This is a genomic window from Streptomyces sp. CWNU-52B (assembly GCF_047444975.1).
In the GTDB taxonomy this organism is placed as follows: Bacteria; Actinomycetota; Actinomycetes; order Streptomycetales; family Streptomycetaceae; genus Streptomyces.
The window spans coordinates 1-57,671 of record NZ_JBLFJV010000056.1; the positions used below are offsets into that span (position 1 = coordinate 1).

The 57,671-nt window shown below is 71.6% G+C and carries 40 protein-coding genes and 1 pseudogene; 14 read left to right on the forward strand and 27 right to left on the reverse strand.

Going from position 1 to position 57,671, the window contains the following annotated elements; translation table 11 throughout:
* Both ACLVWQ_RS35830 and ACLVWQ_RS35835 read right to left on the reverse strand, forming a co-directional pair.
* On the reverse strand, positions 1–1,812 hold a 1,812-nt coding region (locus ACLVWQ_RS35830), incomplete at its 3' end, for an alpha-1,4-glucan--maltose-1-phosphate maltosyltransferase (protein ID WP_414113683.1).
* A gap of 116 nt (positions 1,813–1,928) precedes the next feature.
* Positions 1,929–2,222: a DUF5133 domain-containing protein gene (locus ACLVWQ_RS35835; RefSeq protein WP_414113684.1), complete on the reverse strand. Its 294-nt coding sequence runs from the start codon at positions 2,220–2,222 to the stop codon at positions 1,929–1,931.
* 301 nt (positions 2,223–2,523) lie between these two features.
* Here ACLVWQ_RS35835 and ACLVWQ_RS35840 point away from each other — a divergent pair.
* Positions 2,524–2,997, forward strand: a pseudogene (locus tag ACLVWQ_RS35840) (pep a2); the annotation flags it as partial.
* Between the two features lie 393 nt (positions 2,998–3,390).
* Here the strand turns inward: ACLVWQ_RS35840 and ACLVWQ_RS35845 are convergent.
* Both ACLVWQ_RS35845 and ACLVWQ_RS35850 read right to left on the reverse strand, forming a co-directional pair.
* Positions 3,391–6,408, reverse strand: a complete 3,018-nt coding sequence (locus tag ACLVWQ_RS35845; protein ID WP_414113445.1) for a glycosyl hydrolase — start codon at positions 6,406–6,408, stop codon at positions 3,391–3,393.
* Positions 6,409–6,774: 366 nt separating this feature from the next.
* Positions 6,775–8,676, reverse strand: coding sequence for an AMP-dependent synthetase/ligase (locus tag ACLVWQ_RS35850; RefSeq protein WP_414113446.1), 1,902 nt, complete (start codon positions 8,674–8,676; stop codon positions 6,775–6,777).
* 406 nt (positions 8,677–9,082) lie between these two features.
* On the opposite strand from ACLVWQ_RS35850, the gene ACLVWQ_RS35855 reads away from it, so the two are divergent.
* Positions 9,083–10,066 (forward strand): alpha/beta fold hydrolase, encoded by a 984-nt coding sequence (locus tag ACLVWQ_RS35855; protein WP_414113447.1) that lies wholly within the window; start codon positions 9,083–9,085, stop codon positions 10,064–10,066.
* 173 nt (positions 10,067–10,239) lie between these two features.
* Here ACLVWQ_RS35855 and ACLVWQ_RS35860 read toward each other — a convergent pair whose 3' ends face one another.
* Entirely contained in the window at positions 10,240–11,049 is an 810-nt protein-coding gene (locus ACLVWQ_RS35860; RefSeq protein ID WP_414113448.1) for an NPP1 family protein, read from the reverse strand.
* A gap of 171 nt (positions 11,050–11,220) precedes the next feature.
* Between ACLVWQ_RS35860 and ACLVWQ_RS35865 the strand changes: the two genes are divergently transcribed.
* The 3 genes from ACLVWQ_RS35865 (at position 11,221) to ACLVWQ_RS35875 (ending at position 14,817) form a co-directional block, all read left to right on the forward strand.
* The gene (locus ACLVWQ_RS35865) at positions 11,221–12,990 is read left to right on the forward strand and encodes a glycosyltransferase family 39 protein (protein WP_414113449.1); all 1,770 of its coding nucleotides are present in this window, start codon (positions 11,221–11,223) and stop codon (positions 12,988–12,990) included.
* Positions 12,991–13,075: 85 nt separating this feature from the next.
* Entirely contained in the window at positions 13,076–14,029 is a 954-nt protein-coding gene (locus ACLVWQ_RS35870; protein WP_414113450.1) for an endonuclease/exonuclease/phosphatase family protein, read from the forward strand.
* Positions 14,030–14,172: 143 nt separating this feature from the next.
* The gene (locus ACLVWQ_RS35875; protein ID WP_414113685.1) at positions 14,173–14,817 is read left to right on the forward strand and encodes a DUF6629 family protein; all 645 of its coding nucleotides are present in this window, start codon (positions 14,173–14,175) and stop codon (positions 14,815–14,817) included.
* Between the two features lie 229 nt (positions 14,818–15,046).
* Here the strand turns inward: ACLVWQ_RS35875 and ACLVWQ_RS35880 are convergent, their stop codons facing one another.
* On the reverse strand, positions 15,047–16,051 hold the full coding sequence (locus tag ACLVWQ_RS35880) for a helix-turn-helix domain-containing protein (RefSeq protein ID WP_414113451.1): 1,005 nt from the start codon (positions 16,049–16,051) through the stop codon (positions 15,047–15,049).
* A gap of 132 nt (positions 16,052–16,183) precedes the next feature.
* On the reverse strand, positions 16,184–19,927 hold the full coding sequence (locus ACLVWQ_RS35885) for a S8 family serine peptidase (protein ID WP_414113452.1): 3,744 nt from the start codon (positions 19,925–19,927) through the stop codon (positions 16,184–16,186).
* Between the two features lie 235 nt (positions 19,928–20,162).
* On the opposite strand from ACLVWQ_RS35885, the gene ACLVWQ_RS35890 reads away from it, so the two are divergent.
* Entirely contained in the window at positions 20,163–20,969 is an 807-nt protein-coding gene (locus ACLVWQ_RS35890; protein WP_414113453.1) for an SDR family NAD(P)-dependent oxidoreductase, read from the forward strand.
* Positions 20,970–21,005: 36 nt separating this feature from the next.
* On the opposite strand, the gene ACLVWQ_RS35895 is transcribed toward ACLVWQ_RS35890, so the two are convergent.
* The 4 genes from ACLVWQ_RS35895 to ACLVWQ_RS35910 all read right to left on the reverse strand — a co-directional run bounded on the left by ACLVWQ_RS35895 (position 21,006) and on the right by ACLVWQ_RS35910 (position 26,099).
* On the reverse strand, positions 21,006–21,956 hold the full coding sequence (locus ACLVWQ_RS35895) for a TauD/TfdA dioxygenase family protein (RefSeq protein WP_414113454.1): 951 nt from the start codon (positions 21,954–21,956) through the stop codon (positions 21,006–21,008).
* Between the two features lie 112 nt (positions 21,957–22,068).
* A complete protein-coding gene (locus tag ACLVWQ_RS35900; RefSeq protein WP_414113455.1) occupies positions 22,069–22,542 on the reverse strand; it encodes a carboxymuconolactone decarboxylase family protein in 474 nt (157 codons plus the stop codon).
* A gap of 161 nt (positions 22,543–22,703) precedes the next feature.
* Entirely contained in the window at positions 22,704–25,508 is a 2,805-nt protein-coding gene (locus ACLVWQ_RS35905; protein ID WP_414113456.1) for a beta-L-arabinofuranosidase domain-containing protein, read from the reverse strand.
* A 174-nt stretch (positions 25,509–25,682) separates the two neighbouring features.
* Positions 25,683–26,099, reverse strand: a complete 417-nt coding sequence (locus ACLVWQ_RS35910; protein ID WP_414113686.1) for a MarR family winged helix-turn-helix transcriptional regulator — start codon at positions 26,097–26,099, stop codon at positions 25,683–25,685.
* A gap of 304 nt (positions 26,100–26,403) precedes the next feature.
* On the opposite strand from ACLVWQ_RS35910, the gene ACLVWQ_RS35915 reads away from it, so the two are divergent.
* The gene (locus tag ACLVWQ_RS35915) at positions 26,404–27,372 is read left to right on the forward strand and encodes an alpha/beta hydrolase (protein WP_414113457.1); all 969 of its coding nucleotides are present in this window, start codon (positions 26,404–26,406) and stop codon (positions 27,370–27,372) included.
* 10 nt (positions 27,373–27,382) lie between these two features.
* Here ACLVWQ_RS35915 and ACLVWQ_RS35920 read toward each other — a convergent pair whose 3' ends face one another.
* From ACLVWQ_RS35920 to ACLVWQ_RS35930, 3 genes are all read right to left on the reverse strand, one after another.
* Positions 27,383–29,761, reverse strand: coding sequence for a SpoIIE family protein phosphatase (locus ACLVWQ_RS35920; protein WP_414113687.1), 2,379 nt, complete (start codon positions 29,759–29,761; stop codon positions 27,383–27,385).
* Positions 29,762–29,962: 201 nt separating this feature from the next.
* Positions 29,963–34,240 carry a HAMP domain-containing protein gene (locus ACLVWQ_RS35925; protein ID WP_414113458.1) on the reverse strand — a complete coding sequence of 1,426 codons (4,278 nt, stop codon included), beginning with the start codon at positions 34,238–34,240 and terminating at the stop codon, positions 29,963–29,965.
* Positions 34,241–34,621: 381 nt separating this feature from the next.
* On the reverse strand, positions 34,622–35,500 hold the full coding sequence (locus ACLVWQ_RS35930) for a SigB/SigF/SigG family RNA polymerase sigma factor (protein WP_414113459.1): 879 nt from the start codon (positions 35,498–35,500) through the stop codon (positions 34,622–34,624).
* A gap of 414 nt (positions 35,501–35,914) precedes the next feature.
* Between ACLVWQ_RS35930 and ACLVWQ_RS35935 the strand changes: the two genes are divergently transcribed.
* Together ACLVWQ_RS35935 and ACLVWQ_RS35940 are read left to right on the forward strand one after the other, a co-directional pair.
* Positions 35,915–36,805 (forward strand): SigB/SigF/SigG family RNA polymerase sigma factor, encoded by an 891-nt coding sequence (locus tag ACLVWQ_RS35935; protein ID WP_414113460.1) that lies wholly within the window; start codon positions 35,915–35,917, stop codon positions 36,803–36,805.
* A gap of 200 nt (positions 36,806–37,005) precedes the next feature.
* On the forward strand, positions 37,006–37,950 hold the full coding sequence (locus ACLVWQ_RS35940; protein ID WP_414113461.1) for an anti-sigma factor RsbA family regulatory protein: 945 nt from the start codon (positions 37,006–37,008) through the stop codon (positions 37,948–37,950).
* Between the two features lie 70 nt (positions 37,951–38,020).
* Here the strand turns inward: ACLVWQ_RS35940 and ACLVWQ_RS35945 are convergent, their stop codons facing one another.
* Positions 38,021–38,593 carry a Dps family protein gene (locus ACLVWQ_RS35945; protein ID WP_414113462.1) on the reverse strand — a complete coding sequence of 191 codons (573 nt, stop codon included), beginning with the start codon at positions 38,591–38,593 and terminating at the stop codon, positions 38,021–38,023.
* Between the two features lie 200 nt (positions 38,594–38,793).
* Here ACLVWQ_RS35945 and ACLVWQ_RS35950 point away from each other — a divergent pair, with 200 nt between their 5' ends.
* Positions 38,794–39,165, forward strand: a complete 372-nt coding sequence (locus ACLVWQ_RS35950; RefSeq protein WP_414113463.1) for a PRC-barrel domain-containing protein — start codon at positions 38,794–38,796, stop codon at positions 39,163–39,165.
* Positions 39,166–39,184: 19 nt separating this feature from the next.
* Here the strand turns inward: ACLVWQ_RS35950 and ACLVWQ_RS35955 are convergent, their stop codons facing one another.
* Complete coding sequence (locus ACLVWQ_RS35955; RefSeq protein ID WP_414113464.1) at positions 39,185–39,619, reverse strand: ATP-binding protein; 435 nt, start codon at positions 39,617–39,619, stop codon at positions 39,185–39,187.
* 306 nt (positions 39,620–39,925) lie between these two features.
* On the opposite strand from ACLVWQ_RS35955, the gene ACLVWQ_RS35960 reads away from it, so the two are divergent.
* Positions 39,926–40,102: a hypothetical protein gene (locus ACLVWQ_RS35960; protein WP_414113465.1), complete on the forward strand. Its 177-nt coding sequence runs from the start codon at positions 39,926–39,928 to the stop codon at positions 40,100–40,102.
* A gap of 108 nt (positions 40,103–40,210) precedes the next feature.
* On the opposite strand, the gene ACLVWQ_RS35965 is transcribed toward ACLVWQ_RS35960, so the two are convergent.
* The 4 genes from ACLVWQ_RS35965 to ACLVWQ_RS35980 all read right to left on the reverse strand — a co-directional run bounded on the left by ACLVWQ_RS35965 (position 40,211) and on the right by ACLVWQ_RS35980 (position 45,686).
* Positions 40,211–42,253 carry a beta-galactosidase gene (locus ACLVWQ_RS35965; protein WP_414113467.1) on the reverse strand — a complete coding sequence of 681 codons (2,043 nt, stop codon included), beginning with the start codon at positions 42,251–42,253 and terminating at the stop codon, positions 40,211–40,213.
* Between the two features lie 81 nt (positions 42,254–42,334).
* Positions 42,335–43,672 carry an ABC transporter substrate-binding protein gene (locus tag ACLVWQ_RS35970; protein ID WP_414113468.1) on the reverse strand — a complete coding sequence of 446 codons (1,338 nt, stop codon included), beginning with the start codon at positions 43,670–43,672 and terminating at the stop codon, positions 42,335–42,337.
* 77 nt (positions 43,673–43,749) lie between these two features.
* Positions 43,750–44,664, reverse strand: a complete 915-nt coding sequence (locus ACLVWQ_RS35975) for a carbohydrate ABC transporter permease (protein WP_414113688.1) — start codon at positions 44,662–44,664, stop codon at positions 43,750–43,752.
* Positions 44,665–44,753: 89 nt separating this feature from the next.
* Positions 44,754–45,686 (reverse strand): carbohydrate ABC transporter permease, encoded by a 933-nt coding sequence (locus ACLVWQ_RS35980; RefSeq protein WP_414113469.1) that lies wholly within the window; start codon positions 45,684–45,686, stop codon positions 44,754–44,756.
* A gap of 285 nt (positions 45,687–45,971) precedes the next feature.
* On the opposite strand from ACLVWQ_RS35980, the gene ACLVWQ_RS35985 reads away from it, so the two are divergent.
* Positions 45,972–46,961 carry a LacI family DNA-binding transcriptional regulator gene (locus ACLVWQ_RS35985; RefSeq protein WP_414113689.1) on the forward strand — a complete coding sequence of 330 codons (990 nt, stop codon included), beginning with the start codon at positions 45,972–45,974 and terminating at the stop codon, positions 46,959–46,961.
* A gap of 100 nt (positions 46,962–47,061) precedes the next feature.
* Positions 47,062–47,868 carry an aminotransferase class IV gene (locus ACLVWQ_RS35990; RefSeq protein WP_414113470.1) on the forward strand — a complete coding sequence of 269 codons (807 nt, stop codon included), beginning with the start codon at positions 47,062–47,064 and terminating at the stop codon, positions 47,866–47,868.
* Between the two features lie 129 nt (positions 47,869–47,997).
* On the opposite strand, the gene ACLVWQ_RS35995 is transcribed toward ACLVWQ_RS35990, so the two are convergent.
* The gene (locus tag ACLVWQ_RS35995) at positions 47,998–49,533 is read right to left on the reverse strand and encodes a hypothetical protein (RefSeq protein WP_414113471.1); all 1,536 of its coding nucleotides are present in this window, start codon (positions 49,531–49,533) and stop codon (positions 47,998–48,000) included.
* Positions 49,534–49,798: 265 nt separating this feature from the next.
* Here ACLVWQ_RS35995 and ACLVWQ_RS36000 point away from each other — a divergent pair, with 265 nt between their 5' ends.
* Entirely contained in the window at positions 49,799–50,614 is an 816-nt protein-coding gene (locus ACLVWQ_RS36000; protein ID WP_414113472.1) for an SAM-dependent methyltransferase, read from the forward strand.
* Between the two features lie 57 nt (positions 50,615–50,671).
* Here the strand turns inward: ACLVWQ_RS36000 and ACLVWQ_RS36005 are convergent, their stop codons facing one another.
* The 6 genes from ACLVWQ_RS36005 to ACLVWQ_RS36030 are packed head-to-tail and all read right to left on the reverse strand — an operon-like array spanning position 50,672 to position 57,608.
* Entirely contained in the window at positions 50,672–51,943 is a 1,272-nt protein-coding gene (locus ACLVWQ_RS36005; protein WP_414113473.1) for a vWA domain-containing protein, read from the reverse strand.
* Entirely contained in the window at positions 51,940–52,839 is a 900-nt protein-coding gene (locus ACLVWQ_RS36010; protein ID WP_414113475.1) for an AAA family ATPase, read from the reverse strand. Before ACLVWQ_RS36010 ends, ACLVWQ_RS36005 begins: the two co-directional genes overlap by 4 nt.
* Positions 52,836–53,810: an XdhC family protein gene (locus tag ACLVWQ_RS36015; RefSeq protein ID WP_414113476.1), complete on the reverse strand. Its 975-nt coding sequence runs from the start codon at positions 53,808–53,810 to the stop codon at positions 52,836–52,838. Before ACLVWQ_RS36015 ends, ACLVWQ_RS36010 begins: the two co-directional genes overlap by 4 nt.
* Positions 53,807–56,206, reverse strand: a complete 2,400-nt coding sequence (locus ACLVWQ_RS36020; RefSeq protein ID WP_414113477.1) for an aerobic carbon-monoxide dehydrogenase large subunit — start codon at positions 56,204–56,206, stop codon at positions 53,807–53,809. The genes ACLVWQ_RS36015 and ACLVWQ_RS36020 overlap by 4 nt, the downstream gene beginning before the upstream one ends.
* Complete coding sequence (locus ACLVWQ_RS36025) at positions 56,203–56,697, reverse strand: (2Fe-2S)-binding protein (RefSeq protein ID WP_414113478.1); 495 nt, start codon at positions 56,695–56,697, stop codon at positions 56,203–56,205. The genes ACLVWQ_RS36020 and ACLVWQ_RS36025 overlap by 4 nt, the downstream gene beginning before the upstream one ends.
* A 5-nt stretch (positions 56,698–56,702) precedes the next feature.
* Positions 56,703–57,608, reverse strand: a complete 906-nt coding sequence (locus tag ACLVWQ_RS36030; protein ID WP_414113479.1) for an FAD binding domain-containing protein — start codon at positions 57,606–57,608, stop codon at positions 56,703–56,705.
* Positions 57,609–57,671: the final 63 nt, after the last annotated feature.

A 57,671-nucleotide genomic window follows, 5' to 3' on the forward strand; every position in this document is an offset into this window, starting at 1 on the left:
GGCTTCCTGGGTGTGGTGGGGGTCGAGGTTCACGACCACCAGAACCGTGTCCGAGCCGTCGCGTTTGCTGTACGCGATCACGGCGTCGTTGTCGGCCTCGTGGAAGTGGATGTTCCTGAGCCGGCGCAGCGCGGTGTGCTCCCGCCGGATCCCGTTCAGTCGGGTGATGAGCGGTGCTATGGAGAGTCCCGCACGTTCGGCGGCTTCCCAGTCGCGTGGCCGGAGCTGGTATTTCTCCGAGTCGAGATAGTCCTCGGTACCCGCTCGGACCGCGGTGTTCTCGCACAGTTCGTATCCGGCGTACACCCCCCAGGCGGGCGAGAGCGTCGCCGCCAGAACGGCCCGGATCTCGAATGCGGGGCGGCCCCCGTGCTGGAGGAACTCGGGGAGGATGTCGGGCGTGTTGACGAAGAAGTTCGGCCGCATGTAGGCGGCGGAGTCGCCGGAGAGTTCGGTGAGGTATTCGGTCAGCTCCTGCTTGGTGTTGCGCCAGGTGAAATAGGTGTACGACTGCTGGAAACCGACACGGGCCAGAGCGTGCATGATCTCCGGGCGGGTGAACGCCTCGGCCAGGAAGATCACATCGGGGTCGGCGCGGTTGATGTCCGCGATGACCCGTTCCCAGAACACGACCGGCTTCGTATGGGGATTGTCGACGCGGAAGACCCGTACCCCGTGGCCCATCCAGAACCGCAGGACGCCGAGCGTCTCCTCGACCAGCCCGGCCATGTCCTCGTCGAAGGCGATCGGATAGATGTCCTGGTACTTCTTCGGCGGGTTCTCCGCGTACGCGATCGTGCCGTCCGCCCGGTGCCGGAACCACTCCGGGTGCTTCTCCACCCACGGGTGGTCGGGCGAGCACTGGAGGGCGAAGTCCAGGGCGACTTCGAGCCCCAGCCCGGTCGCCGTACGGACGAACGCGTCGAAGTCGTCGATCGTGCCGAGGTCCGGGTGGACCGCGTCGTGCCCGCCCTCGGGGGAACCGATCGCCCACGGCACCCCGACGTCGTCGCGACTGGCCGACAGACTGTTGTCGGGGCCCTTGCGGAAGGTCGTGCCGATGGGGTGGATCGGGGGCAGGTACACCACGTCGAAGCCCATCGCGGCGATCGCGGGCAGCCGCTTCGCCGCGGTCCTGAAGGTGCCGCTGACCGGCGCCTCGCCGGGCTCGACCACCGCGCCCTCCGAGCGCGGGAAGAACTCGTACCAGGACCCGAACAGCGCCCGCTCCCGCTCCACCAGCAGGGGGAGCGGGGCCGAACGGGAGACCCGTTCCCTCAAGGGATGCTCGGCGAGCGCGGTGTCCACGTCCGGAGCCAGGGCGGCGGCGAGCCGGGCCGACAGGGGCCGGACATCGTCACGCAGGGCGTCCGCGGCGGCCAGTACCGCCGCTCGCCCCGCCCCGCGTGGCACCGCGGAGGCGGCCCGTTCGTACAACTCGGCGCCCTCCTCCAGGACCAGGCCCACGTCGATGCCTGCGGGGATCTTGATACGGGCGGACCGGCGCCAGGTGGACACGGGGTCCGACCACGCCTCCACCCAGTAGGTCCACTCGCCCACCGCCGTGGGCGTGACATCGGCGCCCCAGCGGTCGGTGCCGGGGGCGATTTCGCGCAGCGGGGTCCAGGGGCCGGTGCGGCCCTCGGGGTCGCACAGCACGACGTTCGCGGCGACCGCGTCGTGGCCCTCGCCGAACAGGGTGGCGGTGACCTGGAAGGTCTCACCCACCACCGCCTTCGCCGGGCGGCTGCCGCGGTCGACGGCCGGCCGGACATCGACGACGGGGACTCGGCCGATCGGGACGACGGACATGCGGCCGGCAAGGGGCACGCAGCTGCGCGTGCTGATCGCCGCCGCCGTCGCCTTCGGGTTCTCGGTCATGCAATTCACCTCCGTCGTCGTTCCGGTGGCTGTCCTGACAGGCGCAGTCAGGTCGCGGGGCTCGCCGCGAGTCCGCCGTCGGGGCGCCCCGGAAGCGCGCCCACCGGGGAGCTGTGCCTGGCCCGTTCGCGGCGACGGGCCGAACCGGCCGACAGGTAGCGCTCGGCGGCGTGCACGGCTTCCCGCGCGCAGCGCTTGCCCATGAGGACACAGAGCGTGTAGCCCGTGTCCTCGAAATTGCCCCGCGCGGCACGGTCGGCGGGGGCCGCGAGCATCATGCGTTCCCAGGCCCGGTACAGCTTCAGATACCTCGCGACCTCGTCCTTGGCAGGCAGCAGCATCACACTGGTCACCTTCCACTCCCTCGGATGCGCACGGTTCGCCCGGATGTGCGTGATGGCCGTGCACGCAGAGGCATCGGCCGACTACGCGGCCGACACCTTCACTCATGGTGCACGCGGTGCCACTCGACGTCCTGTTGTCGCTTCAACGACATTTGGTCGTTTCTCGGGTTGCACGAATGGAGTACCGCTCCCACTCTGGGAATGACTCAGAAGCGATCACTGCTCACGCTCTGTATTCAGAGCTCGGCCCGCCGGGGCGAGGAGGAGCGAGAGCTTCGCCGGTGAGGAGCCAACGACGATGAAGACCGTAGTGCCCTGCTACTACCACCTCGACGTGGAAGTCAGCCCGGAGCGCGTCCATCAGGTCAGGCGCATTCTGGCCGCCCATCTGCGGTACTGGAACCTGGAGAACCTGGTCGAGCCCGTCTGCCGCTGCGCCGAGAAACTCCTGCGCACGATCGCGGAACACGCGACGGACAAGAACACCACGCTCGAAATGTGGTGGAACGGTCAGCACCTGATCACTGCGGTCGCGGACATCGACGGGGAGTCCCACCCCGAATCCGCCACGTGGGGCTGTCTGGCCCACATCGCCGCACTGAGCGACGGCTGGGGGTGCTGTGCCACGGGCAGCGGCGGAAGAATCGTCTGGTTCTCCCGCCGGGTCCGCGCCATGGAACGCGCCCCGCTCGTCCCGTCCGCCCCCGAGCCCAGCCTGCGGGAAGCCCGGCGGATGCCTCGTGCGTTGCCCGTACCGGCCCTGGCGGGTCCGGTGCGTGAGGATCCGCTCGTGGAGGCGACGCTCGGGACCCCCTCCGGCGAACCGCCGGAGGGCGAGGACCAGGACCGGGGCCAGGGCGAGGACGTGCTCAGGGCCCTGGTGCGCCGGCCGATCGACGTCATGGTCCGGTGAGTCCCGCGTACGACGGGAAGCCCTGTCCCCGCGACGGCACGTAGGACGGGATCCGCGCCCCACGGGATCCGGGGAGGACCGCACAGCCGGCCCGCGACCGCTTCGGCGGCCGCGGGCCGGCGGCGTCGCCCCGCCGGTACCGCACGGGCACCGCCGCCCGGTGAGGTGTCCGGGCGACGCGTGCCGCGAGGGCGGGGAGACGGGTGCTGTTCGGCCGATGCGTGACGTGCGGTTGGGCCGAACGGTGCCGGGTCAGCCGATCCGGGCCTCGCCGTAGGGAACCAGCCGGACCGGCCCCAGCAGTCCGTACGCCGCCCGGGTCAGGCCGCCGTACACGCCGGGGTCGCTGATCCGCAGCCGGTTGGCGAGCGGGGTGGCCACCTCGACCTCGATGACGTTGTCGCCGCGTTCGAGCAGACCGCCCAGGTCCACCACCGGACGGATCTGGTCGACCGGGTCGAGCCGGTGGCCGTTGACCGTGACCCGGCAGGTGTCCGTGACCGCGCCCAGCTCCAGACGTGCGCCGTGCCCGCCGGTCCAGCCGCGGCCGAGGGTGACCGTGGTGCGGTAGCGGCCGATGCCCGAGACGTCGGCGAGCTCGGGGATCTGCGACCAGGGGACCAGCGCGTCCAGCGTCAGATCGTGAGTGACGACCGTGGTCCTGGTGGCCGAGGCGCCGGGCCGCCAGTCCTGGACGCGCAGGCGCCACGAGGTCAGCTCCGTCGGCTCCGGGACGTCCTTGAGCGTGGCGCTGACGGCGCGGCCCTGGGAGAGCACGGTCCGGTACGTTCCCGCGGCCGTGGCCCGGAGGGTGAGGCCCGCCTCCGTGAAGCGCACCTCGGCTGCCTCGCTGTCGACGGCGTGCGGGCGGGCGCCGTTGCGGTCGCCGAAGAGGCCCGGCCTGCCGATCGCCACGATGAGGGTCTCAGCGGGTTCGAGGGCGACCCGCAGGGTGACCGAGTCGCCGTCCTCGGTGTAGCGGGCGAGCCGCTCGGCCTTCCCGGTCCAGGGGTCCAGCAGGTAGGGCACCCCCTTGGCCGTGGTGCGGCGCAGGGTGACCTCGTGGTCGACGGCGGCGACCGGCGGCTTCACCGTCTCGGCGTGCTTGCCGTTGCACAGGTAGTAGTAGTCGACGCCGTCGTCCACCCGGTGGGCGTTGAGGAGGGTCGAGGCGGTCGCGTACCCGACGTCGGGCCGCACCCCGAGCGCGGTGAGCGCGTCACCGACCGCGGTCTTGTCGGAGACCGTGCGGACCAATGGCTGTGCCAGCAACTCCTTGACGACGGACAGCAGTTCGGCGCTCTCCCCGGTGTCAGGGACGCCCGGCGGCACCACCGTGTCCCAGGCGCCCAGCAGGACGATCGGCAGTCCGGCACGGGTGAACCGCAGCAGGGCGCGCGCGTCCCGCAGGGCGAGGGTCACCGTGGAGCCGTAGAAGAAGTCGCCCTCGACGAACAGGGCCTTGTAGGCGGGCCCGTCGGGCGCGAGCCGGCCCCGGCGCACGGTGGCCGAGGGCAGGTCGAGCAGCGGGCCGCTGAGGAACTGATGGGTCCAGCCGAGCGTGATGCCCGTGGCGGTGAACCAGGAGGCGCCGATACCGGTGGCGGTGTAGCCGGTCTGCCGGAACACGGCCACGTCCGCCTTGGCCAGACCGCTCTGCAACACCTGGTGGACCCGGCCCAGGTAGCCGGAGACGTCCGGGACGTGCTTCCAGGTGGGATGCCGGGGACCCCAGGACTCGCCGTAGCCGGCCACGCCCTTGTACGGGGTGAAGGCCGCGTATCCCGGCCAGGCGACCCCGGGGAACTCGGCGTAGGAGAAGCCGTGGACGACGGTCTGGTTGACTCCGGCGGCGTAGGCGCCGCCCATGGTGCGCAGGAACTTCTGCCAGGTGGTGCTGTAGGCGCCGCCCGCGTACGCGCCTGCCTCGCAGGAGAGCACCGTGTGCCCGGCCATGTCACGGCCGCCCGCCAGGCAGCGGTAGTCGTCGAGGTTCTTGAAGCCCAGCGACTCGCCCTCGGGGATGTCGAGGATCGCGGCCGAGGCGATGGCGTCGGTCTGCGACCCGTAGGGCTGGGAGCGCAGTTGGAGACCGAGGGAATGGGCCCAGGTGCGCAGCGCCGTCACGTGGTGCCGGTTGAAGAGGGTGGAGACCGTCTCCCAGAAGTCGTGGCGGATCTGGCGGGTGACGGCCGCCTCGAAGGCGTACACCTGGTTGCTGTTGTCGAGGACCAGGGCGGGCAGCAGCGGCAGCAGGGAGCGGCCGGTGTGCTCGCGGAACGCGTCGGGCAGGCCGGGTGTCCACTGGAGTCCGTCGGTCTCCAGCTCGATGGAGTCCTCGAAGAGCGCCCCGCCGGAGACCTTCAGCAGCCGGCGGACGGCCGGTGTGAGGATGTGCGCCTCCCAGAAGTCCGTCACCGCGCGGGTCCCGGCCGCGCTGAAGTGGTCGACGACGTAGGCGGGCGGGTCGGTGTGCGGTCCGGCCTCCGGAGTCTGGCCGGAGCCGCGCACCCAGTGGGCGATCACGACCCAGGTGCCGTCGTCGGGCGCGGTCCAGTCCAGGGCGCCGTCGGTGACGTCGGAGGTGAGGTCGCGTACGGAGTCCAGGTCGAGGCCGGTCTCCTTGCGGGTGGAGTTCGCGGTGTTCACCCGGGCGGCCTGGACCAGGAGCAGCTGCCGCTCGGTCACGCCGGACGCCGGCTCGTGTACGGGCTCGGGGACGGGGCCCGTGTAGGCGGCGCCGGGGGCCACGGTGGCCGCTCCGTGGGCGAGTTCCTTGACGGCGGCGGTGCTGTCGGGGGTGATGCCCGGGACGGCGGCCGGCCAGCTGGGGCCGACGGTGAGGTCGACGGTGAGACCGCGTCGCGCGGCCTGGCTCAGTGCGGCCTCGACTCCCGCGACCCAGGCGGCGGTTCCCCAGCCGTGGCGGGCCGTGTCGAGGGCCGAGGTGTCGCTGACGCTGTGGTGGACGGCGGCTATCTCGGCGCCGCCGAACCCCGCGTCGGCGATCTGGTCGATCTCCCGTCTGATCTCGTCGGGCTGTACCAGCCCGTCGGGCCACCACCAGCGGAACTTCGGGCGCACCGCCCGGCCCGGCTCGGCGAAGGGCAGCGCGGCGCCGTGCGCACCCGCCGTGACACTCGTGGCGGTGGCCGAGGCGCGGCCGGGCGTCGCCCAGTCGACGGCGCCCGCGGCGGCCGTCACGGCCGCCGCGGCGAGGAGGGTTCGGCGCGGGACACCCGTCCGGTGAACTGCGGTGAGGTCGTTCATGGTTCCTGTCCACTTTCGGAGCGCAGCACAAAGAGGACCCTTGCGGGGTCCGGGGGATTGAATCGTTTTAATCGCTGCGAAAGTAAGTCGCTCGATCAAGAGGCGTCAAGGAGCGCGCACGACAGAAATTTCTGAGGGTCCGGCAGATACCTGGGGCGCGTGGCCGGCCGGGACGCCCGAGAGATCCCGGAATCGGACCCGGAAGTGGGACCGGAGGCGGGACCGGAATCGGACTCGCAAGCGGGACCGGACCCGGGACGGTGGTCGGGTCCGGGGTCGCGTTCGTGGCCGAATCCGAACCGGCCTCGCGGCGGGACCCGGCGGCTGGAACCCCGCCGAAAGCCCGCCCGGTGGAGGGCGGACCCCTCACCCGAAGACGTTGTCCGTCTCGTCCCAGTTGTAGGGATCGGCGGGTGCCAGGCTCCGGGGGGCGCGCGAGGACTGGTACATCGCGTCGATCTCGGCGGCGTACCGCTGCCCGATGGCGTCCCTGCGCAGCTTCATCGACGGGGTGAGCAGCCCGTTGGCCACGTCGAACGGCTCGGGCAGTACCCGGTAGACGCGGATGGACTCCAGGTGCGACACGGTGGAGTTGGCCGCGCCCACCACGCGGTTGATCTCTTCCCGCAGGGCGTTCTCCTCGCGCAGTTCGCGGTCGTGCGTCTCGCCCGACAGGGTGTGGACCGAGCGCCAGTGCGCGAGGTACTCGGGGTCGAGGGTGATCAGGGCCCCCACACAGGGCCGGTCGTCACCCACGATCACCGCCTGGTGGATCAGCGGATGGACCCGCAGGCGCTCTTCGAGGGCGGCGGGGGCGACACTCCTGCCGCCGTTCGTGACGACGATGTCCTTCTTGCGCCCGGTGATGCTCAGATAGCCCTCGGTGTCGAGCCGGCCGAGGTCGCCGGTGGCCAGCCAGCCGTTGCGGAACGCGGCCTGGTTGCCCTCCTCGTCGTTGACGTACCCCTGGAAGACCGAGGGGCCCCGGACGAGGATCTCCCCGTCGTCGGCCAGCTGGATCTCCGTGTCGGGCAGCGCCTGTCCGACGGTGCCCAGCTTCTCCCGGCCGACCGGCTGGGCCGTGATGCCGCCGCTCGTCTCCGTGAGCCCGTATCCGTCGTGGACGGGGATGCCGATCCCCGCGTAGAAGAGGGCCAGTTCACGGTTGAGGGGCGAGCCTCCCGACACGGCGCCGCGCACGCGTCCGCCCAGTGCCGCGCGCAGTTTGCGGTACACCGTCTTGTCGTAGAGGGCGTGCTGCAGCCGCAGATCGAGGCCGGGGCCCTGGCCGGCTCCGAGCCGGTGCCGTTCGGTGGCCGCGGCGAAGTCCTGCGCGGTGCGCACGGCACGCTCGAACAGGGCGCCGCGGCCCGTCTGTTCGGCGTTGCGGAGGAAATTCTTGTAGAGCTTCTCGAACACGGACGGGACGGCGTGGAGAAAGGTGGGCCGGAACGACGACAGGGCGTCGGTGAGTGTCTCCGCGCGCAGGTCGGGTTCGTGGCCCATGAGCATGCCGCCGCGCATGCACAGCCCCTGGATCATGAGGCCGTAGACGTGGGAGAAGGGCAGGACGGCCAGCACGGCCGGCTGCTGTCCGGGAGGCGCCGCGGTGTGTCCCCATCCGGCCAGCAGGGTGTCGCAGGGGCTTCCCAGGCTGCTGTGGCTCAGCGCGCAGCCCCTGGGGCGTCCCGTGGTGCCGGAGGTGTAGGCGATCACCGCGGTCGAGTCGGGCAGCACGATCCGGCGCATGGACTCGACGGTGGTGACCGGGACGTCCCGGCCCGACTCGGTCAGGTCCGTCAGGGCCCCGGCGTCGAGCTGCCAGACGTGCCGCAGGGCGGGCAGCGCGGCGCACACCGAGCCGACCGTCATGATGCCCTGCTCGTCCTCCACCACCACGGCGACGCAGCTCGCGTCCTGGAGGATCCACGCGACCTGTTCGTGCGAGGAGGTCGGGTGGATCGGGACGATCTCGGCGCCCACCGTCCACAGCGCGTAGCTGAGCACGGTCCACTCGTAGCGGGTGCGTGACATGACGGCCACGCGGTGGCCCGGGAAGATCCCGGCCGCGATGAAGCCCCGTGCGACGTCGACCACCTCGTCCCGCAGCTCGATCGCGGTCACCGGCGACCAGGTGGTGGGAGAGGTGTCGGAGCGGCGTGCCAGCTGCTGGAGGAGGGGGTCGCGTTCCGCCGTCTCGAAGAGGCTGTCGGCGAGCCCTCCCTGCATCAGGGGCGGGGCCTGTCTGGATATTTCAAGGGGGTGCATGTGCCGCTCCAGAATCTCCTCAGAGCGCCCCTCCGATGGAGTCCGGAATCGAGGGCGTTCGAAATCTAGCCCACCGAGGCGTGTGTTGTGTCACGAACGGACGATCGTCCTGACCTGAATGTCTTTCAGAGCGTCACCGAGCCACTTCGGCCCGTCGCGCTGCAAGCGGTTTCTCCTGTGACGGGTGGGGGAGGGGACGGGGTACGGGTGCGTGCGGGTGTGGACGGGCGGTCCGCCGTGCCCCTCATTACGATGAAGGAGATCGTCGCGCCGCCCACTGGTTCGCGCCGTCCGGAGGCCCTTGCCGTCGCCGGAGGCCCGTGCCGCCACGGGGCGGTGTCGCTGTCGCTGTCGCCCGGCGGTTCCGCGTGCGAGGGGCCGGCCGGCCGAGGTCAGGAGGGCCGCCGTGAGCACGATCGCGGTGAAGGCCGCCCAGCTGAGGAGCGGGCTCGTCCTCCCGTACGCGGAGGCGGGCCGCGCGGAGGGCGTTCCCGTCGTCTTCGTGCACGGGCTCGCGGACTCCTGGTGGATGTTCGAGTCACTGCTCAGGCAGCTCCCCGCCGCGCTGCACGGGTACGCCCCCACCCAGCGGGGCCACGGCGACGCCGGGCGGCCCCCGGACGGCTATGAGCCGCAGGACTTCGCCGACGACCTGGTGGAGTTCCTCGACGCCGTGGGCATCCGCCGGGCGGTGCTGGTCGGTGCGTCGAGCGGTGGTGTGGCCGCGCGGCTGGTCGCGGGCAGTCACCCGGACCGGGTGGCGGGCCTCGTCCTGGCGGGGGTCCCGGCCACGCTCGCCGACAAGCCCGGCGCGAAGGCCCTGGCGGAGCAGGTCCGCAAGCTCGGCGATCCGGTGCCGCGCGACTTCGTCCTGGAACTGCTCGGCGCCGTCACGGCACGGCCGCTGGGGCGCGGCCTCCTCGCCACGCTCGCGACGGAGAACCTGAAGGTGCCCGCACGGGTGTGGCGGGAGACCCTGCGGGGCCTGCTGGAGACGGACCTCGCGGCCACGCTGAGGGGGATCGTCGTTCCCACGCTCGTGCTCTGGGGCGACGCCGACAGCATCCTGCCGCGCGCCGATCAGGAGCGGATCGTCGACACGGTCCTCGACGCGCGGCTCGTCGTGTACGAGGGTGCCGGGCACGCCCTGTGCTGGGAGGAGCCCGAACGGCTCGTCCATGACGTGGCGGCGTTCACCGCGGAGGTCGTGAGGGGGCGGTCGGCCGGCGCGGCCCTGCGGAATCGTTCCGCCGCGGGGGTCCTGCCGGACCGGCCGGCGGACGGGGTGCCGCCGGACGGCCCCGGGCGCCCCGACGGCGGCGTTCCCGACGGCGGCGCTCTCGGCGAGGCCGGGGCGCCGCCGTCGGAAGGGCCGTCGGGATCTTCCTAGGGGGTGTCTCCGGGGGCTGTCCGGGGCCGTCTTTGCGGACGGCCCCGGACAGCCCCGGACGGTCGGGCGGGAACCCGCGGCCGCGGAGGCGGCCAGGTCCATGCCTGGCCGAGGAGCGGGCCGGTGAACAGGCCGAAGGGGACGGCCCGAGCCGTGGGTTCGGCGCGGTGGGATCAGGCGTTGGGGTCGAACGCGATCCCCGACGGCTTCGCCGAGGACAGGTGCGAGTTGAACGTGCTGTCCTTGATGCCGAGCGTTGCGCTGCCGAAGTTGTACGAGGTCAGAGTGTCACGTATCCCGGCGGGGTAGCCGTTCCAGCCGACCAGCGGCGGGTACTGCCAGGTCCCCTTGTGGTTCTCCGGCGGCTCGTCCCCGGCGGTCGCCGCGCGGAAGCAGTGCGTGCTGATCCCGTCCTTGTGGTAGACGACCTTCGCGTGCGTGCCGTCCCAGCGGATCGCCGAACGGTTGTGGACCGTGAACGAGCCGTGGTTGGACGTCGAGACGTACTGGGCCTCGTTGTTCTGCACCCAGACCACGACGTGCTCCCAGTCGTGCCGGTGCCCGCCCAGGCCGCTGCCGGCCACGGCCTGGTCCTTCTCGAAGTAGGACCCGTAGACGATCGCGCACCAGCCGTTGTTGCACTTGGAGCGCGAGTAGGTGTTGACGCTGTCCAGGTCGGACGCGTCACGGCACTGGCCGTTCAGGGCGCCGCTCGGGTTGAGCCCGCCGTTGACCGTCCCGTCGGGGCCGATGGCCGACGTGGCGTAGCAGCCGTCCGTGTCGTAGTCGTAGGCGGGCTGGAACGTCGCGTCCAGCGCCTCGGCGTTGGCGGGCAGCGCGCTGGGCGGCGCCGCCAGGGCGGTGGCCGGGAAGACGAGGACCAGCGCGGCGGCGCCCGCGAGGACTCCGAGCGATTTCCGTCCCAGCCGTCGTGATCCGAAGCGCTTCGATGCCGGTCTGGCGTTCACAAGTGTCCTCCTCATCGGCCCGAGCGGGCCAACGCCCTGTATGACATGTGCAGTTCAGAGTCGCCGGTTTTCCCCCGCGTGCCAAGAGGCCACAGGCGTCACAACGGTTACGGATCACCCAACAGTTGGAGATCATCCGGCCCAAGAACGTCACAGATGCGGAGAGTTGATGAAAGGCTGTGGCGCATGAGCGCGCCGCGGATCACCCGGCCCGAGGGTGACCGGCACACGGCCCCCTGTCCGCCCGAACCGAAGGACACGGCCGAACGGCCGGGCCGATCCGGCGGGTTCAGGCGCTTCGTCCCGCACGCGCGGCACCGTCGCGGGCTGTACGTACTGGCCGTCGTCGCTCTCCTCGCGGAGATGGCGTTCGCGATGGTCACCACCGCCGTAGAGCAGACCCCCACCATCGACGAACCGGTGTACGTGGCCACGGCCGAGGTGTACCTCAAGGAACACAGCTTCCGTTACAACCCCGAACACCCGCCCCTGGGCAAGCTGATCATCGCCTCCGGCCTGGTGTTCACCGACGCGCGCCTCGACTCCGGCTTCGTCGGGAGCCAGACGGCGCTGGGCCGCCACGTGCTGTACGAGTCGGGCAACGACCCCGGACGCCTCATGCTGTACGCCCGTCTCCCGGTGATCGTCCTGACCCTGCTGTTCGGGCTGGTGGTCCTCGCCTTCGCCCGCGACCTCACCGGCCCGGCGGGCGGGCTCGTGGCACTCGCCCTGTACGCGTTCTCCCCGGACCTCGTCGCGAACGGCTCCCTGGCCACACTCGACGTGCCCGCGGCCGGATTCCTGCTCACCTCCGTATGGCTGTTGTGGCGGGCCAGAGAACGGCCCCGCCGCTGCCTCCCGCTCGCCGGCGTGGCCCTGGGCGCCGCGACGGCCACCAAGATGAGCGTGCTGCCGGCCGTCCCGTTGCTGATGCTGCTGGGCGTCCTGTCGTTCTGGCACGCCCGCCGGCCCCCGGCGTCCGACGACGCCCCGGCCCCCGGCGTCCGCGCCACGCTGCGTCTCCTCGCCCGCGGGGTCGCCGCCGCCGTCGGCATGGCGCTGATCGCGGTCGCCGTCGTGTGGGCCACCTACCTCGTCGTCGACCCCCGGCTGCACTGGACGGCGCCCGAGAACGTGCCCGACATCCGCGGGGCGCGCGGCCGGATCGCGGCCTGGCTGCCGTTCCCCGAGGCCTACCGGGACGGCATGCGCATCCAGTTCGGCTTCGAGTACGACATCTGGGAAGGCTTCCTCTTCGGGCGGCTGTACGAGGGGTCGCTCTGGTACTACCTGCCGGCCGCGCTCCTGGTGAAGACACCGCTCGGCATGCTCGCGCTGTGGCTCGCCGGCGCCGTCGCGCTCCTGGCCGTCCGCAGGCTGCACCCGGCCGTTCCGTACGTACTCGTCCCCGCGGCCCTGCTACTGGCCGTCGCGATGAACGGAGCCCGGGACCTCGGTGTGCGGTACGCCGTGTTCATGCCGATGTTCCTGGCGGTCGCCGCCTCCGCGGTGACACTCGCGCGCGGCCGCCGGGTCCACCGGGCCCGCTGGGTGACGGCGGCGCTGATCTGCTTCGTGGCCGTCAGCTCGCTGCGGACCTACCCGTACTACCTGCCGTACTCCAACGAGGCGTTCGGCGGTCCCGCCAAGACCCATCTGCGGCTGCACGACTCGAACGTCGACTGGGGCCAGGATCTGGGCCGCCTGGCGGACCACCTCCGCCGGCACCGTCCCGGCGAGCGGGTCTGGCTCGTCCACAAGGGCGCGGGCGTGCCCTCGTACTACGGCATCGACGCGTCCGACCCGCTCAAGGCCCCCCTCGGCGAGGTGCACGGACTGCTCGTGGTGTCCGACTCGGCGGCGGCGAAGGCCGACGGGCGGCTGGCCGCCCTGCTCGACACCAGCACACCGATCGACGAGGTCGGCCACTCGATCACGCTCTACCGGCGCCGCTGACGCGCCCCACAGTGGCGGAACGGCTCCGTCACATCCGGCACTTCGGCCCGTCCTGTTCGGCGTCCTCGCCGGTATCGTCGAATCCATGACAACGCGCCGGGCGGGTCTGACGACGCGGCGCGGCGCGGCCAGGGCGATCGTGACGGTGCTCCTGTGCGCCCTGCTGGCACTCCCCGCGAGGAGCGGCGCCGCGCCCGAGGCGTCCGCCGCACCGGCCGCCGTGCCGAACACCGCACCGCACGCCGCCGGGAGCCACTACGTCGGCACGTTCAACATCTACGGGAACATCGGCCACCGGGGCGACGCCGGAGACTGGATCAGGGACGAGGCCGACGCCGTCAGGGACCTCACCCGCGGTGACGTCGACCGATGGCTGTTCATCGGCCTCCAGGAGGTCTGCAGGTCCCAGGGGGAGCGGTTCGCGCGGGAGTTGGGCCTGCGCAGCGCCTTCGTCGACACCGGCACGGACTGCGCCGACGGCCAGCCGTACGGGAACACCCTCCTGTTCCACTCGGCACTGAGGATCCTGCCGCCGGCTCTGCTGCCCGACCCGGACCACCGGGGCGGGGAGCGGGGCATCATCTGTGCCGTCCTGCCTGTTCCGGGAGCTCGGGGAGACCAGGGAGAGTCGGCCGGGCCGGCCCCGCCCGTCACCGCGTGCAGCACGCATCTGAGCGTCGGCGGCACGAGGGACGGGGAACGCGCGGCGCAGACCGCGTTCATCCGTGACGACTGGAAACCCGACGGCACGCACACCCTCGGCGCCGAAGGACCGGTCGTCCTCGCGGGCGACCTGAACGCGCCGCCCGACGCGCGCGAACTGGACGTGCTGTACGGCGGCGACGCCGACGAGGCGAGCGGCCCCCGGGAGAGCGGACCGCCGTACACCCGGCCGACCTACGACGACGGCCGCAAGATCGACTACCTGTTCGGCTGGGGTGGGCGGGACTCCGGACGCTGGCACTGCACAGGCACCCGCCGGACCGTCAACTCGGACCACAGCTTCTACTACAGCCAGCTGTCCACGGGAACCGGATGAGCCGGGACCGCATGACCGAGGACCGGACGAGCGAGGAAACGCCGAGGCCCGAACGGTCGTATCCGTTGCGCCGTCCGGGGGGCCGGGCCGTAGCGTGACCACGGCAAGGCCCGGAAACCGTGACACGAACCCCTGGTGGCGCGATGTGCTGGAACGCGACGGCCGACCTGGTGGCGGGCTGCGGTATCGCGGCCGTGGGAGTGGCCTGCGTGGCGCGGACCCGCAGGGCGGCCGATCTGCCGATGGCCGCTCTGCCCCTGCTCCTGGGCGGCCATCAGCTCGTCGAGTCCCTGGTCTGGAGGGCCGGTGGCGGCACCGGCCCCGCCACCGTGGCCTGGGCGGCGATCGCCCTGCCGCTGCTCGCGGTGTGGGTGCCGGTGAGCGTGCTGTGCGTGGCGCCGCCGAGCGCCCTGCGGCGGCTGCTGGTCCCGCTCGTCGCGGGTGTCGCCACGGCGGCCGTGCTCTCCTACCGCCTCGCCACGCAAGGGGTGACGGCCGAGATCCGCTGTCACACCGTCGGCTATGTCGTCTCGCTGCCCGATCCGGAGGTGCTCGTGGCGGGCTATCTGCTGGCCACGATCGGCTCGCTGCTGCTCTCCGGCGACAGGATCCTGCGGGTCCTGTGCGTCCTGGTGACCGTGGGCGCGCTGACCTGCTGGGTGCTGTGGCGGGCGGAGTTCGTCTCGACGTGGTGCGCGTTCGCGGCGGTGTCCTCGCTGGTGGTGTACGGGTGGGTGCGCGAGCGGTCCGGTGCGCCGCGCGGTCCCCGCGTGTCCGCGGGACCGTGACGGCGGCCGAAGAGGCGTCGTCACGCCCGGTCGGCTGCCGGGCGCGGCGGTGACTGTGCTCCGGCGGCTCAGAGGGTGAGGCACCAGCCGTGGAGGCAGCCCGGTGCGACGGTTCGCGGACCGTACCTCGGATGCCGGGCGTGTCGTCTCGCCCGGCAGCAGCGAACGGACCGTGGCGTACGGGAGTCTGCCGCCGGCTCGGCCGTACCGGTCGTGCGGACGATGTCCGTCACAGCCATCCCCGGCGGGCCGCCTGCCAGGCCAGCTGCATCCGGGTCGCCGCGCCGGCGAGTTCCATCATGCGCTGGATGTGACGCTGCACCGTGCGGCGGCTCAGGCCCAGTTGCGTGGCCACCGCCTTGTCGGTGACCCCTGCCACCAGGAGCGCCAGCAGCCGCCGGTCGACCGCGGACAGCGGGTCGAGCCCGCCGACCCCGTCCGTCCCGGCGACCGCGCCCGAGTCGTCGACGTCGAGGGGGACCGCGTCCTCCCAGTAGCGCTCGAACAGGGCGATCAGGGCGGCGAGCAGATTGCTGTCCCGTACGAGCGCGGCGGTGGGTTCGTCCGGGCTGCCCTGGGGGCCGCCCGGCACCAGCGGGCAGACCGCGATGGCGCGGTCCGCGACCGCGAGACGCAGCGGCAGATGCGGAACCGCACGGGCGACCTCCCCGGCGCGCACCCCCGAAACAACGTTGTCAACGGCTCCCTCGTCGTCGAAGAAGGCCTTCTCGTACAGCACCCGGTAGCGCACACCGCGGCCCAGCGCCTCGAACTCCGAGCTGTTGCTGCCCGACGGCATCGCCACGTACTGGGCCTTGCAGAACCAGAGCATCTCGTCCTGGGCGCTCGCCTGGATCTGGCGCAGATGCTGACGCAGCGCCTCGGCGCCCGTGATGACTTCGATCAGCTCGCTGGCGTCCCGGCGGCGCATCGTGTCGCGGTACACCTGCAGCAGGCTGGTGGCCTCGGCCCTGGCCAGGTCGAGCGCGTCGGCGTTGCGCTTCAGCCGGGGCATCAGGGCCACGTCCGGGGGAGTGGCCCGGAAGTGCCGGGGCAGCACGTCGGTGTGGCTCGCCATGCCCTTGACGGCCAGCGCGTCGAGTACCCGCTCGGCCTCCACCGGGCTCAGCCCGGTCCGTTCGGCGACGTCACGGGCCGAGGCCCGGCCCGCAGTCACCAGGTGCCGGTAGACGGACTCCTCGGCCTCCGACACCCCTGCCGCCTCCAGCGCCAAAGCGCCCCTCCCCGAGACCGACCGGCTGCACTGATCGAACACGGTACTGCACGGGTGTTACGGGCGATTACCGGCCATGAGGGTGAGCGGGCGCTCCTCGCACCCGCTCACCCCCGGCCCTGCGGGCAGCGGCTATCCGTGGTGCAGATAGGCCCGCTGCACGGTCTGCCGCACGGAGTCGCCCGCGGCGTCGCGTGCCGTGACCCTCAGCGTCACGTACGCGTCGCCGCGTATCCGCGACGGTTTTTTCACGGCGGCCTCGAACACGTTGTGCCCGCGGTCCTTCACACTCGCCCGGCTCCAACTCCCGCCGTCGTCGTACGAGGCCTCGACCTGGACGCTCACCCCGCGCGGCGCGGACAGCGCGTCCTGGGCGCGGACCGACAGCCCGACGGTGTGCGTGCGCCCGGAGCCGACGGCGTTGTACGCGTCGACCGGTACGTCGTAGTCGAGCTGGAGCAGCGGCAGGGCCGTCGCCGTGCCGGTGCTGCCCGAGCGGAACGACCAGGACGTCTCGGTGCCGGTCCCGTACGCCCACTCGTCCGACACGCGTGAGGTCGTGAGGTCCAGGCGGTAGTCGGCCGCCGCGGACGGGACTTCGAGATCCGCCCACCCGCTCTTGGCCTCCGCCACCTCGGCGCCGTCGCGGTACAGCACGGCGGTGGCCGAACCGCCGGAGTTCAGCCGCGACTGGTGACCTGCCTGCGAGTCGGTGAACTCCGGGATCCGCAGGTTCAGCACATCACCGTCGCGCACGGTCGGCGTGGTCGTGCCGCGCGGGATCGACGGGCGGACGACGGCCCCCTGCCAGGTGTCGCTCGTCCGCTCGCCCGCCCGGTAGGTGCGCGGCGCGTCCGTCATGCCGAAGGCCAGCGGTGTGTCCGCGTCGAAGGTGGTCTCGTGGTGCACCCGGTGCTGCCAGGCGGTGTCACCGGAACTCACGTACTCGGTCCGGTCGAAGCCGGTCGGCGCGAAGCGGGTGTACTGCAGCCAGGCGGTGTCCTGGTAGGGCCGCCGGGCGAAGCGCTGCTCACCGGCCCACGGGGAGCCGCCGTTGTCCGCGTACCTGGTCCGTACGACCGCGCTGTTGCGCTCGGACACCGTGTGCACGACATGGTCCGGGACGCGCTGCGACGACACCTGCATGATGTCGTACAGATACGGGCTGCGCGCGGTGCCGGTGAACTTCACCGTGGTCCTCGCTCTGCCGATCCGCTGGAGCAGAGCGGCTCCCGCGCTCGCGCCGACCCGGACGGTCGGCACGGCCCAGCGGTCGCCGTCCGGACGCCAGCGGGTCCACGCGATGTCCCTGAAGAAGACGACCACGATGCCGCGTACCCCGGCGGCCGCCGCCTGCTCGGCCAGCTCCCGCTCGTTGGCGCCCTGGTCGTTGGTGAGGACCGCGAGCTTTCCGCGGGCCCGGCTGAAGTCGGGCGCCGTGGCGTCCCCCGCGTCGACCGCGGTCAGCCGCGCTCCCCGCTCGTCGAAGAGCGGCGAGGCCGGCATGTAGTAGGGGTCGAACGTGTCCTTGCCGCCCGGCACCGTCATGTCGAGCATCGGCGCCACGTACTGCCAGCGCGAGGCGAACTCGAACGTGCCGTCGGTGACGGCGGCGGTGGGGCTCACGTACAGCCGCTTGCCGACGTCGAAGTACATCGTCCCCTGGGTCAGGCTGTGCCCGTCGATCTTCCGGTACGTCTGGTAGCTGAGGATGCCGCGCTGCTCGGCGGGCCGGGGCGTACGGATGTCGACCAGGGTGGTCCTGCGCGCGTCGAGCGTGACGGACATGTCCTTGGTGACCTTCACCTCCGGCAGGACCACATGCCGCAGTTCCTGTCCGTCGGTGGCCGAGTCCAGGAACGACTCGTTCACCTGGTAGGTGCCCTCCTCGACCTCCGCGACGGCCGGGTCGGAACCGGTGTAGCCCACGAAGCCGTCGGCTCCCCAGATGATCGGCAGCGTGTCGACCTGCCGGCCCGTGAGGTCGACGGTCTTGACGGTGAGCCGGTGTACGGGCCCCTGCACGGCCAGGCTCACCGTGGTGTGCACGGTGGCCTTCCCGTCCGCGGAGGCCGCGGTGACGTATCCGTAGTAGTCGCCCTGCTGGGCGAGGGCCGGATCGACCGTCAGCGGCACCTCGGCGTCGGCGCCGGCGGGCACCCGCACCGAGCCGGAGCCGAGCCGTACCGCGCCGTCCGCCGGCGTACGGCCTCCCGTGGTGGCCAGGTGGGCGGAGAGCGCCAGCGTGACCTCGGCGTCCGAGGTGTTCGTGTACCGCAGCCGCGTCGTACGGGGGTCGCCGCCGCCGGTCTCGAACGGGCCCAGCGCGACGGTGCCCGTGGCGGTGACCGGTCCCAGCGCGGCCGCGGCCACGTCGACGAGTCCGCCGCCCTGCTCGGTGACCTCCTGTCCGTCGGCCGTACGGGCCGTGCTGACGAGTGCGTCCTTCAGCCGGTCCGCGCTCCAGTCGGGATGCCGCTGGGCGAGCAGCGCCGCGGCGCCCGCCACGTGCGGGGTCGCCATCGACGTACCGGAGGCCGCCACATGGAGCGCGTCGACGGGGTCGCCCATCGTCGTCCCGGCCGCGCGGGCCGCGACGATACCGACGCCCGGGGCCGTCAGATCCGGCTTGACCGCGTCGTCACCGGAGCGTGGGCCGCGGCTGGAGAACGGGGCGAGGGTGCCGTCCCGGTCGACCGCGCCGACGGTGAGGGCGGCGTCCGCGGCACCGGGGGAGCCGATGGTGCTCGTGCCCTGCTCACCGCTGTTGCCCGCCGCGACGACGAACAACGTGCCCGTGCGCTCGGTGAGTTCGTTCAGCGCGAGACTCATCGGGTCCGTGCCGTCGCTCGGACTGTCCGAGCCCAGGCTCATGTTGACGACCTTCGCGCCCGAGTCCGCCGCCCACTCCATGCCGGCGATCACCTGGGACTCGCTGCCGAAGCCGTCGTCCCCGAGGACCTTGCCGACGATCAGGTCCGCGGCCGGCGCCACGCCCTTGCCTCCCTTGCCGCCGGCGGACGCGGCCCCGCTGCCGCCGACGACGGACGCGACATGCGTGCCGTGTCCGAAGGCGTCCCCGGTCCCCGAACTGCCGGAGAAGTCCTTCGCCTCGGAGATCCGCCCGGCCAGATCCGGATGGGACGGGTCCACGCCGGTGTCCAGGACGGCGACCTTCACGGACTCGCCCCGCTGGCCGGCCTTCCACACCTCGGGTGCGCCGATCTGCGGAACGCTGCGGTCGAGGGAGGCGCCCACCCGGCCGTCGAGCCACACCCGGGGAGTGCCGGCGGCCCGTGCGGTGCTCACCCGGCCGTCGTCCGGCGCCAGTTCCTTCCAGAACCGGCCGAGGTCGTCCTCGGCGACCCGCACCGACCGCGCGCCGATGCTGTCGAGGCGGCGGACCGCGGAGCCGTCCTCGGCGAGGCCGGTCAGCCGCCGTACGGCGGACTTCGCCGCGCTGTTGGCCCCGGCCACGATCAGCGGGAGCGCGTCACTGTGCGCCTCGTCGTAGCGCTGGGCCAGGAGGGCGCTCACGTCGAACAGGTTCCGGTCCAGCCGGCCCAGCGAGACGAGGTCACCGGCGTCGGACGGCAGGACCGTCAGGCGGCCGTCCTGCTCGAAGGTGTTGAAGACGACCTGTCGGCGCCCGGGTCCCGGCGTCACCGAGGCGGTCTGCCGTCCCTCGGCGTCGGCGGCCACCGTCACCCGGTCACCCGTGATCAGGCGGACGGTGCCGAGGCTCTTCGGCGCGGGGGCGTCAGCCGCCGCGGTCGCCGTGGCCCCGGTACCCGTGCGCGCCGCCACCGGCGTCACTGCACCGGCGGCCAGGGCGAGTCCTGTCGATATCGCCGCCACCAAGCGGATCCGTCTCATCAGTGCCGTGCCTTCCGTCGTACGCACAGAGAAGTCCCTGCGGAGGAAGCCCCTGCGGAGAAAGTTCTTGCGGAGAAGTTCATACGGTGGCCAGAATCCGGTGGCCTGCGATGCCGTGTCACTCGATTCCGGTGGCACAGGTGGGACATGTCGCAACCGCGACACGTACCGAAGGGGCCGCGGAGGCTCGTTCGCGCCTTGCTGCGGCCGGTGTCCGGCTGCCTATGCTCGCCCGATGAGCGAAGAAGAGATCACACAGGGGAGCCACCAGGGCCTGCTCGCGGGCCGGGTGGCGATGATCACGGGTGCGTCCAGCGGGATCGGGGAGGCCGCGGCGCGGCTGTTCGCGGCGGAGGGCGCGGCGGTCGTCCTGATGGCACGCCGTGCCGAGCGCCTCGCCTCGCTCGCCGAGGAGATCACCGCGAGCGGCGGCCGGGCGCTCGCGGTCGCGGGCGACGTCGCCGTCACCGCCGACGTCCGCCGCGTGGTCGAGACGGCCGTCGACCACTTCGGCACGCTGGACTGCGCCTTCAACAACGCGGGTCACGGCACGGTCGGCACGCTGCTGCACGAGACCGACGACGAGGTGTACGACCGCACCATGGACGTCAACGTCCGGGGCGTGTGGAACTGCATGAAGCACCAGTTGCCCGTGATGCTCGCCTCGGGCAGGGGTGGCTCCGTCGTCAACACCAGCAGCGTCGCGGGCCGTTACGCGACCGGGGCCTCCGTCGCCTACGTCGCGGCCAAGCACGCCGTCCTGGGGATCACTCGCGCGGCGGCGTCCGAGTACGGTGACCAGGGCATCCGGGTCAACGCCCTGGTGGTCGGCACGACGCGCAGCGAGATGATCGACGAGGCGGTGCGGCAGCTTCCGGACCTGGAGCACGCGTTCGTCGCCCCGCAGATCCAGAAGCGCATGGCGGCGCCCCGGGAGATCGCCGAGGCGGCGGCCTGGCTGTGCAGCGACCGCTCGTCGTTCGTCACCGGGGTGGCGATGCCGGTGGACGGCGGCATCTCGGCCCAGGCCAAGGCCGGCTGAGCCCCGCGGAGCGCCCCGGCCCGGCCACCACCGCCGTCACCAGCGCCCCGGTTCGCTCCCCACGACTGCAACCGACGGCCTGCCGTCGACACCGACCGGGACGTCGCCCGCGAGCATCACCCGGTGCATGATCCGGGGGTGGTCGAGCCCGGCCGTGTCGCCGGGAGCCAGGTGGATGGTGGCCCGGTTGTCCCAGAAGGCGACACTCCCCGGCTCCCAGCGGAACCGCACGGTGTACTCGGGCCGGGTCGCCTGCCCGAGCAGCATGTCGAGCAGCGGCGCGCTCTCCGTGCGGGAGAGCCCCAGGATCTGCTCGACGTAGTAGCCGTTGACGAACAGCACCCGCTCACCCGTCTCGGGGTGCACCCGCACCAGCGGATGCTCGGAGGCGATCTGCCGGTCCAGCAACCGACGGGCGTACGCGTCCTCGCCGGGCCGTGCCTGGTAGCCGACCCCCAGCCGGTGCTCGGCGCGCAGTCCGTCGACGAAGTCCCGCAGGGGCGCCGAGAGCCCCGCGTAGGCGGCCGCCAGGTTCGACCAGGTGGTGTCGCCGCCGTACGGGGGCACGGTCTCGGCGCGCAGGACGGTCGCGGCGGGCGGATCGACGCGGGCGCCGTGGTCGCAGTGCCAGCCGCGCAGCAGCGAGTGGCGGCGCCTGCGCAGCCACTCGTCCTGCTCCATGCCGTACCGCCCGCCGAGCTCCTGGCGGTCGGCCGTCGTCTCGATCTCCGGGACGTCGACGGGGGACACGCTGCCGCGCCCGGCCAGGCGGACCGGCTCGCCGAACCGCCGGGCGAACGCGAGGTGCGCGGCGTGGTCCAGGTGCTGCTCGCGGAAGAACACCACCTTCCAGCGCAGCATCGCCGCACGGATCTCGGCGACCGCCGTGTCGTCCAGATCGCCGGCCAGGTCGACCCCCGTGATCTCGGCGCCGATGTGACCGGCGGCCGGCCTGACCTCGATCCGTGTACCCCTGTCCGTCGTCATGCCTGCTCCGTCGGTCGTGCGCGGCGACTGGTCGGAGCAAGCATGGCCCTTTCGCCCGGAGTGCGACAGGGGGCACCCGGGCGGGCACCGGACCGCCGTCCGGGGTGCCGGACTAGCCGAACTGGCCGACCTGGTAGTCCCCGGCGGGCTGCTGGACGATGACGTTCGCCCGGTTGAAGGCGTTGATCAGGGAGACGAGGAACACCAGCGCGGCCAGCTGCTCCTCGTCGTAGTGCTTGGCGGCGTTCTCCCAGACCTCGTCGCTGACCCCGCCGGCCGCGTCGGCGATACGGGTGCCCTGCTCGGCCAGTTCCAGCGCGGCGCGCTCGGCCTCGGTGAAGACCGTGGCCTCCCGCCAGACCGCCACGAGGCTGAGCCGCTGCTGGGTCTCTCCGGCCGCGGTGGCCTCCTTGGTGTGCATGTCGGTGCAGAATCCGCAGCCGTTGATCTGGCTGGCGCGGATCTTCACCAGCTCCTGCGTCGCGGCCGGCAGCGTCGAGTCCGCGACCACCTTGCCCGCGGAGGTGAGGTGTTTGACGAACCGGGCCGTGAGCGGGCTGCCGAGAAGGTTCAGACGGGCTTCCATGGTGTGCTCCTCTGCCGTTGTAGCGGGTTACACATCCAGGACGGAATCGGGGCCCCGCGGTGTGACATCACCACATGTGACGTACGTCCCCCTCACTCATGAAGTCGGTGGCCGCTGTCCTGGGCCCCGTCGCAGGTATGGTCGCGACCCTCGTACACGCCTCAGGGCACGTACGAGGCGTTCTGTGCCGTGGTCACCACCTTCTGGCCGTCCGCCGGGCTCAGGAGGCCCGCCGAGACCCAGGAGTTCACGGTGCTCCGCACCCGCGTCACCAGCGCGGCCCCGGTGGCGAACGGCGCGCCGGCCCAGATCTCGTCGAGGAGGGTCGTGCCGTCGCTCCTGGCCGGGTTGGCGACGCCGGAGTCGGTGGAGCCGAGGACGACCCTGGGCTCGGAGCGCGTGAAGTAGGCGTGCGTGGGATCCTCGGTGCCCTCGAAGAACGGGGCGAACTCGACGCCGTCCAGCGTGTGGTGGAGCGGTCTACCCGGGACCGGGGTGAGACTCGGCAGCAGGTCGCCGGAGAGGGCGGCGTTGCGGTAGAGCCCGAACCGCAGTCGGCTCGTCGCGCTGTCGCGGGCGACCAGGTTGACCGGGCCGTGGAACAGGGTCTGGAGCCCGGGGTCGTCGGGGGTCTTCTCCACCCGGGTGCGGAAGGGGATCGTGACGCGCACGACGTCACCTGCGTGCCAGGTCCGTGAGACGGCGAAGTAGGTCCCGGCGGCCGGAGTCCCGGTCACGGCGGCGCCGTTGACGGTCACCCGGAAGCCGCTCGTCGCCCAGGACGGCACCCGCAGCCGCAGTTCGAAGGCCGCGCTCCGGCCGCCGACGGTGAGGGTGGAGCCCTGCTCCCTGGGATAGTCCGTGCGCTGGGTGACGGTGACACCCTTCTCGGCCCAGGTCAGGGTGGTCGGGCTGTACAGGTTGACGTACAGCGCGCTCCCGTCGGCCTTCTTGAAGTACACCGAGTCCTGGTACTTGGTGGCGCTCTCCATGCCGGTGCCCTCGCAGCAGGTGGTGCCCTGCTTGGGTGTGTAGTCCCGTACGTGGCCGGGGGTGAGGCCGATGAAGTAGGTGACCAGGGGCTTCTCCGCGTCGGCCCGGTCCTGCTTCGAGCCGAGGACCTGGTTGTAGAGGGCCCGCTCGTAGTAGTCCATGTACGCGGGGTCCTGCTCGTGGAGGAACAGCATCCGGCTGAGCTTGAGCAGGTTGTACGCGCAGCAGGTCTCGGCGGTGGTGTCGGAGAGCGTCCCCGCCACGACCCCGCGGGCCCGCCAGAACTCCCCGGAACTGGTCCCGCCGATGCCGTACATCCGGTGGGGCACGACCATGCTCCAGAAGTTCTTCGCGGCGGTCAGGTACCGCGTCTCGCCCGTCGCGTCGTACAGCCGGACCAGACCGGTGAAGACCGGGATGTGCTGGTTGGCGTGCAGCCCGTCGAGCGTGTCGGTGTTCGCGGCGCAGGCGTCGATGAGCGTGTCGAGGTCGAACAGCCGGGCCAGCGTGAGGTGTTCGGCCTTCCCGGTGAACGCGTACAGGTCCACGACCGCCTCGACGACGCCGCCGAACTCGCCGCTGGAGAAGATGCCCCACATCCGCTGCCGGGTGGCGTCGGGCAGCCGGGACAGCCGGGAGTACATCCAGTCGCACATGCCCGACGCCAGGTCGAGCGCCCGGGAGTCGTCCGTGGCGAGGTAGGCGTCCAGCAGACCTCGCAGGATCTTGTGCGCGGTGTAGTAGGGCGCCCACACCTTGGTGTAGTCGGAGGTGGTCCTCGACTCCAGGTCGATGAACTGCGTCTCCGGGTACGCGGCGAGGAACCCGGGGTGGCTCGGACCGCCCCAGGTCCGGCGCAGCGTGGCGGTCAGACCGCGGCCCGAGGCGTCGGCGAAGGTGCCTCCGGTGGTCTCGTCGAAGGTGTACGAGGCCAGGGTGCCGCGGCCCGCCGAGGAGGCGGCGGCCCGAGTGGTCTGCAGGGACGTGATCTCGGCGCCGGTCAGGGCCCGCGGCCAGACGTTGAACTCGTCGAGGACGCCCGCGAACACCGGGTCGTCGAAGTGCGAGCGGCCGAGCCAGTTGTGCGTCGGGGTGCCCAGGGACGACGGGTCGAGGGTCATCGAGGTGTTCCGGGCGACCGCGGTGCCGTTGACGTAGAGGGTGCCGGTGCCGCCCGAGAGCGTGACCGCCAGATGGGCCCACCGGCCGACGGGGAGCGCCGCGGTGCCGTCGAGGCCCTGCTCGGCCGCGGGCCCGCCGGTCGAGATGGCGAAGCGCGGTACGCCACCGGCGTTGCAGGTGGCGAGGTACATGTACCGGGTGGTGTCGTGGCCGAAGTCGAAGACCCGGGTCCAGGCGGCGTCGTGGGTGGGCCTGACCCAGGCGGACAGGGTGATCGCGGGGGAGCCGTTCAGCACGGCGGCCGGCAGGTCGACGTACTGGTGGGAGCCGCGCACGTGCTCGGCGCCGGTGCCGAACCGCCCCGCGGCGCTCAGGACGGCCGGGGCCTCGCGCAGGGCCGCGCGCACCTCGGTGAGCGCGCCGAGCACGGCCTGGATCCTGTCGGCGTAGGCCTGGTCGCCGGTGCTCGCGTACGCCTGCGACAGCATGGTCAGGAAGTGGCCGGTGTAGTGGCCGCGGAGGTTGCCGTTGGCCTCGCCGTCCAGGCCCTCCCAGCCGCCCGGGGCGACCGCGCCGCCCGTGGAGAGGCCGGCGTTGGCGCGGAAGACCTGGAGCAGCCTGTTCACGTCGTAGCCGCGGCCGTGGTCGAGCATGAACTGCCGCTTCGTGGCGAAGAGTCCCGGATCGAGCCGCACGTCCTTGAGCTCGAACGGCCGGAGCGTCCAGGCCGACGGCGCGGGCAGGGCGGCGGCCGAGGCCGGGCCGCCGGTGGCGGCGTAGGACATCGCGGGTGCGGTGGTCGCGAGCAGGGCGGCCTGGAGGAGGGTGCGTCTGGGGAGGGCGGGTGCCATGCGGTCCTCGTCTCTGCGGGGTCGGCTTCCGCCGGGGAGGGGCCGACCGGGCTCACAGTGTGTTCGAGATGTCGTACGACGTCCGGGAGGTCGACCAGAACATAGGTATGTGAAGCGTGCACGTCAATGCTTGCGACGCACCGACGCCGTCCCGGTCGAGGGGTGGGGTGCCCCCTAGGAGGCGCTGACGTTGGTCGTCAGCAGGCGGAGCAACTGCTTTGCCGTGGCGTCCTGTTCGGGGGTCAGGCCCATCGCGTCGCCCATGGCGGGAGGGATCGACTCCGCCCGGTCCCGGAGTCGTGCTCCGGCGTCGGTGAGCCGGAGGGCGACGGAACGCTCGTCCTCCGTGCGGCGCTCGCGCCGCAGCAGTCCGTTCGCCTCCAGGCGCTTGAGGAGCGGCGACAGGGTGCTGGACTCCAGCTGGAGGGCGGTGCCCAGGTCCCGTACCGAGAGCGAGTCCTGCTCCCACAGGGCGAGCATGACCAGGTACTGCGGATAGGTCAGCCCCAGCTCGTCCAGCAGGGGGCGGTAGCGGGCGGTGACCGCCCGGGAGGCCGCGTAGAGGACGAAGCAGAGCTGGTCCTCCAGCAGGAGCGAGGGCTTCCGCGCCGGCGGGTGCGAGCCCTCCTGTGCGGCCGAGGGGGGATCCCCCTGTGCCGATTCGACTCCGGCAGTGCTCACGGCGTACCTCCTCGTATCCGCCTCCGAGTCCGTACGCCCGTGTCGTCTGCTGCGCGCTCGGTGATCTCCATCCTAACCGTCGGGTCCGGCCGACTATATAGCGCCCTAATGAGTTGCGCACGACTTAATCGCGAGCTACTGTCATGGCCGTGCCGCCGCTCCCGGCGAAGCCCGCGAGGAGCGTGCCCCCGGCACCGGACACGAGGAGATCGCCATGACCGACACGACCGGCAGCCGTCCCGTCCTGGAGCCCGCCGCCGCGGCCTTCGCGGAGGCGACGGCCAACCCGCCCTACCTCTTCGACCTCGGCCCCGTCGAGGGCCGCAAGGCCGTCGACGAGGTGCAGTCCGGCGAGTCGGGCGGGCCGGCCGTCGACGAGGAGTGGATCACCGTCCCCGGCGGCCCCACCGGCGAGGTCCGTGCGCGGATCGTCCGCCCCGCGGCGGCGACCGGCACGCTTCCGGTGATCCTCTACATCCACGGCGCGGGCTGGGTCTTCGGCAACGCCCACACCCACGACCGCCTCGTGCGCGAACTGGCCGTCGGCACGGGCGCCGCGGTCGTCTTCCCCGAGTACGCGCTCTCGCCCGAGGCGCGCTACCCCGTGGCCATCGAGCAGAACTACACCGTCGCCCGGTGGGTCGTCACCGCCGGCGCGGACCACGGCCTCGACGCCGCGCGCATCGCCGTGGCGGGCGACTCCGTCGGCGGCAACATGAGCGCGGCGCTGACCCTCATGGCCAAGGAGCGCGGTGACGTCACGTTCGTCCAGCAGGTTCTCTTCTACCCGGTCACCGACGCCTCCTTCGACACCGGCTCCTACCATCAGTTCGCCGAGGGGTACTTCCTGCGCCGCGACGCCATGCAGTGGTTCTGGGACCAGTACACGACCGACGAGAAGCAACGCGCCGAGATCACCGCGTCCCCGCTGCGTGCCACCACCGAGCAGCTCACCGGTCTGCCGCCGGCCCTGGTCATCACCGGAGAGGCCGACGTCCTGCGGGACGAGGGCGAGGCCTACGCCGACAAGCTGCGCGAGGCAGGCGTCCCGGTCACCGCGGCCCGCTACCAGGGCATCATCCACGACTTCGTGATGCTCAACCCGCTGTCCGGCACGCACGCGGCCCGTGCCGCCATCAGCCAGGCGATCACCGTGCTGAGGAGCGCACTGGCCACCGGCTGACCCGCCGGGACTACGCCACGCGTATCCCCACGATGCAGGTGTCGTCGTCGGTGTCCGACCTGCTGTACGTGAGGAGCCGGTCCAGCAGCTGGTCGAGCGTGGACGGCCCGGTACGGACCGTGGCGAGGAGCTGCGTCATGGACTCCTGCATCGTGCGGTCCCGACGCTCGATCAGCCCGTCGGTGTACATCAACAGGGTGTCGTCGACCGCGAGTCGCACCTCGTCCTCGGTGTACGCCGCCTCCGGCACGGCGCCGAGCAGCAGGCCCTTCAGGAGGGGAAGGGACACCGCCTCCCCGTCCCGCACCAGCACGGGCGGCAGATGACCGGCCCTGGCCCAGCGCAGCGTACGGCCGTCCGGATCGTAGATGCCGCAGACCGCCGTCGCGGTGATGGAACCCGTCAGATGGTGCGCCACGCTGTTGAGCCAGGTCAGCAGCTGCCCGGGGCCCGCGCCCGTCACGGCGAGGCCCCGCAGCGCGTTCCGCAGCACGACCATGCTGGTGGCGGCCTCCATGCCGTGACCGGCCACGTCGCCCACACACAGGAGCACGAGGCCGGACGGCAGGACCACCGCGTCGTACCAGTCGCCGCCCACCAGTTGCTCGGTCTCGGCGGGCCGGTAGCGGACGGCCACGTCCAGCCGGGGAGCCCGCAGGGGCGCCTGGGTCGGCGGCATGATGGCGTGCTGCAACTGAAGGGTCAGGCGGTTGCGTTCGGCCGCCTGCTGCTCGGAGTGCGCGAGCTGGTCCCGCGTGGCGGTCAGCGCGACCTCCGTCCAGTGCTGCGCCGAGATGTCCTGGTAGGCCCCGCGCACGACGAACGGCCGGCCGTCGGCGTCCAGCACCGGCTCCGCCACCACCCGGATGTGGCGGGTCACCTCGTCGGGGCCCTGGAGCCGGAACGCCGCGGCCGCCGGGCGCCGGTGGTGGAGCAGCGTGCGCAGGAACCGGCCGATGGTGACGGCGTCGTCCGGGTGCGCGTGCAGGGCCAGTTCCTCCAGCGGCACCGGATCGCTCGACTCCGCTCTGCCGTACAGGCTGTAGAGCTGCCCGTTCCAGGTGATCTCACCCGTGAGCAGGTTCTCCTCGAAGCCGCCGATCCGGCCCAGCCGTTGGGCGTGCTGGAGCAGGCTCGCGAGCCGTGCCGTCTCGTCCTCGACCCGCCAGATGAGGAGCACGCTGTTGCCGTGCCGGCTGATGCTGATGTCGGCCACGGACGCCAGGGTCACCTGGTCGACAAGCGCCGTGAGGCTCATGCGCTGCCTGCGGAACGGCTCCCCGGTGGCATAGACGCGCTCGATCCGCTGGAAGAGTTCGCTCTCCCCGGCGGCCAACGGGTAGGCCTCCAGGAGCAGGGCGCCGCTGACCAGCCCCCTGGGCCGGCCGGCCGGATCGAGGAAGCGGCTGTTGACGTGGTGGATGTGGAAGTCGACGAGTTGCCCGCCGTCCACGTACGGGACGAGGACCAGCGCGGGATCGTGCAGTCCGTCGGCCAGATCCACCAGTTCCGCGGCGTCCGGGAGGACCCGGGGCTCGCTGACGGTGTCGCCGCCGTGCACGAACGCGTACGTCTCCAGGGTGTGGGCGCACAGTTCCGCCAGCGCCTCGACCTGCCGGATCACCTGGGGCGGCTGCGGTTCCAGGGGAGTGGCCCAGACGACTTCGAGGACTCCGTGGACGCGTCCGCCGGTGCCCGCGGGCAGGGCGGCCCGTCCGCCGTCGGGGTGGTCGTGCTGGCCGATGGAGGGGAGGCCGGTCGTGGAGAGGGAGCCGATCCACTGCCCGGTGCGCTCGGTGAGACTCGTACGGGCCACCGTCACCACGCCCGGGGGCACGTAGTGCCAGCGCCCGGCCTCCGCGGGGGAGAACCCGGCGCTGCCCGACAAGGTGAGCGAACCGTCGGACCGCGCGGTCCAGATGGCCACGGCCACCGCGCCCAGCGGGGTCAGCGCGTGGTGGAACAGTGAGTCGGCGACGGCCTGGGTGTCGGCGGCCGCGAGCGCGCCGCTCTCGGCCTCGCGCAGCCGCACGGCGGCGGAGCGCTCCGTCCCGGGGTGCTCGGCGGGCGTGCCACCGTCGCCGGAGGCGGTGCTCCCGTCGCCCTCGGCGCCGGCCAGGAAGGCGGCGGTCACGTCGGAAAGGCGGTCGCGGGCGGACTGGTTGATGACGTCGACGGCGAGTTCGAGCGGGGTGACCTTGGCCTGTTCGGCCAGCTCGGCGAGTTGGCGGGCGGCCTGGGCCGGTCCGCACCGCAGCCGCTCGACCAGGATGCCCTTGGCGAGTTCGATCAGGGCGCGCCCGTCGGCCTCCGCCTGGGCCGCCCGCACCTCGTGGCGCAGCCGTTCGACCGTGGCGGCCAGCTTGCCGACGGGGTAGTCGGCGGTCAGGGCGGTCGGCCGGTCCGAAGGGGTCTCGGTGCCGTCGTCACCGGAGTTGTCGCACGTACGGGGGCGGTCCGGGCTGTCGGCCGGATCAGGGCGCTGTTCGGGAAGGCTCACGTTGCCATTGCTCCTCGGCGGGGATGCCCATGAGGGCGGGGCGCGGGGACGGCACCCGGCCGGCGGTCACGCACGGCCGGGTGCCCTCGCTCACGCGGGGAGCCAGCGGCGGACGCAGGCGACGAGGTCGTCGGTGTCGACCGGCTTGGTGACGTGGTCGCTCGCCCCGGAGGCGAGGGACTTCTCCCGGTCGCCGGGCATGGCCTTCGCCGTGACGGCGATGATGGGCAACTGCGCGTACTGCGGCATCTTCCGGATCTCGGCCGTGGCGGCGTAGCCGTCCATCTCCGGCATCATCACGTCCATCAGGACGAGTGCGACGTCGGGGTGGCCGACCAGCGTCTCGATGCCCTTGCGGCCGTTGTCCGCGTGCAGCACGTGGAAGCCCTGGAGCTCCAGGATGCCGCTGAGCGCGAAGAGGTTGCGCGCGTCGTCGTCGACCACGAGGACGGTGCGGCCCCGGAAGGCGTCCTCGACGCGCCGGGGCGTGTCGGACCGCGGCTCCTCCGCACGGGCCAGGGACGGCACGTCCCCCAGCTCCTCGGCGGAGAGATGCAGCGCGATGCGCTCCCGCAGTTCGTCCAGACTGGACAGGAACTCCAGGGCCCGCGTGCCGGAGCGCTCCTGGAGCGCCCGCTCCTGCGCCAGGTCCGCGCGGTGGCCGCTGTGCACGAGCACCGGGACGTTCGCGAGAGCGGCGTCGCCCTGCATCGCGTCCAGGAAACGGGGCGCCTCGCCACCGGGCATCCCGAGTTCGAGGACGACGCAGTGGCAGGGGCCCGCGGCCAGCGCGCTCGCCGCCTCGTGCGCCCCGGAAGCGGTGACGACGTCGACCGTGCCCCGCGGGTCACCGGCGTCCTGGCCCCGGGTGATGTCCGAGACCGCGCTCTCCGCGACGAGGGTCAGCAGTCCGTGCTGCCGCTCCTCGACGACCAGCAGACGGCGCCTGCCGCGCTTGGCCGTTGCGGCCGGGCCCGGGACCGGTGCGTTCGCCGCCGACTGCGCGGCGGGGGTCACCCCCGCAGCCTGCTCCAGGGCACGGTCGCCGATCACCAGGTTCGAGTAGTCGGGGCGCGCCACCGGCAGGAACAGCGTGAACGTACTGCCCTGTCCCGGTGTGCTGTCCACGGTGACGGCACCGCCGAGCAGATGCGCGATCTCCCGCGTGATGGACAGCCCCAGACCGGTGCCGCCGTACTTGCGGCTCGTGGTCCCGTCCGCCTGCTGGAACGCCCCGAAGACCGTCTCCAGGTGCTGTTCCGGGATCCCGATCCCGGTGTCCTGTACCCGGAAGGCCACGATGGTGCCGCCGCGGAACACACCGGCCGGCACCTCGTGGTCGGATGCCGGTTCGATCCGCAGCTCGACGCCGCCGTGCTCGGTGAACTTCACCGCGTTCGACAGCAGGTTGCGCAGGACCTGACGCAGCCGGGAGTCGTCGGTGAGCAGGTCGGCGGGTGCGCCGGGGGCCGTCCGCACGACGAAGTCCAGGCTCTTCTGCGTCGTCATCGGCCGGAAGGTGGCCTCGACGTACTCCAGGAGCTGCCGCAGCGGGACGACCTCGGGGCTGACGTCCATCTTCCCGGCCTCGACCTTCGACAGGTCGAGGATGTCATTGATCAGCTGGAGCAGGTCGGAGCCGGCCGAGTGGATGATGCCCGCGTACTCGACCTGCTTCGGGGTGAGGTTGCGCGACGGGTTCTGTGCCAGCAGCTGGGCGAGGATCAGCAGGCTGTTGAGGGGGGTGCGCAGCTCGTGGCTCATGTTCGCCAGGAACTCCGACTTGTACTTGGAGGCCAGCGACAACTGCTGGGCCCGGGTCTCCAGTTCCTGCCTCGCCTGCTCGATCTGCAGGTTCTTCGCCTCGATGTCGCTGTTCTGCGCGGCCAGCAGGGAGGCCTTGTCCTCCAGCTCGTCGTTGGAACGCTGCAGTTCGTCCTGCTGGACCTGCAACTCCTCGGAGCGCGCCTGCAGTTCGGCGGTCAGCCGCTGGGACTCGTCGAGCAGTTCGTCGGTCCTGGCGTTGGCCACGATGGTGTTGACGTTGACGCCGATGGTCTCCATCAGCTGGCCCAGGAAGTCCAGATGGATCTGTGTGAAGCGGGTGACCGAGGCCAGCTCGATGACTCCGAGCACCTGCTCCTCCACCACGATGGGCAGCACCACGAGCGCGGTCGGCACCGTCCGGCCGAGCCCCGAGGAGATGGCCACGTACCCCGGCGGCAGCTCGTCGACGGTGATGGCGCGCCGGCTGCGCGCGGCCTGGCCGACCAGCGTGCGGCCGAAGGGGATGCGCTCGGGCCGGTCGGCCTCGTCGGGATATCCGTACGAGCCGACGAGCCGCAGTTCGCTGCCGCCGCCGGTCTCCTCCGCGAGGTAGAACGCCCCGTACTGGGCGGAGGCGAGGGGCGCGAGCTCGTCCATGATGAGCTCGGCCACCACCGACAGGTCCCGGTGGCCCTGCATCAGACCCGAGGCCCGCGCGAGGTTCGTCTTGAGCCAGTCCTGCTCCTGGTTGGCCCGCGTCGTCTCGCGCAGGGACTCCACCATGGAGTTGATGTTGTCCTTGAGCTCGGCGACCTCGCCGGAGGCCTCCACGGTGATCGAGCGGGTCAGGTCGCCCTCGGCGACGGCGCTGGCCACCTCGGCGATCGCGCGCACCTGCCGGGTGAGGTTGCCCGCCAGCTCGTTGACGTTCTCCGTCAGACGCTTCCAGGTGCCGGACACACCCTCCACCTCGGCCTGCCCGCCGAGCCGCCCCTCGCTGCCGACCTCCCGCGCGACCCGGGTGACCTCGGCCGCGAAGGCGGAGAGCTGGTCGACCATCGTGTTGATGGTCGTCTTGAGTTCGAGGATCTCGCCCCGGGCGTCGACGTCGATCTTCTTGGACAGGTCGCCCCGGGCCACGGCCGTCGTCACCAGGGCGATGTTGCGGACCTGACCGGTGAGGTTGTTGGCCATCGAGTTGACGTTGTCGGTGAGGTCCTTCCAGGTGCCCGCCACATTCGGCACCTGGGCCTGGCCGCCGAGCCGGCCCTCGGTGCCGACCTCGCGGGCGACGCGCGTGACCTCGTCGGCGAACGCGGACAGCGTGTCGACCATGGTGTTGATGACGTCCGCCAGCGCGGCGACCTCGCCCTTGGCCTCCACGGTGATCTTCTGGGAGAGGTCGCCGCGGGCGACGGCCGTCGCGACCTGCGCGATGGAGCGGACCTGGCCCGTCAGGTTCGACGCCATCACGTTGACGTTGTCCGTGAGGTCCTTCCAGGTGCCCGAGACCCCGCGGACGGTGGCCTGCCCGCCCAGGTTGCCCGCGGTGCCGACCTCGCGCGCCACCCGGGTCACCTCGTCGGCGAAGGCGGACAGCTGGTCCACCATCGTGTTGAGGGTCTCCTTCAGGGCGAGGATCTCGCCGCGGGCGTCCACGGTGATCTTCTGGGAGAGGTCGCCCCTGGCGACCGCGGTCGCCACCTGGGCGACGTTGCGGACCTGCGCGGTGAGGTTGCCCGCCATGAAGTTCACGGAGTCGGTCAGGTCCCGCCAGGTGCCCTTGACCCCCTTGACGTCCGCCTGGCCGCCGAGCCGGCCCTCGGTACCGACCTCGCGGGCGACCCGGGTGACCTCGTCGGCGAAGGCGGAGAGCTGGTCGACCATGGTGTTGATGGTGTTCTTGAGTTCGAGGATCTCGCCGCGGGCGTCCACGGTGATCTTCTGGGAGAGGTCGCCCTCGGCCACCGCGGTCGTCACCTGGGCGACGTTGCGGACCTGTGCGGTGAGATTGCCCGCCATCAGGTTCACGGAGTCGGTGAGATCGCGCCAGACACCGCCGACGCCGGGCACCTGGGCCTGGCCGCCGAGGCGCCCCTCGCTGCCGACCTCGCGGGCGACCCGGGTGACCTCGTCGGCGAAGGCGGAGAGCTGGTCGACCATCGTGTTGACGGTCTTCTTCAGCTGCAGGATCTCGCCCCGCGCCGGTACGTCGATCTTCTGGGAGAGGTCGCCCTTGGCCACCGCGGTCGCCACCTGAGCGATGTCGCGGACCTGGGTCGTCAGGTTGCCCGACATGGCGTTGACGGAGTCGGTGAGATCGGCCCAGGTCCCGGAGACCCCCGGTACCTCGGCCTGCCCGCCGAGGGTGCCCTCGGTGCCCACCTCGCGGGCGACCCGGGTCACTTCGGAGGTGAACACGGACAACTGGTCGACCATGCCGTTGAAGACGGTGGCGATGTCGCCCAGGAGCCCGTCCCCGTCGTCCGGCAGACGGGTGCCGAAATCGCCGTCCCGTACCGCGGTCAGGCCGGCCAGCAGCTGCCGCAGCTCCTGGTCGCCCGGCGTACGGTCGACGGTATCGGTCGTCTGGCTGGTCATGCGCACCCTCGTTCCATGCCTCATGAGCCCCTCGGTAGGGAGGGGCTCGGAACTCCAGGCCCACTGCCGGACCGAACCCTCGGCGACGTCCCGCTGCACGGGCCGCCGACGAGGAAAATACGCCGCAGGCTAACCCGTAAGTGAGTTGTGAACAAAGTGTGGTGCCGAAATCGTCCAGCCGGGGCCGCAAGGAGACCGGAACGAGCGTGTGCGGAGGGTGGACCGAGGACAGAGGGGGTGCCTGGGGCACGACTGAGCCCGCCGTCGCGGTCCGGCGAGCGGGGGGATGCTCGTGGGGACCGCGACGGCGGGCTCAGTCACCGGCGTAGGGGGGCGCCGGTCAGGTGTGGCTCGGGGTTGTCGGGTGTGCCGCCGCGGGGGTCAGGCCACCGAAGGGTCGAGGAGGCCTGCCCGCAGCCGCTTGATGATGCGGCTGATCAGACGCGAGACATGCATCTGCGAGACACCCAGGGCCTCGCCGATCTCCGCCTGGGTGCGCTCCTCGACGAACCGCAGGTGGATGATGCGGCGCTCGCGCTCGTCGAGCTCGGCGACGAGGGGCGCCAGCGAGTGGAGATCCTCCACGAGCTCCAGCGACCGGTCGTTCTCGCCGATGAAGTCGGCCAGCACGGACTCGCCGTGCGAGCCGTCGTCGGGAGCCATGGCCGCGTCGAGCGACGAGGAGTTGTAGCAGTTCGCCGCCTTGCGGGCCTCGATGACCTCCGCCTCGGGCAGCGACATCAGCTGCGACAGCTCGGCGGTCGTGGGCGTGCGCCCCAGCCGGGTCCGCAGCTCCTCGGTGGCCTTCGCCAGCTCGACCCGGGCCTCCTGCAGCCGGCGCGGCACGTGCACGGCCCAGCTCGTGTCACGGAAGAACCGCTTGATCTCGCCGACGATGTACGGCACGGCGAAGGAGGTGAACTCCACCTCGCGCGACAGCTCGAACCGGTCGATGGCCTTGATCAGCCCGATGGTGCCGACCTGGACGATGTCCTCCATCGAGTCGTCCCGGCCGCGGAACCTGGAGGCCGCGTACCGGACGAGGGACACGTTCATCTCGATCAGCGTGTTGCGCGCGTACTGGTATTCGTGCGTGCCCTCTTCCAGCACGGCCAGGCGGTCGAAGAACTGCCGGGACAGATCCCGGGCGTCCTTCGGCTTGACGCGCGACGGGTCCTCGATGAGAGGGAGTTCCGTCTCGACCGTCGTACGGGTCGCCTGCGCCGTGGCCGTTGCTCCGACTGCCGTCACGGCTGCCATGCCGTCCACCCCATTCGTCGTCGCTGTTGATGACACGGGGCGTGTTCCCGGCTTCAGGCGGCTCATGCCACCCAATTTCTGAAAGAGAGCTACGCCACAGCCCGTCCGGCCGGAAACCGGCGCCCGGCTCCCCTCGGCGAACGGGCGTCGACGCGGACGACACGGTGGGCGCAAGTGCGGTGCGCCCCCGTTCCGGTGAAGGGCCGTCAGCGCGCCGTGCCATCGATTTCGAGACGGGGTGTTTCTCCGGGAGAAGCCGGGGCACGTGGAATCTCGTGCTTCGGACCGGAGGCACGCCCGCAGGGCCGGCTCGGCCGACCGCGGTGGCCCTCCGGCGTCCTGGAGGCCATCGTCTCCGGAAGCCGTCGCCCTGCGGCATCCCCTCGCAAGCCACTTGTTCAGGAGCGAATCCGCATGCCTATCGACTTGTCGACAAGCCGCCTCGAGGATCCCGTACCCGCGGACACCGCGGCCCCGTCCGCCCGGTCCGCCGTACCGAGGCACCCGCACGACGACGCACCCGATTCGGCGAGCGACTTCGCCCGCCTGGCGGTCCTGGAGGACGGCCCCGAGCGGGAGGCCGTCCGCGACGAGTTGGCGGCGGCGTGGCTGCCCATGGCCCACCGCATCGCCGGCCGGTTCCGCGACCGGGGCGAGAACATCGAGGACCTGCGCCAGGTCGCGGCAGTCGGCCTGGTGAAGGCGATCGACCGGTTCGACCCCTCCCGGGGGGCATTCGAGAGTTACGCGGTGCCCACCATCACCGGTGAGGTGAAGCGGCACTTCCGTGACCGCATGTGGGCGCTGCGCGTGCCCCGCAGGGTCCAGGAACTGCGCAACAAGGTACGGGTCGCCCGTCGCGAGCTCACGCTGAACCCCGGGGCGCCCGAGCCGACGAAGGCCGCCGTCGCGGCGCAGGCCGGGCTGACGGAGGACGAGGTCGACGCGGGGATGGAGGCGATGGAGAGCTTCAGCACGCTGTCCCTGGACGCGGAACTGTCGTCCACGGACGACAACTACAGCCTCGCGGACACGCTGGGCGGCCCCGACTCCGCCTACGACGTGGTGGTGGACCGCGAGGCGGCGAAGGAAGGACTCCGCCGGCTGCCGGAGCGCGAGCGGAACATCCTGTACATGCGGTTCTTCGAGGACATGACGCAGAACCGCATAGCGGACCAGCTCGGCATCTCCCAGATGCACGTGTCGCGCCTCATCACCCGCAGTTGCGCGCGCGTGCGGGACGAGGCGCTGGGTGAAAGGTCCCGCACCGGCCGCGGCGACACCGGCGAGTCCGTCACGCGGTGAGCCGTCCGGGCCGGCCGCACCCGTGTACGGCCGGCCCCGCAGGGGTTGTGCGCACGCCCGGCACCCAGTGCGCCGCGCCCGGCCGGAGCGACGAGGGAACGCCAGTGCGACGGCGTATCGTGGATCGCGGATCAGGGGGATCCTGACGGACAGTACCGACGGTGCGTCGGGGAGGCCGCTGTCAGGACGGGAGGGCCGACATGACGACGACGGCCGCCGAGCCAGGAACCGGCGACCCTTTCGTGCACCCCGCGCTCTTCTACCGTGACGACCAGGAGTACCTGGCGGGCACGGTCCCGTTCCTGCTGGAGGGGCTGGCCGCGGCGGAGCCCGTCGCGGTGGCCGCGCCCGCCGCGCGGCTCGCGCTGATCACCTCGGAACTGGGACGGGCGGCACGAGCCGTGCACCTCGTCGACATGGCCGTGGCCGGCCGGAACCCGGGCCGCATCATCCCGTCCGTCCTGCGGGCCTTCGCCGACCCCCGCACGGATGTCCGCGTCCGGATCGTCGGGGAACCGGTCTGGGCCGGTCGCAGCGCCGCCGAGTATCCCGCCTGCGTCCAGCACGAGGCCCTGATCAACGAGGCGTTCCGCGGGCGGGACGCGATCATCCTGTGTCCGTACGACGCCCGGTCGCTGCCCGCGGACGTACTCGCCGACGCGCACGCCACCCACCCGGTCCTCATCGCCCAGGGGCACCGACGCCCCAGCGACGCGTACGACCCCGGCGAGGTGCTCGCGCGCTACAACGAACCCCTGCGTCATCCGCCCGGCGCGGCCGTGTTCCCCTTCGACGCCGGAACGCTCCCGGGCGTCAGGGACTTCGCACTCGCCCAGGCGCGGGAACGGGGGATGAGGGGGGCCCGGCTGCAGGATCTGGCCCTCGTCGTCGCCGAGCTGACCACGAACAGCGTGGTGCACGCGGGCGGCGGCGGAACACTGCTCCTGTGGGCGGAGAACGACCAGATCGTCTGCCAGGTCCAGGACGTCGGCCGGCTCTCGGACCCGCTCGCGGGCCGCCGCCCGGCGCGCTCCGACCAGATCGGCGGTCGTGGCCTGCTGCTGGTCCACCACCTCTCGGACCTGGTGCGCCTGCACACCGGTGACGACGGCACGACGACCCGCAGCTACCTCTCACGCGCCTGACGCGCCCGACGCGTGCGCGGGGCCCGGATCCAGGACGAAACGGATCCGGGCCCCGCGCGGTCGGCCGCCGTTACCGCGCACCGTCCTGCTCGGCCGCGTGCGCCGCCTGGTTCTCGGTCCGGGCACCTGCCGTGGCCAGGGCGCCGCCGGAGCTTTCGAGGTGCGCCCGCACGAACCACTGGAACTGTTCGAGGGAGCGCAACTGCTCGATGAGCAGGTCTTCCGTCACCGGGTCGAACTTGCCGACCTCGGCGAGCACCGCACGGTGACTCTCGATGATGCCCGTGTAGACCAGGTCGAGGGCGCCGAGATGCGCGATCGCGTCGGCCCGCCCGACGTCGTAGTCGTCCCAGGTCCGCTCGGCGACGAGGGCGCCGGGCGTGCCCGCGGGCACCCCGCCCAGCGCGGAGACGCGTTCGGCGGTGTCGTCCGCCATGGCCCGGACCCGGTCGACCTGCGGGTCGAGCATTTCGTGAATGGCGATGAAGTGCGGGCCGACCACATTCCAGTGGATGTGCTTGAGCGTGAGCGAAAGGTCATTGAGCGCGTGCAGCCGGAGCCGCAGCAGTTCGATCACCTTCCCGCCGTCCTGGGTACTGAGCCCGGGAACGGTGTACTGGGGACCGGTGTGCGACGACGTCATTCCTCATCCCTCCCTGGGAGTTGTCCAGTCCTCCTGGTTCCCTGCCTCGCGAGGGGCACGCCTCGTACTTTCTCGACCTGCGCGGAAACCGCGGTGAATGCCGGTCCGGCAGCAGGGTATTGGCTGCCCGAGGACAGGCGGCCGGCCCACACCGGCGGCCGTGCTCGGCAAGGCACCGGACCACGGGAAGAGGGAGCGACGTGACCACCGACAGAATCTGGTCGTACGCATCGGACAGCGGGTACGCGGAGGGACTGCTGCTCAAGGGGTTCACGGTCGTCGCGGACGACGGAACGATCGGGCACGTGGACCGGCAGGTGGACGAGTCCGGGATGCGGCACCTGATCGTGGACACCGGCGGCTGGCTGTTCGGCAGGAGCGTCCTGATTCCCGTGGGTGTCGTCACCGCCGTCGCCCCGGACGCCCACGAGATCACGGTGGCGTGCACCGAGGAAGAGGTGAAGGAGGCGCCGCGGTTCCGCACCGACCGCGAGTCGCTGGACCCCGTGTATCTCGCCGGTGTCGGCGAGTACTACCGGAGTCTGCCGCCGCGGCAGGCCCCCACGGCCTGACTCCGGCCGGCGGCGGATCTCACCACGGCAGGAACACGTGGATGTCCTTGCCCTCGTCGGCCACCACCACACTCACCTGTTCACCCAGGGTGTGGATCAGATGCCACCCGACGCCTCCGTCTCCCCGGCCGGGACGGAAGGGGCGGGGCGCGGGCGGTGTGGTGCTGGTGTCGTGCACGGTCACGTGCACGCCGTCGTACGTGCGCCGCAGGCGCAGCTCGAACGGGCCCGGCGCGTACTGCACCACATTGGCCGCCAGCTCCGTCACGACCAGCAGGATGTCGTCCCAGTGCTCCGGGGCGGCCGGTGGCGAGGTACGCGTGAGCGCGAGCAGGAACTCCTCCGCCGCGAGCCGGGCCCCCGTCACATCGGGCAGCTCACCGGCGAAGGCGGTCGTCCTGGCGTACGTCTCCTCAGAAGGCAGTTTGTCGTCCCAACGCGGCTCGGTCGCCATTGCGCCTTCCCCAGCCCGTTCCCCGCGAGGCTGTGCTGATCCTGTGCTTCCACCGCTGCTTCCCGACGCCGAGGGGCTTACTCGTCCGGGTCCGGTGGGGATGGTCGGTCATCCGGTGTGCGGTGGTCCCGCGTGATTCCCGTGTGACCGGCGAGTACCACGATCGGACCGAGTCATGGGTGCCCGGACACGGGCGATTCCGTTCACGGTCCGGCCGTCGCCCGTGCCTGTTTCGGCCGGGCCGGGGCACACGGAGGGCGACGACGGGAGCCGGTCCCGTCGCTCGACCGGAAAAGGGGAGGATCCGTGCTCGGCATCGCAGCCGCAGTTCTGTTCTTCATAGCGTTCCTGATCAACGCCGCGGACATCTCGACCAACGACACCTTCACCTCGACGAACGTCATGCTCATCGGGTTGACCGTGCTGGCCCTGCACGTCGCCGGAGTGGGCAGCGGGTGGGCGGCCAAGGGCCGCAGGCGGTGAGGCGCGGGACTCCGCAGCCCCGCAGGAACAGCGCGCTCGGCGCGCTCAGCGCGAGAACGGACCGCACGGTGACTCTCCGTCGCCGTGCGGTCCGTTCGTTCACCGCTCTCAGCCGGCGGGCTGCCGCAGTACGGCGACGGCCCTGGGGCCCAGGACGAGACCGCCCCGCTCGTCGGTGTCGCCGGTCAGGACCTCCCCGGCGAGACCGGGCAGGGTCACGCTCGCGTCGGTCCGGTTGACCAGGAACAGGAAGCGGCCCTCGGGGCCGCGGCGTACGGTCAGCTCGACCGAGCCCCGTGCGGCGGCGGGCAGTTCGCTCTCGACGCCGGCCGGGCCGAGCAGCGCGGGCAGCAGACCGGCGAGCCCCTCGGCGCCGAGCCGGGTGGAGACGTACGCGGCCGAGCCCCGGCCCACCGTACGGCGGGTGACGGCGGGCCGCCCCGCGTACGCGCCGGTGCGGTACCGCGCCAGCACGTCCACCGCGGGATCGGTGACCGTGACGCGGTCGGTCCACAGGGTGCCCGCGGCGGCGCCGTCCAGTTCGACCGAGTCACCTTCGAGCAGCGGGCCGAACTCCTCGATGCGGATGCCGAGCAGCTCACGCAGGGCGCCCGGGTGGCCGCCGAGCCAGACGTGGTCGTTCTCGTCGACGACTCCGGAGAAGTAGGTGGTGACCAGGTGCCCGCCGGTCTCCGCGTACCGCGTGAGCTCCTTGGCCAGCGTCGCCGGGACCACGTGCAGCACCGGCGCGATCAGGACGTCGTACCGGCCGAGGTCGGCCGTGGTGGTCACGACGTCGGCCCGGACGCCGAGGGCGTGGAGCGCCGCGTACCAGTCCAGCGCCTCCTGGCGGTAGTCGAGCAGGGCGCTGGGGTGCGAGTCCTGCTCGCTGGCCCACCACGAGTCCCAGTCGTAGACGATGCCCACGCGGGCCGGTTCGCGCTCGGAGCCCGCGACCGGTGCCAGCGTCCGCAGGGTCTGCCCCAGGGCCACGACCGAGCGGAAGACCTCGCTGTCGGCACCGGCGTGCGGCACCATCGCGGAGTGGTACTTCTCGGCGCCCGCGGCCGACTGGCGCCACTGGAAGAAGCACACGGCGTCGGCGCCGTGCGCGACGTGCAGCAGCGCGTCGCGGGCCAGGTCGCCGGGGAGCTTGGCCACGTTCACGGGCTGCCAGTTGACCGCGCTGGTGGAGTGCTCCATCAGGAACCAGGGGCGCCCCGCGGCTGTCCCGCTGGTGAGGTTGGCGGAGAAGGACAGTTCGTCGCGGTCCTGCGGGCCCGGGTGGACGTAGTGGTCGTTGGAGACGAAGTCGATCTCGCCCGCCCAGTCCGGGTAGTTCATGCCCTTGGTGTTGCCCATCACCATGAAGTTGGTGGTGACCGGCACACCCGGGGTGATCTCGCGCAGCACGTCCCGCTCCGCGATCAGGTACTCCTTCAGCGCGTCGGAGGAGAAGCGCTTGAAGTCCAGCTGCTGGGTGGGGTTCGGGTGCGAGGCGGCGAGCCGGGGCGGCAGGAGCTGTTCCCAGTCGCTGTAGCGCTGCGACCAGAAGGCCGTGCCCCAGGCGTGGTTGAGGGCGTCGAGCGTGGTGTAGCGGGCGCGCAGCCAGGCGCGGAAGGCACGGGCCGCGTCGTCCGAGTAGTCGTAGACGTTGTGGCAGCCCAGCTCGTTGGAGACGTGCCAGGCCACCAGCGCGGGATGGTCCGCGTACCGCTCGGCCATCGTCCGCACCAGGCGCAGCGCGTGGTCGCGGAAGACGGGCGAGGTGGGCCGCCAGTGCTGCCGCGCCCCCGGCCACACCGTCTCACCGGAGGCGGTCACCGGAAGGATCTCCGGGTGGGCCGTGGTGAGCCAGGGCGGCGGGGACGCGGTGGCGGTGGCCAGGTCGACCCCGATGCCGCCCGCGTGCAGCAGGTCCATGACCTCGTCGAGCCAGGCGAAGTCCCACCGGTCCGGGGCAGGCTGGATGCGGGCCCAGGAGAAGATCCCCACGGAGACCAGGTTGACGCCGGCCTCACGCATCAGCCGTACGTCCTCCTCCCACACCTCGCGAGGCCACTGCTCGGGGTTGTAGTCGGCGCCGTAGGCGAGACGCGGGGTGCGGTCACCGTCCGGCCCGTCCAGCCGGGACAGGAGGGTGGAGATCATCGTGGTCCTTCCGGGGTTTCACAGGGGGCGCGGGGCATGCCTCGCCGGGCCGGCGGTGGACGCCGGCCCGACGGTGCGCGGCTACTCGACGGTGAAGCCCTGCTCCTTGCCGTACTTGACGGAGGCGTCCTGCCAGGACTTCAGGCCGTCGGAGAGCTTGGTGCTGCCGACGTAGGCCTTGCCGACGGTGTCGTTGAAGATCGAGTTGGCGTACTGCTGGAAGGGCAGGTACGACCAGTCGTCGGAGACGTTGGCGGCGGAGTCCGCGAAGATCTCGTTGGCCTTCTGGCCGCCGAAGTACTCGAACTCGGTGTTGCGGAACGCGTCGGTCTGCAGCTCGGCGGTGGTCGCCGGGAAGGCGCCCTCCTTGACCCGGCTCTGCACGCCGGCCCCGGAGTTGGCGTACTCCACGAAGGCGTAGGCGAGTTCCTTGTTCTTGCCCAGGGCGGGCAGGGTCAGCGAGCTGCCGCCGTTCTCCGCGCTCGCCTTGTCGCCCTTGGTCCAGGCGGGCATGGGCGCCGCGCGCCAGTCACCTGAGGCGTTCGGGACGCCGGTGACGAAGTTGGCCGGCATCCAGGCACCGCTGGCCAGGGTGGCGATGGTGCCGTCGCCCAGGCCCTTGTACCAGTCGTCGGTCCAGCCGTTGATCGGCGCGAGGAGCTTCTCGTCGATCAGCTTCTGCCAGGTGTCGGTGTACTTCTTGGCGCCCGCGTCGGAGAAGTCGACGCCGACCTTGGTGCCGTCGACCTTGTAGGGACGCGAACCGGCCTGCCACAGCATGCTGGTGGTGAAGCCCGCGTCGCCGGCGTCGTTGGCGATGTAGACCTTGGGGTCGGCCTTGTGCAGCTTGCGGGCCGCCTCGACGTACTCGTCCCAGGTGGTCGGCACCGTGATCTTGTACTTGTCGAAGATCTTCTTGTTGTAGAACAGCGCCATGGGGCCGGAGTCCATCGGCAGGCCGTAGACCTTGTCGCCCTCGCTCACGGCGTTCCACGGACCGGGCGTGTACTTGTCCTTGAGCTTGTCGGCGCCGAAGGGCGCCAGGTCGCTCAGGCCCTTGGTGAGGGAGTACTGACCCAGTGCGAAGTACTCGACCTGGGCGACGTCGGGGACGCCCTTCTCGGCCGAGATGGCGTTCGACAGGGCGGTGTAGTGCTTGTCGCCCGACCGCTCGCCGACCAGGTTGATCTTGACCTTGGGGTACTTCTTCTGGAAGTCCGCGGCGACCGTCTTCAGCGTGGGTTCCCAGGCCCAGACCGTGACCGAGCCGCCCTTCTTGAGGGCGGCCTGGACGTCGTCGGCGGAGACCGGCTTCGAGCCGGAGCTGTCGTCGTCGGAGCCACCGCAGGCGGTCGCCCCCAGGGCGAGGACGGAGAGGACGGCGAGGCCGCGCATCAGGCGGCTGGTCGTTCTGCGCATGGAGATGCTTCCACTTCTTCGTGGGCGGGACAGGGTGACGGTGGTGGAACCGAGGGGGGTGGGGGCCTGTGGGCGGGTCATTCCTTGACGCTTCCCGCGGCGAGTCCCGACTGCCAGTACCGCTGCAGCAGCAGGAACGCGGCGATCAGGGGCACGATGGTGAGCAGCGAGCCGGTGATCACCAGGTTGAAGATCACGTCACCGCCGATCGTCTCGGCCTGGGAGTTCCAGGCGCTCAGACCCAGGGTCAGGGGATACCAGTCGGGGTCCTTGAGCATGATCAGCGGCAGGAAGTAGTTGTTCCAGGTGGCGACCGTGGTGAACAGCAGCACGGTCACGATGCCCGGGGCGAGCAGCGGCAGGGCGACCCGGAAGAAGGTGCGCGCCTCACCCGCTCCGTCGATGCGCGCCGCCTCCAGCAGCTCGACGGGGATGGCCTCGGTGGCGAACACCCACATCAGATACAGGCCGAAGGGCGAGACCAGCGAGGGGACGATCACCGCCCAGGGGGTGTCGGTGAGTCCCATCTTGCTGAACATCAGGAAGGTCGGCACCGCCAGCGCGGTCCCCGGGACGGCGACGGCGCCGATCACCACGGCGAAGACGGCGCGCTTTCCGGGGAAGGTGAACTTGGCCAGCGCGTAGCCGCCGAGGATCGCCAGGAAGGTGGCCCCGCCGGCCCCGAGCACGACGTACATCAGGGTGTTCAGGAGCCAGCGGCCGAAGATGCCGTCGTTGTACGTGAAGGTGTCGGCGATGTTGTCCCAGAGGGCGAAGTCGTCGGCGAACCACAGTCCGGACGAGTCGGCCAGCCCCTCCTGGGTCTTGGTGGCGCTGATCAGCAGCCACACCAGGGGCACCACGGTGTAGACCAGGACCAGGCCGGTGAGCACGGTCAGCAGGACACTGCGCCTGGGGCGCCCGGCGGGCTGTTCGCGCCGCTTGCGCAGCCGGGGCACACCCTTGGCCGGACCGGCGGCCGGGACGGACACGGCCGGGGAGGCGGTGGTGGGCGAACCACTCGTGCTGCTCGTGCTGCCGGTGCCCGTACTGCTCGTGCTGTTCGTGCCGCTCACGGGGTTCACGCTCCCTTGCGCATGCCGCGAAGCTGCACGACATAGGCGATGACCATGGTGATCAGGCCCATGATGATGGCGACCGCCGCGGAGTAGTTGTGCTGCTGGCCGTTGAAGGACAGCGAGTACGTGTAGAAGTTCGGGGTGTAGTCCGTCGTGATCGCGTTGCGGGCCAGCGGCCGCAGGATGTTCGGCTCGTTGAACAGCTGGAAGCTGCCGATGATCGAGAAGATCGTCGCGATGACGAGGGCGCCCCGGATCGCGGGGAGCTTGATGGCGGTGATGACCCGGATCTGCCCGGCGCCGTCGATCTCCGCGGCCTCGTAGAGCGAGTTCGGGATGACCTTCAGCGCGGAGTAGAAGATCAGCATGTTGTAGCCGACGAACTCCCAGGTCACGATGTTGCCGATGGACGCCAGGACCAGGTCGCTGGAGAGCGGGTCGGGCAGCGTGACCCCGAACGCGTCGTTGATGTCACCGACCAGTCCGTACTTGGTGCCGTACATGAAGCCCCACATCAGGGTGGCGACCACGGCGGGCACGGCGTACGGCAGGAAGATCGTGATGCGGAAGAAGTCCGTGCCGTAGAGACGGCCGCTGTCCAGCGCCAGCGCGATCAGCAGGCCGATGAACAGCATGATCGGCACCTGGACGGCGAGGAAGAGCGAGACCCGGCCGAGCGAGGCCCAGAACTGGTCGTCCTGCAGGGCCTGCTGGTAGTTGTCCACGCCGACGAACTGGGTGCCGCCGATCAGCTGGTCGCGGAACAGGCTGAGATAGATCGAGTACGCGATCGGGGCCAGGAACACGAGGGCGAACACGGCCACGAAAGGACCGATGAAACCCCATCCCGTCCAGGAACGGCGGTCACCCGCGGCCGGGGGCCGGGCCCTGCGCGGCTGCGGCTCGGCAGCCACCGGCGGTTGCAACGTCGTCATGTCGTTCCTCGCTCGTCCCTCTCGCGAAAACCCGGCGCCGCGCGCCGATGACGTCTGCGTAAACGAGGCGACTCGGAAGGACTCGTGGCCTGTTATGTTTACGTAAACATCTGATGGCGGCATGTCTACACTGCCCCGTTGACGGTGGTCAAGAGTCATTTGAGGAAACCGCGGACCGGACGGCGAGGGAGACGGGTGGACACAGCGGACAGCGCCTCGGCGAACAGGCAGCGGGCGGCGGCGCCCGCCAGGAAACGGGCCTCCCGCCGGACACAGAGCGCCTCCATGGCGGACGTCGCCCAGCTGGCGGGCGTCTCCTCACAGACCGTTTCGCGGGTCTCCAACGGTTACGCGGGTGTGAACGAGGAGACCCGGCAGCAGGTGCTGGCCGCCATGCGCGAACTGGGCTACCGGCCCAACAGCGCGGCCCGCGCGCTCAAGCGTGGCGAGTTCCGCACCATAGGCGTGATCACTTTCGGCCTTTCGACCACCGGCAACGTCCGCACACTGGAGGCGATCGCGACCTCGGCGGCGCACGAGGGCTACGCGGTGACGCTGCTGCCCGTCGCCGTGCCCACCCAGGACGAGGTGCGCGGCGCGTTCTCCCGGCTGGGGGAGCTGGCCGTCGACGCCGTCATCGTCATCCTGGAGGTGCACCTCCTCGACGCGGTGACCCTCTCCCTGCCGCCCCACATCAAGGTGGTGGTGGCCGACTCGGACGCCGGCGACCGCTACACCGTGGTCGACACCGACCAGGCCGGCGGCAGCCGCGACGCCGTACGGTATCTGCTCGGCCTCGGCCACGACACGGTCTGGCACCTGTCGGGCCCCGAGGAGTCCTTCGCGGCGCAGCGCCGGGCCGACGCCTGGCGCGCCGAGCTCACCGAGGCGGGCCGCACCGCGCCCCCGCTGGTACGCGGTGACTGGTCGGCCGAGTCCGGCTACCGGGCCGGACTCGAACTGGCCGAGCGGCGGGACTGCACCGCCGTGTTCGTGGCCAACGACCAGATGGCGCTCGGTCTGCTGCGGGCGCTGCACGAGCGGGGCCGGTACGTGCCCGACGACGTCAGCGTCATCGGCTTCGACGACATCCCCGAGGCCGGCTCCTTCCTGCCGCCCCTGACCACCGTCCACCAGGACTTCGCCGAGGTGGGCCGGCGCTGCGTGGAGGGCGTGCTGCGGCAGATGGACCAGGACGCGCCGGAGCACGGCACCACGCTCGTGCCGACCCGGCTCGTGGTGCGGGACAGTACGGCGGCGCCGCGGGCGCGGTAGGTGGTGTGCGGGTGCTCCCGGGGTACCGAACGTGCTGGTGGATGAATTCAGCGGCGTCGGCGGACGTACCTACGGGTGTACCGAGAGGAGAGATTCTTTGATGACACAACCGGCAACCGCAGAGGGACTGTTGGCGTGGGTGCCCGGCCATGGGCTGATCGCGGGGCTCGCGGCCGACACCCAACTGCTGGTCGCGGACTCCTGGCTGGTCAGGGACGGGCGGGTGCGTGGCCTCGACCGGCACCGGGAGCGGTTCCTGCGGGCCTGCGGCGACTGCGGAGGTCCGACTCTCCAACAACTCACGGACTTCTGGCAGGACATGACGGCGGCGCTGCCCCGTACCGGGTTCTGGTTCCCGCGGGTGGAGCTGGTGGCGGGCTCCCTCCAGCTGAGACTCCTGCTGAGGCACGCCCCGCCGCTCACCTCCGAGATACGGGTGTGGGCGGCGGGGCAGCCCGATCCGCGTACCGTGCCGCGCCGCAAGGGGCCCGACCTGGACACCCTGGCGCGGGTCCGGCAGCGGGCGTCCGGGCAGGGTGCGGGGGAGGCGGTGCTGATCTCCCCGTCCGGGGTGGTGCTGGAGGGGGCGGTCTCCAGCGTGCTGTGGTGGGAGGACGACACGTTGTGCCTGCCGCCGCCGCATCTGCCGGTGCTGGCCGGTGTCACCACGGGGCTCGTCCAGGAGCGGGCGTCGCGTGACGGGGTGCGGCTGGCGCATCGGGAGCGGACGCTGGACGAACTGGCGGGGCGGGAGGTGTGGCTGGTGAACGCCTTGCACGGGCTGCGGTCGGTGGTCGGGTGGGAGGGGCGGGCGATGGAGGTGGGGGCGGCTTCTCGGGCGCCGGAATGGCGGGAGTGGCTGGAGGGGCTGTCGGAGCCGCTGCCGGTGGTGGCTTCGGGGGGCTGAGGGTTGTTCGTCGGGTGCGGGTGCGGGTGGGGTGTGGCTGGTCGCGCAGTTCCCCGCGCGCCTAAAGGATTGCGCAGTTCCCCGCGCCCCTGAAAGATCGCGCCGGTCCCCGGTCCCCGCGCCCTGAGGTCAGGGGGCGATGCCTACGTCGGGGATGTGGCTCCAGGACTTTTCCTGGGTGGCTGTCATGGCCGGCCAGCGCAGGCCGCCGGGGCGGGCGTTGACCTTCGACGCGTACGGGCCCGGGTGGAAGTCCGGGTCGTAGAAGCAACCGGTGCCGTACTCGGCGTCGAACGCGGGGCAGGACGCCGCGAGGGACCTGGCCGTCGGCTTCTTGCCGGAGCGCACCCAGGAGTCCAGCGCGGAGATCGAGTTGGCGTACTCGGAGTCGCTCAGTCCGCTGTGTTCGTGCTCCTGGGAGAAGGACTGCACGAGGTTCTGCTCCCGGCCGGCGCCACGGAGGCTGTCCCGGTACGCCGACTCGTGCTCGACGAACGCCGTCGGGTCGTCGATCGCGTGCAGCGTGAGCACCGGAATGTCGACCTTGCCCGTCAGATCGCTGTCGTACGAGAGGTCGCGTACGGCCGTGGGGTCGGCGGAGAACCGCTCGACGCCCGCGTTGAGCGCCTTGTCGTCATGCGAACCGGAGTAACGCACGCCCTGGTTGCTGAACGGATTGCGGCCGCCGAGCCGGTTGTGCACGATGTCGCGGAAGGTGAACGTCGCGAACCGCAGATGCGATTCCAGGGTGCGCTCGGGCACTCCCGTGACCGCGAGGATGTCGTCCAGGTTGCGCTGCTGCACCGCGGTCCGCTCCTGCGGCGACGACTCGAAGCCCGTGCACTCCTGCAGACGCGCGCCCAGCCCGGCGGACGTCATGGTCGAGCCCTCCCGCAGCCCTTCCCACAGCGGGTACTGGACCTCGGTGGGACGAGGGTGGTTCGCGCAGTAGTACTGGTACACCACCCGCAGGTCGACGCGGTAGTCGTAGCCGCGTGAACCACCGCCGAGGACCCCGTTGGTGAGCAGGGCCCCGTCGTACGGGCCGCGCCTGCCCGCGCCGTACGTCTCCACGACCTTCGCGGCGACGTCGCCGCCCCAGGACTGGCCGTGCACATAGGTCCGCTTCGGGGCGCCGAACTCCTCGACGAACAGGCGCCGCAGGTTCTCCGTGTCGGCGGCGGCCATCCGGGTCCCGTAACCGCCGCGACGGTACGACGAGCCGGCCCAGGCGTAGCCCTCGTCCACCATCACCGACCAGCGCTCCAGGTCACCGGTGCTGCGCTCCGGGTCGGACCCGTCGCCGAGGTCCGGGCCTCCGTGCGCGTGCACGACGAGGGAGCTGTTCCAGTTCTTCGGGACGGCGATCGCGTAGTAGGCGCCGTCGGCGGCCCGCCCCGTGTAGCAGGTGGCCTTCCCCGTGAGGTTCGCCGGGCACTCCACGGCTGCCGGTCCGTCCGCGGACGAGGACGCGGACGAGGGCGTGGATGCGGTCCCGGTCCCGGTCGAGGTGGCGGCGGCAGGTCCGGAGAGTGTGCCCAGGAGGAGGCCCGCGAGGCCCGCGGCCACCGCCGTACCGCGGCGCTGGAAGAAACCGGACCTCGTCCGGACCCCTTGACGGACTCCGTCAGGGCTCCCCTTCGTGCTCGGCCTGGTCCTGTCCATGGCGTGTTCTCCCTCTCCTCGTCGGCGCGCCTTTGCGCGACGCGCCGATGCTAAGGAGCGGCCGGGCGAAAACCCATGGCTTGATCATTACGTTCATTGAGTTCGCCCGGCGGCGGTGCCGTGCGCCCGGAGCGGCTGAAGCCGTGCGCACCGCGTCTCGATCTCGCCGGTGACTCGGCGGGGACGATGGTTCTAGGTTGTACTCCGCGTCGTGTTCGGCGTGGGACGTCACGGCCAACAACTGTTGCCCACAAGGAGGTTGCCGGTGACGCAGGACTCGTCCGCCCCCGACGCGGCGGCGTCGGCGAAGATCGACTCGACGGTGCCGCACTCGGCCCGGATCTGGAACTACTGGCTCGGCGGGAAGGACAACTACCCCGTCGACCACGTGGCGGGGGACGCGTTCCGTGAGGTCTTCCCCGGCATCACCGACCTCGCCCGCGACTCGCGGGCCTTTCTCGGCCGCGCCGTGCGCCGGCTGGCCGGTGAGGCCGGAATCCGGCAGTTCCTCGACATCGGCACCGGGCTGCCGACGCTCGACAACACCCATGAGATCGCCCAGGGTGTCGCGCCCGAGTCCCGCATCGTCTATGTGGACAACGACCCCCTGGTCCTGGTCCATGCCCAGGTGCTGCTGACCAGTACCCCCGAAGGGGCGACCGACTACGTCGACGCCGATCTGCACGACCCCCGAGCCGTCCTGCGCGAGGCGTCGAGAACACTGGACCTCACACAACCGGTCGCGCTGACACTGATGCAGGTGAGCGGACACATAGCCGACTACGACGAAGCCCGGCGCATCGTCGACACGCTGATGGCGGCGCTGCCCTCCGGCAGCTACCTCGCGTTCAACGACAGTGTGGACACCAACGAGGCCAATGCCGAAGCCACCCACCTCTACAACGAGAGCGGCGCGGCCCCGTACCATCTGCGCGATCCTCGGCAACTGGCCGGCTTCTTCGAGGGGTTGGAGCTGCTCGACCCCGGTGTCGTTCCCCTCAACGACTGGCGGCCGGACCCCGCGGACGACCGTGCCTCCGGGGATGTCATCGCGCTGTGCGGCGTGGCGCGCAAACCGTGAACGGGACGGCCGCACCCTGAACGCGCGCGCTGTGCACAGCGGTTCGCGGTTCGCAGCTCACCGCACGCGTGCCCGTGGGCGCCCTGCCTGTCGGTCACGGCCACGGCCTCGGCTTCCGTCGTCCGCGATCGCCTCGATCACCTCGGTGAGCGCGGTGAAGCTGTGGCCGCTCACGAACGCGTCGCAGTGGGGGAGGGCGGCGGCCATTCCGCCGGTGCGCGGGAGGTAACCGGGTGCCGCTCTGCGCGGGTTGACCCAGACGATCCGGTGGGCCAGCCGCGCCAGGCGGGACATCTCGCGCCCGACCGCACCGGGGTCCTCCCCCTCCCACCCGTCGGAGAAGACCACCACCACCGCGCCGCGCGCCATGCCCCGGCGGCCGTAACGGTCGATGAACTCCGCCAGCGCGTGGCCGATCCGCGTACCCCCCGACCAGTCGGACGCGATGTCACCCACCCGGCGCAGCGCGGCGTCCACCCCGGACGGCCCGGTGTGCCGCAGCACCGGCGTGAGCCGGGTGAGCCGGGTGGCGAAGACGAACGCCTCGGCCCCGGCCCCGGCCGCGGCTCGGGGGAAGAGCCGCAGGTAGGCGCGTGTGTACGGCTGCATGGAGCGGGAGACGTCGCACAGCAGCACCAGCCGGCGCCGCCGGAGCCGGTCGCGGCTGCGCGCCAGAGTCAGTGGCTCCCCGCCCGTGCGCTGCCCGGTGCGCAGGGTACGGCGCAGATCGATGCGGCGCCCCCGTCGGCCGGTCTCCTGTCGGCGAGCGCGCCGCACCGGGGTCCGGAGCGCCAACAGGTCCAACAGCCTTTCCAGGTCGGCCAGTTCACCGGCGGTGAGGGTGGCGAAGTCCTGGTGTCCGAGCGCCTCGGCCGCACTGCCCGCGCTGGGCAGCGCCTCGGCCCGCCGCTCCCTGCCCGCTCTCCGTGCCCGGTCGCGGTCCGCTGCCGTGCCCGCCGTGCCGCATCTCAGCGGCGCGGACCCCGCGTCCACCGGGGCCCGCCCGGTCACCGGATCCGGCGCGATGCCCGGCCCCGGCGAGGGCCGCCGGCGGTCCCGCCGCACGGAGAGAGCCACCGAACGCGGAACGCCTCCGAAGACCACGTCGAAGACCCGGTCGAACGGAGCGATCTGCGCGCGCCCCGTCACGAAGGCCAGCCGCGCCACCCAGTACAGCGCCGCACGGTCCACGGGCGGCAGCAGCCGCAGCGCGTCGAGGAACCGCACCGACCGCTCCGGCGTCACCGCCACCCCGGCGCGGCGCAGTTCCACCCCCAGCCGGGCCCCGAACTCGGCCCGGTCGAAGAGCGGAACCTCCGCGCCGGTCACGGCTGCCGGCCCGCGACCAGCCAGTCCAGGCCGCGCGCCCGCACCGAATCCTGGTCCTCCCGGTACTTCAGCAGCGCACCGAGGGTGCTCCCGGCGACCCCCGCCTCCAGGACCGCCACGTCGAGCAGCTTCAGCGCGGAGATCCAGTCGATGGTCTCGGCGATGCCCGGCGCCTTCTGCAACTCCACTGCCCGCAGCCGCCGTACGGCTGCCGACACCGCGACCGCCAGCTCGTGCGACGTGCCCGGCACCCGGCGCCGTACGATCTCGACGATCCGCTCGGTCTCCGGATAGTCGATCCAGTGGTACAGGCACCGGCGTTTGAGCGCGTCGTGGAGGTCGCGGGTGCGGTTGGAGGTGAGCAGCACGACGGGCGGCACTTTCGCCCGCACGGTGCCGAGTTCCGGAATGGTGACGGCGGCCTCGGCCAGGACCTCCAGGAGGAACGCCTCGAAGTCGTCGTCGGCGCGGTCGATCTCGTCGATGAGCAGGACGGCGGGCGCGGGGCCGGGATGGCTCAGCGCGGCGAGCACGGGCCGGCGCAGCAGGTACGCCTCGCCGAACAGATCGGCCTCACCGAGCTGTTCGTGCCGTGCCTCGGCGAGCCGGATGCCGAGCAGCTGGCGCGGATAGTTCCACTCGTACAGTGCCTCGGCCGCGTCCAGGCCGTCGTAGCACTGCAGCCGGATCAGCGGGCTGCCCAGGATCGCGGCCACCGACTTGGCCGCCTCGGTCTTGCCGACGCCTGCCTCGCCCTCCAGGAGCAGCGGCTGGGGCAGGCGCAGCGCGAGGAAGAGAGCGGTGACCAGGCCGTCGTCGGCCAGATACCCCAGCGCGTCCAGCGCGGCGCGCAGGCTGCCGACACCCGGCAGGCAGCGCTCGACGTACTCGCTCACGACGCCCCGGCCTCCGGATCCGCCTGCGCCCGCGGCTGGGCCCGCGCGTACCGGGCGGGGTCCTTCTCGTACTCCTCGCGGCAGGCGGTGCGACAGAACCATCGCCGGCCACCACCGCCCGCGTCCGAGTACGGGGTACCGGCCTCCAAGACGGCGACCTCCATCCCGCAGACCGGGTCGGTGGCCGTCACCGGCGCGGTTTCCGTGGAGCGGGAGCGCACCGACCCGATCACCTCCGCCAGGATCGACACCGCGATCTCGCCCGGGGTGCGGGCCCCGATCCACAGGCCCGCCGGGGTGTGGACCCGGGCCCGCTGTTCCTCGTCGAGCCCGAGCCCGGCCAGCACCGCTGCCCCGCGCCGCGGACTGGCGACCAGACCGATGTACGGCACACCGGCCCGGAGCGCCGACAGCAGGACCGGTTCCTCGTCGCGGCCGTGCGAGGCGATCACCACCGCCCCGGCGCCGTCCGGGGACTCGGCGCCGGACGCCTCGGTGATCCCGTACCCGAGCACCGGTCCGAAGGCGAGGACGGCGCGGGCGACGGGGGACTCGCCGAACACCAGCACACGCGGTACGGGCCGCAGCGGCTCCAGGAAGATCTCCAGCTCCCCGCCGGACAGGCAGGGGTTGGAGACGCTGACCGCGCCGTCCTCGACGACCGGCTCCCCGGTGCCGTCCGCCGTCTCCGTGGGCGAGATGCGCAGCAGCAGGGACTCGCCGCTGCGCAGGGTCCGCAGCGCCTGGACCCGCACGGTGGCCTCCGCGCAGACGCCACCGACGAAGCCCTCGATCCTGCCGTCCGCGAGGACCAGCGCGGTGTCGCCCGGCCGCGCGCCGGCCGGACGGCGGGCGCGCACCACTGTCGCCTTCACGAACGGCACACGGTGGCCCGTCAGTTCGGCCATGCGCGCCTCCAGCACTCCGGGCGGCGCCGGTGCGACGGGACCGACAGGACTGGTGGGACTCATTGCGGTGCCTCCACCTCGCCGCCCTGCAGCGCCTGCCACACCCGGCTCGGGGTCAGCGGCATGTCGGCGTGGCGTACGCCGATGGCGTCCAGGACCGCGTTGACGACGGCGGGCGGCGAACCGACGGTCGCGGACTCGCCGACGCCCTTCGCCCCGATCGGATGGTGCGGTGACGGGGTGACGGTGTGGTCCAGCTCCCAGGCCGGGACCTCCAGCGCGGTCGGCAGCAGATAGTCCATGAACGACCCGGACAGACAGTTGCCGTCCTCGTCGAAGCCGATGATCTCCATCAGCGCCATCCCGACGCCGTCGGCGAGACCCCCGTGCACCTGCCCCTCGATGATCATCGGGTTGATACGGGTCCCGCAGTCGTCCACCGCGACGAACCGCCGTACCTTCACCGAGCCCGTGCCGGGATCGACGTCCACCACACAGACGTACGCGCCGAACGGGTAGGTCATCTCGGGCGGGTTGTAGACGGTCGTCGCCTCCAGATGGCCCTCCACCCCGTCCGGCAGTTCCAGCGAACCGTGCGCCGCGAGCGCGATCTCCTGGATCGTCCTCGTCATCGCCGGGTCGCCCTTGACCGACCAACGGCCCTTCGTCCACTCGAGATCGTCCGGCGCGACCTCCAGCATGGCGCCCGCGACGATCCGCGCCTTGTCCCGCACCTTGCGCGCCACCACGGCCGCCGCGGCCCCCGACACCGGTGTGGAGCGGCTGCCGTACGTGCCGAGCCCGAACGGGGTCCGGTCGGTGTCGCCGTGCACGACGTCGATGTCCTCGGGCGGGATGCCCAGTTCCTCCGCGACGATCTGCGCGAACGTCGTCTCGTGGCCCTGCCCCTGGGTCTGCACGCTCAGCCGGACGACCGCCTTGCCGGTCGGATGGACGCGCAGTTCGCAGCCGTCCGCCATGCCGAGCCCCAGGATGTCCATGTGCTTGCGCGGCCCCGCCCCGACCGTCTCCGTGAAGAACGAGAGCCCGATGCCCATGAGTTCACCCCGGGCGCGCTTCTCGCTCTGCTCCTTGCGCAGCTCCTCGTACCCCGCGATGTCCATGGCCTTGCGCAGACAGGCGGGGTAGTCGCCGGAGTCGTACGTCCAGCCGGTCTTGTTCTCGTAGGGGAACTGCTCCGGACGCAGCAGGTTGCGCATCCGCAACTCGGCCGGGTCCGCGCCGAGTTCGTCGGCCAGACAGTCCACCAGGCGCTCGATGAGATAGACCGCCTCGGTGACCCGGAAGGAGCAGGCGTACGCGACTCCGCCGGGAGCCTTGTTGGTGTAGACACCCGTGACCCGGCAGTGCGCGGCCTCGATGTCGTACGAGCCGGTGAAGATGTGGAAGAAGCCCGCGGGGTACTTGGTGGGCTGCGCCGTGGAGTTGAAGGCGCCGTGGTCGGCGAGGACCTTGACCCGGACGCCCAGGATCCGCCCGTCCCGGGTCGCCGCGATCTCACCGGCCATGTGGTAGTCACGGGCGAAGGACGTGCTCATCAGGTTCTCGGAGCGGTCCTCCATCCACTTCACGGGCCGCCCGGTGACGATCGACCCGACGATCGCGCACACGTACCCCGGATAGATGCCGACCTTGTTGCCGAACCCGCCGCCGATGTCGGGGGACACCACCCGGATCTTGTGCTCGGGAAGGCCGGCCACCATCGCGTACAGCGTGCGGTGGGCGTGCGGCGCCTGAGTGGTGGAGTACAGGGTGAGTTTGCCGTCGACCGGGTCCATGGCGGCGACCGCCCCGCAGGTCTCCAGCGGGGCGGGGTGGACCCTCGGATAGAGCATGGTCTGCTCGACGACCACGTCGGCCCGCGCGAACACCTCGTCGGTGGCCGCGCGGTCACCCGCCTCCCAGTCGAAGAGGTGGTTGTCCGTGCGCCCTTCCAGGTCGTCGCGGATGACGGGCGCCTCGGGGTCCAGCGCGTGCCGGGCGTTGACCACCGGGTCGAGCGGCTCGTAGTCGACGTCGATCAGCTCGATCGCGTCGCGTGCCGCGTAGTGGTCCTCGGCGACGACGAACGCGACCTCCTGGCCCTGGAAGCGGACCTTGTCGGTGGCGAGCACGGCCTGGGTGTCCATCGACAGCGTCGGCATCCAGTCGAGCCCCAGTCCCGCCAGCGTCGCGCCGGTGATCACCGCCCGGACCTTGGGGTGTGCCTCGGCGGCCGAGGCGTCGACGGAGAGGATGCGGGCGTGTGCGAACGGGCTGCGCAGGACCGCCCCGTGCAGCATGCCGGGCAGGTGGATGTCGTCCACGTAGCGGCCCTTGCCGCGGACGAAGCGGGGGTCCTCCTTGCGCTTCATCCGGCCGAAGCCGATGGGCCGCTCGGGCTCCCGCCCCTGTTCCTGGTCCCGGGGCGTCACCGGGGGTTCGTCGACGGCGGTCATGTCTGGCTCCCCGTGGCCTCGGGGGCGGCACCGGCCTGTTCCCCGGCCGCCCACCGGATGGACCTGACGATGTTCAGATAGCCGGTGCACCGGCACAGCTGTCCCGAGATGGCCTCGCGGATCTCCTGCTCGGAGGGATCCGGATTGCGGTCCAGGAGCGCCCGGCCGGTCAGCATCATGCCCGGGGTGCAGAACCCGCACTGGAGACCGTGCCGTTCGATGAACCCCTGCTGCACGGGGTCGAGCCGTTCACCGTGCGCTAGATCCTCGACCGTACGGATCTCATGACCGGCCGCCATCACCGCCAGCACCGTGCAGCTCTTCACCGGCTCGCCGTCCATCAGCACCACGCAGGTGCCGCAGTTGCTGGTGTCGCAGCCCCAGTGGGTGCCCGTCAGCTCCAGGTCGTCGCGGAGGAAACGCACGAGCAGATGACGGGGTTCGACCTCCCGGGTCCGGTCCTCACCGTTGACGCTGACAGTGATCCGCATACGCCTCACGCCTCCCTCGCCGTGCCGGTCCCGGCGGCTCGCCCGGCCTGTGCGGCTCGTGCGACGGACCGTCGCAGGGCCCGCCTGGTCAGTTCGCCGGCCAGATGCCGCTTGTACTCGGCGCTGCCCCGGCCGTCGGTGACCGGCGAACAGCTCGCGGCGGCCAGCCGGCCCGCCTCCTCGTACAGCGACTCGGACGGTTCGGCGCCGTTCAGCAGGGTCTGGACCGCGTCCAGGTTCAGCGCGCCGGCACCCACCGCGGCCAGCCCCACGCCCGCGTCGGCGATCCGCCCCGCGCGCAGGGTCAGGGCGACCCCCGCGGCGGCCACCGCCCAGTCCCCGGACTTGCGCTCGACCTTCTCGTACGCGCTGCCCGCCCCCGGCCGGACCGGGATCCGAACCTCGACCAGCATCTCGCCGACGCCCACCGCGGTCTCGTAAGGGCCCTGGTGGAAGTCGGCCATGGGAACGACCCGTTCACCGGCCTCCCCGCGGATCACGGCGCGGGCGTGCAGCGCCCCGCACACCGCGGACAGGTCCTCCGACGGGTCCGCCTGGCAGAGCGAGCCGCCGATGGTGCCCCGGTTGCGCACCGGCGGGTCGGCGATCACCTTCTCCGCGTCGTGGACGATGGGGAAGTACCGGCCGACCGGCGCCGACTCCAGCAGGGCGCGGTGCCGGGTGAGCGCGCCGACGCGCAGTTCGTCGCCGACCTGCTCGATGTGGTCGAGTTCGTGCAGGTCGTTGATGTCGACGAGCAGTTCGGGCCCGGCCAGGCGCAGCTTCATCATCGGCAGCAGGCTGTGGCCGCCGGCCACCACCCGCGCCTCCTCGCCGTAGCGCCGCAGCAACTCCAGCGCCTCGTCCACGCTCTGCGCGCGCCGGTAGTCGAACGAAGCGGGTACCTGCACGGCACGCTCCCTCCCGGACCGAGCCCGCCGAACGGGAGCCGTCCGCCGATCGAGGGCCGGGCC

Excerpts from the sequence above, each read along its gene's own strand:
- ACLVWQ_RS35835 (WP_414113684.1), bottom strand. The coding sequence starts at position 2,222 with ATGCTGCTGCCTGCCAAGGACGAGGTCGCGAGGTATCTGAAGCTGTAC.
- ACLVWQ_RS35845 (WP_414113445.1), bottom strand. The coding sequence starts at position 6,408 with ATGAACGACCTCACCGCAGTTCACCGGACGGGTGTCCCGCGCCGAACC.
- ACLVWQ_RS35850 (WP_414113446.1), bottom strand. The coding sequence starts at position 8,676 with ATGCACCCCCTTGAAATATCCAGACAGGCCCCGCCCCTGATGCAGGGA.
- ACLVWQ_RS35860 (WP_414113448.1), bottom strand. The coding sequence starts at position 11,049 with ATGAGGAGGACACTTGTGAACGCCAGACCGGCATCGAAGCGCTTCGGA.
- ACLVWQ_RS35865 (WP_414113449.1), top strand. The coding sequence starts at position 11,221 with ATGAGCGCGCCGCGGATCACCCGGCCCGAGGGTGACCGGCACACGGCC.
- ACLVWQ_RS35870 (WP_414113450.1), top strand. The coding sequence starts at position 13,076 with ATGACAACGCGCCGGGCGGGTCTGACGACGCGGCGCGGCGCGGCCAGG.
- ACLVWQ_RS35875 (WP_414113685.1), top strand. The coding sequence starts at position 14,173 with ATGTGCTGGAACGCGACGGCCGACCTGGTGGCGGGCTGCGGTATCGCG.
- ACLVWQ_RS35885 (WP_414113452.1), bottom strand. The coding sequence starts at position 19,927 with ATGAGACGGATCCGCTTGGTGGCGGCGATATCGACAGGACTCGCCCTG.
- ACLVWQ_RS35890 (WP_414113453.1), top strand. The coding sequence starts at position 20,163 with ATGAGCGAAGAAGAGATCACACAGGGGAGCCACCAGGGCCTGCTCGCG.
- ACLVWQ_RS35895 (WP_414113454.1), bottom strand. The coding sequence starts at position 21,956 with ATGACGACGGACAGGGGTACACGGATCGAGGTCAGGCCGGCCGCCGGT.
- ACLVWQ_RS35900 (WP_414113455.1), bottom strand. The coding sequence starts at position 22,542 with ATGGAAGCCCGTCTGAACCTTCTCGGCAGCCCGCTCACGGCCCGGTTC.
- ACLVWQ_RS35905 (WP_414113456.1), bottom strand. The coding sequence starts at position 25,508 with ATGGCACCCGCCCTCCCCAGACGCACCCTCCTCCAGGCCGCCCTGCTC.
- ACLVWQ_RS35915 (WP_414113457.1), top strand. The coding sequence starts at position 26,404 with ATGACCGACACGACCGGCAGCCGTCCCGTCCTGGAGCCCGCCGCCGCG.
- ACLVWQ_RS35925 (WP_414113458.1), bottom strand. The coding sequence starts at position 34,240 with ATGACCAGCCAGACGACCGATACCGTCGACCGTACGCCGGGCGACCAG.
- ACLVWQ_RS35930 (WP_414113459.1), bottom strand. The coding sequence starts at position 35,500 with ATGGCAGCCGTGACGGCAGTCGGAGCAACGGCCACGGCGCAGGCGACC.
- ACLVWQ_RS35935 (WP_414113460.1), top strand. The coding sequence starts at position 35,915 with ATGCCTATCGACTTGTCGACAAGCCGCCTCGAGGATCCCGTACCCGCG.
- ACLVWQ_RS35940 (WP_414113461.1), top strand. The coding sequence starts at position 37,006 with ATGACGACGACGGCCGCCGAGCCAGGAACCGGCGACCCTTTCGTGCAC.
- ACLVWQ_RS35945 (WP_414113462.1), bottom strand. The coding sequence starts at position 38,593 with ATGACGTCGTCGCACACCGGTCCCCAGTACACCGTTCCCGGGCTCAGT.
- ACLVWQ_RS35955 (WP_414113464.1), bottom strand. The coding sequence starts at position 39,619 with ATGGCGACCGAGCCGCGTTGGGACGACAAACTGCCTTCTGAGGAGACG.
- ACLVWQ_RS35965 (WP_414113467.1), bottom strand. The coding sequence starts at position 42,253 with ATGATCTCCACCCTCCTGTCCCGGCTGGACGGGCCGGACGGTGACCGC.
- ACLVWQ_RS35970 (WP_414113468.1), bottom strand. The coding sequence starts at position 43,672 with ATGCGCAGAACGACCAGCCGCCTGATGCGCGGCCTCGCCGTCCTCTCC.
- ACLVWQ_RS35980 (WP_414113469.1), bottom strand. The coding sequence starts at position 45,686 with ATGACGACGTTGCAACCGCCGGTGGCTGCCGAGCCGCAGCCGCGCAGG.
- ACLVWQ_RS35985 (WP_414113689.1), top strand. The coding sequence starts at position 45,972 with ATGGCGGACGTCGCCCAGCTGGCGGGCGTCTCCTCACAGACCGTTTCG.
- ACLVWQ_RS35990 (WP_414113470.1), top strand. The coding sequence starts at position 47,062 with ATGACACAACCGGCAACCGCAGAGGGACTGTTGGCGTGGGTGCCCGGC.
- ACLVWQ_RS35995 (WP_414113471.1), bottom strand. The coding sequence starts at position 49,533 with ATGGACAGGACCAGGCCGAGCACGAAGGGGAGCCCTGACGGAGTCCGT.
- ACLVWQ_RS36015 (WP_414113476.1), bottom strand. The coding sequence starts at position 53,810 with ATGAGTCCCACCAGTCCTGTCGGTCCCGTCGCACCGGCGCCGCCCGGA.
- ACLVWQ_RS36020 (WP_414113477.1), bottom strand. The coding sequence starts at position 56,206 with ATGACCGCCGTCGACGAACCCCCGGTGACGCCCCGGGACCAGGAACAG.
- ACLVWQ_RS36025 (WP_414113478.1), bottom strand. The coding sequence starts at position 56,697 with ATGCGGATCACTGTCAGCGTCAACGGTGAGGACCGGACCCGGGAGGTC.